At 57.9% G+C, this 56,760-nt stretch carries 58 protein-coding genes (2 of these 58 cut by a window edge); 37 read left to right on the top strand and 21 right to left on the bottom strand.

Going from position 1 to position 56,760, the window contains the following annotated elements; translation table 11 throughout:
• The 6 genes in view from ABVF61_RS19480 to ABVF61_RS19455 are tightly spaced (at most 12 nt apart) and all read left to right on the top strand, a layout consistent with a single transcriptional unit that may run on beyond the window.
• Positions 1–1,104, top strand: partial view of a TRAP transporter large permease gene (locus tag ABVF61_RS19480; RefSeq protein ID WP_353995190.1) — the 3' portion only. 180 nt of this gene lie to the left of the window's left edge; only the last 1,104 of its 1,284 coding nucleotides appear in the window; its start codon lies off the left edge, out of view; it ends in the stop codon at positions 1,102–1,104.
• Between the two features lie 12 nt (positions 1,105–1,116).
• Positions 1,117–1,407, top strand: coding sequence for a putative quinol monooxygenase (locus tag ABVF61_RS19475; protein WP_353995189.1), 291 nt, complete (start codon positions 1,117–1,119; stop codon positions 1,405–1,407).
• A complete protein-coding gene (locus ABVF61_RS19470; RefSeq protein WP_353995188.1) occupies positions 1,404–2,201 on the top strand; it encodes an N-acyl homoserine lactonase family protein in 798 nt (265 codons plus the stop codon). Before ABVF61_RS19475 ends, ABVF61_RS19470 begins: the two co-directional genes overlap by 4 nt.
• Positions 2,198–3,430: a 3-oxo-tetronate kinase gene (gene otnK / locus ABVF61_RS19465; protein ID WP_353995187.1), complete on the top strand. Its 1,233-nt coding sequence runs from the start codon at positions 2,198–2,200 to the stop codon at positions 3,428–3,430. Before ABVF61_RS19470 ends, otnK begins: the two co-directional genes overlap by 4 nt.
• Positions 3,427–4,074: a 3-oxo-tetronate 4-phosphate decarboxylase gene (gene otnC, locus ABVF61_RS19460; protein WP_353995186.1), complete on the top strand. Its 648-nt coding sequence runs from the start codon at positions 3,427–3,429 to the stop codon at positions 4,072–4,074. The genes otnK and otnC overlap by 4 nt, the downstream gene beginning before the upstream one ends.
• A gap of 11 nt (positions 4,075–4,085) precedes the next feature.
• The gene (locus ABVF61_RS19455; RefSeq protein ID WP_353995185.1) at positions 4,086–5,201 is read left to right on the top strand and encodes an isocitrate/isopropylmalate dehydrogenase family protein; all 1,116 of its coding nucleotides are present in this window, start codon (positions 4,086–4,088) and stop codon (positions 5,199–5,201) included.
• Between the two features lie 7 nt (positions 5,202–5,208).
• On the opposite strand, the gene ABVF61_RS19450 is transcribed toward ABVF61_RS19455, so the two are convergent.
• Positions 5,209–6,243 carry a LacI family DNA-binding transcriptional regulator gene (locus ABVF61_RS19450; RefSeq protein WP_353995184.1) on the bottom strand — a complete coding sequence of 345 codons (1,035 nt, stop codon included), beginning with the start codon at positions 6,241–6,243 and terminating at the stop codon, positions 5,209–5,211.
• A gap of 202 nt (positions 6,244–6,445) precedes the next feature.
• Between ABVF61_RS19450 and ABVF61_RS19445 the strand changes: the two genes are divergently transcribed.
• From ABVF61_RS19445 to ABVF61_RS19410, 8 genes are all read left to right on the top strand, one after another.
• Positions 6,446–7,969, top strand: a complete 1,524-nt coding sequence (locus ABVF61_RS19445; protein WP_353995183.1) for a sugar ABC transporter ATP-binding protein — start codon at positions 6,446–6,448, stop codon at positions 7,967–7,969.
• A 2-nt stretch (positions 7,970–7,971) separates the two neighbouring features.
• On the top strand, positions 7,972–8,994 hold the full coding sequence (locus tag ABVF61_RS19440; protein WP_353995182.1) for an ABC transporter permease: 1,023 nt from the start codon (positions 7,972–7,974) through the stop codon (positions 8,992–8,994).
• A gap of 98 nt (positions 8,995–9,092) precedes the next feature.
• Positions 9,093–10,049, top strand: coding sequence for a substrate-binding domain-containing protein (locus ABVF61_RS19435; RefSeq protein ID WP_353995181.1), 957 nt, complete (start codon positions 9,093–9,095; stop codon positions 10,047–10,049).
• Between the two features lie 80 nt (positions 10,050–10,129).
• Entirely contained in the window at positions 10,130–11,191 is a 1,062-nt protein-coding gene (locus ABVF61_RS19430; protein ID WP_353995180.1) for a sugar phosphate isomerase/epimerase family protein, read from the top strand.
• Between the two features lie 260 nt (positions 11,192–11,451).
• Positions 11,452–12,612, top strand: a complete 1,161-nt coding sequence (locus ABVF61_RS19425; protein WP_353995179.1) for a Gfo/Idh/MocA family protein — start codon at positions 11,452–11,454, stop codon at positions 12,610–12,612.
• 676 nt (positions 12,613–13,288) lie between these two features.
• The gene (locus ABVF61_RS19420) at positions 13,289–17,047 is read left to right on the top strand and encodes a LamG-like jellyroll fold domain-containing protein (protein ID WP_353995178.1); all 3,759 of its coding nucleotides are present in this window, start codon (positions 13,289–13,291) and stop codon (positions 17,045–17,047) included.
• 178 nt (positions 17,048–17,225) lie between these two features.
• Complete coding sequence (locus ABVF61_RS19415) at positions 17,226–17,615, top strand: ArsR/SmtB family transcription factor (protein WP_353995177.1); 390 nt, start codon at positions 17,226–17,228, stop codon at positions 17,613–17,615.
• Entirely contained in the window at positions 17,612–17,965 is a 354-nt protein-coding gene (locus ABVF61_RS19410) for a hypothetical protein (protein ID WP_353995176.1), read from the top strand. The genes ABVF61_RS19415 and ABVF61_RS19410 overlap by 4 nt, the downstream gene beginning before the upstream one ends.
• A gap of 101 nt (positions 17,966–18,066) precedes the next feature.
• Here ABVF61_RS19410 and hisI read toward each other — a convergent pair whose 3' ends face one another.
• Both hisI and folE read right to left on the bottom strand, forming a co-directional pair.
• Entirely contained in the window at positions 18,067–18,546 is a 480-nt protein-coding gene (gene hisI, locus ABVF61_RS19405; protein WP_353995175.1) for a phosphoribosyl-AMP cyclohydrolase, read from the bottom strand.
• The gene (gene folE / locus ABVF61_RS19400) at positions 18,543–19,181 is read right to left on the bottom strand and encodes a GTP cyclohydrolase I FolE (protein ID WP_353995174.1); all 639 of its coding nucleotides are present in this window, start codon (positions 19,179–19,181) and stop codon (positions 18,543–18,545) included. The genes hisI and folE overlap by 4 nt, the downstream gene beginning before the upstream one ends.
• Before the next feature lie 320 nt (positions 19,182–19,501).
• Between folE and ABVF61_RS19395 the strand changes: the two genes are divergently transcribed.
• Genes ABVF61_RS19395 through ABVF61_RS19380 form a run of 4 tightly spaced genes read left to right on the top strand, consistent with a single transcriptional unit; the run spans position 19,502 to position 22,414 of the window.
• Positions 19,502–19,924: a nuclear transport factor 2 family protein gene (locus ABVF61_RS19395; protein WP_353995173.1), complete on the top strand. Its 423-nt coding sequence runs from the start codon at positions 19,502–19,504 to the stop codon at positions 19,922–19,924.
• Between the two features lie 59 nt (positions 19,925–19,983).
• Positions 19,984–21,162 (top strand): CobW family GTP-binding protein, encoded by a 1,179-nt coding sequence (locus ABVF61_RS19390; RefSeq protein WP_353995172.1) that lies wholly within the window; start codon positions 19,984–19,986, stop codon positions 21,160–21,162.
• Positions 21,159–22,148 carry a CobW family GTP-binding protein gene (locus ABVF61_RS19385; protein WP_353995171.1) on the top strand — a complete coding sequence of 330 codons (990 nt, stop codon included), beginning with the start codon at positions 21,159–21,161 and terminating at the stop codon, positions 22,146–22,148. Before ABVF61_RS19390 ends, ABVF61_RS19385 begins: the two co-directional genes overlap by 4 nt.
• A complete protein-coding gene (locus ABVF61_RS19380; protein ID WP_353995170.1) occupies positions 22,145–22,414 on the top strand; it encodes a nitrate reductase in 270 nt (89 codons plus the stop codon). Before ABVF61_RS19385 ends, ABVF61_RS19380 begins: the two co-directional genes overlap by 4 nt.
• Before the next feature lie 202 nt (positions 22,415–22,616).
• Here the strand turns inward: ABVF61_RS19380 and ABVF61_RS19375 are convergent, their stop codons facing one another.
• The 9 genes from ABVF61_RS19375 to ABVF61_RS19335 form a co-directional block, all read right to left on the bottom strand.
• Positions 22,617–23,777, bottom strand: a complete 1,161-nt coding sequence (locus tag ABVF61_RS19375; RefSeq protein WP_353995169.1) for an S-(hydroxymethyl)glutathione dehydrogenase/class III alcohol dehydrogenase — start codon at positions 23,775–23,777, stop codon at positions 22,617–22,619.
• 116 nt (positions 23,778–23,893) lie between these two features.
• Positions 23,894–25,144, bottom strand: coding sequence for a metal ABC transporter solute-binding protein, Zn/Mn family (locus tag ABVF61_RS19370; RefSeq protein ID WP_353995168.1), 1,251 nt, complete (start codon positions 25,142–25,144; stop codon positions 23,894–23,896).
• Between the two features lie 11 nt (positions 25,145–25,155).
• On the bottom strand, positions 25,156–26,025 hold the full coding sequence (locus tag ABVF61_RS19365) for a metal ABC transporter permease (RefSeq protein WP_353995167.1): 870 nt from the start codon (positions 26,023–26,025) through the stop codon (positions 25,156–25,158).
• Positions 26,022–26,765 (bottom strand): zinc ABC transporter ATP-binding protein AztA, encoded by a 744-nt coding sequence (gene aztA, locus ABVF61_RS19360; protein ID WP_353995166.1) that lies wholly within the window; start codon positions 26,763–26,765, stop codon positions 26,022–26,024. Before aztA ends, ABVF61_RS19365 begins: the two co-directional genes overlap by 4 nt.
• On the bottom strand, positions 26,762–26,890 hold the full coding sequence (locus ABVF61_RS19355) for a hypothetical protein (protein ID WP_353995165.1): 129 nt from the start codon (positions 26,888–26,890) through the stop codon (positions 26,762–26,764). Before ABVF61_RS19355 ends, aztA begins: the two co-directional genes overlap by 4 nt.
• Positions 26,887–27,288 carry a Fur family transcriptional regulator gene (locus ABVF61_RS19350; RefSeq protein WP_353995164.1) on the bottom strand — a complete coding sequence of 134 codons (402 nt, stop codon included), beginning with the start codon at positions 27,286–27,288 and terminating at the stop codon, positions 26,887–26,889. The genes ABVF61_RS19355 and ABVF61_RS19350 overlap by 4 nt, the downstream gene beginning before the upstream one ends.
• Positions 27,289–27,641: 353 nt before the next feature.
• A complete protein-coding gene (xylB, locus tag ABVF61_RS19345; protein WP_353995163.1) occupies positions 27,642–29,108 on the bottom strand; it encodes a xylulokinase in 1,467 nt (488 codons plus the stop codon).
• A gap of 44 nt (positions 29,109–29,152) precedes the next feature.
• Positions 29,153–29,872, bottom strand: coding sequence for an HAD family hydrolase (locus ABVF61_RS19340; protein ID WP_353995162.1), 720 nt, complete (start codon positions 29,870–29,872; stop codon positions 29,153–29,155).
• A 22-nt stretch (positions 29,873–29,894) separates the two neighbouring features.
• Entirely contained in the window at positions 29,895–30,911 is a 1,017-nt protein-coding gene (locus ABVF61_RS19335) for an ABC transporter ATP-binding protein (RefSeq protein WP_353995161.1), read from the bottom strand.
• A gap of 154 nt (positions 30,912–31,065) precedes the next feature.
• On the opposite strand from ABVF61_RS19335, the gene ABVF61_RS19330 reads away from it, so the two are divergent.
• The 11 genes from ABVF61_RS19330 (at position 31,066) to ABVF61_RS19280 (ending at position 41,357) form a co-directional block, all read left to right on the top strand.
• Complete coding sequence (locus ABVF61_RS19330; protein WP_353995160.1) at positions 31,066–32,409, top strand: ABC transporter substrate-binding protein; 1,344 nt, start codon at positions 31,066–31,068, stop codon at positions 32,407–32,409.
• A gap of 75 nt (positions 32,410–32,484) precedes the next feature.
• Positions 32,485–33,351, top strand: a complete 867-nt coding sequence (locus ABVF61_RS19325) for a carbohydrate ABC transporter permease (protein ID WP_353995159.1) — start codon at positions 32,485–32,487, stop codon at positions 33,349–33,351.
• A gap of 3 nt (positions 33,352–33,354) precedes the next feature.
• The gene (locus ABVF61_RS19320; RefSeq protein WP_353995158.1) at positions 33,355–34,173 is read left to right on the top strand and encodes a carbohydrate ABC transporter permease; all 819 of its coding nucleotides are present in this window, start codon (positions 33,355–33,357) and stop codon (positions 34,171–34,173) included.
• A gap of 64 nt (positions 34,174–34,237) precedes the next feature.
• Entirely contained in the window at positions 34,238–35,203 is a 966-nt protein-coding gene (locus tag ABVF61_RS19315; RefSeq protein WP_353995157.1) for a sugar-binding transcriptional regulator, read from the top strand.
• 21 nt (positions 35,204–35,224) lie between these two features.
• Complete coding sequence (locus tag ABVF61_RS19310; protein ID WP_353995156.1) at positions 35,225–36,268, top strand: NAD(P)-dependent alcohol dehydrogenase; 1,044 nt, start codon at positions 35,225–35,227, stop codon at positions 36,266–36,268.
• Entirely contained in the window at positions 36,265–36,813 is a 549-nt protein-coding gene (locus ABVF61_RS19305) for an SIS domain-containing protein (protein ID WP_353995155.1), read from the top strand. The genes ABVF61_RS19310 and ABVF61_RS19305 overlap by 4 nt, the downstream gene beginning before the upstream one ends.
• Before the next feature lie 3 nt (positions 36,814–36,816).
• Positions 36,817–37,584: an SDR family NAD(P)-dependent oxidoreductase gene (locus tag ABVF61_RS19300; RefSeq protein ID WP_353995154.1), complete on the top strand. Its 768-nt coding sequence runs from the start codon at positions 36,817–36,819 to the stop codon at positions 37,582–37,584.
• Positions 37,581–38,432, top strand: a complete 852-nt coding sequence (locus ABVF61_RS19295) for a sugar phosphate isomerase/epimerase family protein (RefSeq protein ID WP_353995153.1) — start codon at positions 37,581–37,583, stop codon at positions 38,430–38,432. The genes ABVF61_RS19300 and ABVF61_RS19295 overlap by 4 nt, the downstream gene beginning before the upstream one ends.
• Positions 38,433–38,442: 10 nt before the next feature.
• Complete coding sequence (locus ABVF61_RS19290) at positions 38,443–39,168, top strand: SDR family oxidoreductase (protein ID WP_353995152.1); 726 nt, start codon at positions 38,443–38,445, stop codon at positions 39,166–39,168.
• A complete protein-coding gene (locus tag ABVF61_RS19285) occupies positions 39,165–40,775 on the top strand; it encodes an FGGY-family carbohydrate kinase (protein ID WP_353995151.1) in 1,611 nt (536 codons plus the stop codon). The genes ABVF61_RS19290 and ABVF61_RS19285 overlap by 4 nt, the downstream gene beginning before the upstream one ends.
• Before the next feature lie 390 nt (positions 40,776–41,165).
• Positions 41,166–41,357, top strand: a complete 192-nt coding sequence (locus tag ABVF61_RS19280; RefSeq protein ID WP_353995150.1) for a hypothetical protein — start codon at positions 41,166–41,168, stop codon at positions 41,355–41,357.
• A gap of 128 nt (positions 41,358–41,485) precedes the next feature.
• Here ABVF61_RS19280 and ABVF61_RS19275 read toward each other — a convergent pair whose 3' ends face one another.
• A complete protein-coding gene (locus ABVF61_RS19275) occupies positions 41,486–42,001 on the bottom strand; it encodes a GNAT family N-acetyltransferase (RefSeq protein WP_353995149.1) in 516 nt (171 codons plus the stop codon).
• A gap of 17 nt (positions 42,002–42,018) precedes the next feature.
• Positions 42,019–42,504 carry a GNAT family N-acetyltransferase gene (locus ABVF61_RS19270; RefSeq protein WP_353995148.1) on the bottom strand — a complete coding sequence of 162 codons (486 nt, stop codon included), beginning with the start codon at positions 42,502–42,504 and terminating at the stop codon, positions 42,019–42,021.
• Between the two features lie 272 nt (positions 42,505–42,776).
• Between ABVF61_RS19270 and ABVF61_RS19265 the strand changes: the two genes are divergently transcribed.
• Positions 42,777–43,019, top strand: coding sequence for a hypothetical protein (locus ABVF61_RS19265; RefSeq protein WP_353995147.1), 243 nt, complete (start codon positions 42,777–42,779; stop codon positions 43,017–43,019).
• Between the two features lie 304 nt (positions 43,020–43,323).
• On the top strand, positions 43,324–44,052 hold the full coding sequence (locus ABVF61_RS19260; protein ID WP_353995146.1) for a glutathione S-transferase family protein: 729 nt from the start codon (positions 43,324–43,326) through the stop codon (positions 44,050–44,052).
• 76 nt (positions 44,053–44,128) lie between these two features.
• Here ABVF61_RS19260 and ABVF61_RS19255 read toward each other — a convergent pair whose 3' ends face one another.
• Positions 44,129–44,764: a DUF938 domain-containing protein gene (locus ABVF61_RS19255; RefSeq protein WP_353995145.1), complete on the bottom strand. Its 636-nt coding sequence runs from the start codon at positions 44,762–44,764 to the stop codon at positions 44,129–44,131.
• A gap of 97 nt (positions 44,765–44,861) precedes the next feature.
• Between ABVF61_RS19255 and ABVF61_RS19250 the strand changes: the two genes are divergently transcribed.
• From ABVF61_RS19250 to ABVF61_RS19235, 4 genes are read left to right on the top strand one after another with little or no spacing between them, the layout of a single operon-like run.
• Positions 44,862–45,554, top strand: coding sequence for an ABC transporter substrate-binding protein (locus ABVF61_RS19250; RefSeq protein ID WP_353996461.1), 693 nt, complete (start codon positions 44,862–44,864; stop codon positions 45,552–45,554).
• Positions 45,442–45,882 carry an ABC transporter permease subunit gene (locus ABVF61_RS19245; protein ID WP_353995144.1) on the top strand — a complete coding sequence of 147 codons (441 nt, stop codon included), beginning with the start codon at positions 45,442–45,444 and terminating at the stop codon, positions 45,880–45,882. Before ABVF61_RS19250 ends, ABVF61_RS19245 begins: the two co-directional genes overlap by 113 nt.
• 18 nt (positions 45,883–45,900) lie before the next feature.
• On the top strand, positions 45,901–46,692 hold the full coding sequence (locus tag ABVF61_RS19240; RefSeq protein ID WP_353995143.1) for a cobalamin-binding protein: 792 nt from the start codon (positions 45,901–45,903) through the stop codon (positions 46,690–46,692).
• Between the two features lie 2 nt (positions 46,693–46,694).
• Positions 46,695–47,579 (top strand): DUF1289 domain-containing protein, encoded by an 885-nt coding sequence (locus tag ABVF61_RS19235; RefSeq protein WP_353995142.1) that lies wholly within the window; start codon positions 46,695–46,697, stop codon positions 47,577–47,579.
• Here ABVF61_RS19235 and ABVF61_RS19230 read toward each other — a convergent pair.
• Positions 47,564–48,103 (bottom strand): hypothetical protein, encoded by a 540-nt coding sequence (locus tag ABVF61_RS19230; RefSeq protein WP_353995141.1) that lies wholly within the window; start codon positions 48,101–48,103, stop codon positions 47,564–47,566. The genes ABVF61_RS19235 and ABVF61_RS19230 overlap by 16 nt on opposite strands.
• Positions 48,104–48,454: 351 nt before the next feature.
• Between ABVF61_RS19230 and ABVF61_RS19225 the strand changes: the two genes are divergently transcribed.
• Positions 48,455–49,642: a D-alanyl-D-alanine carboxypeptidase/D-alanyl-D-alanine-endopeptidase gene (locus tag ABVF61_RS19225; RefSeq protein WP_353995140.1), complete on the top strand. Its 1,188-nt coding sequence runs from the start codon at positions 48,455–48,457 to the stop codon at positions 49,640–49,642.
• A gap of 359 nt (positions 49,643–50,001) precedes the next feature.
• On the opposite strand, the gene ABVF61_RS19220 is transcribed toward ABVF61_RS19225, so the two are convergent.
• The 5 genes from ABVF61_RS19220 to ABVF61_RS19200 all read right to left on the bottom strand — a co-directional run bounded on the left by ABVF61_RS19220 (position 50,002) and on the right by ABVF61_RS19200 (position 54,838).
• A complete protein-coding gene (locus ABVF61_RS19220; protein ID WP_353995139.1) occupies positions 50,002–50,847 on the bottom strand; it encodes an alpha/beta fold hydrolase in 846 nt (281 codons plus the stop codon).
• A 27-nt stretch (positions 50,848–50,874) separates the two neighbouring features.
• Entirely contained in the window at positions 50,875–51,195 is a 321-nt protein-coding gene (locus ABVF61_RS19215; RefSeq protein WP_353995138.1) for a DMT family transporter, read from the bottom strand.
• Positions 51,195–51,593, bottom strand: coding sequence for a Rid family hydrolase (locus ABVF61_RS19210; protein WP_353995137.1), 399 nt, complete (start codon positions 51,591–51,593; stop codon positions 51,195–51,197). The genes ABVF61_RS19215 and ABVF61_RS19210 overlap by 1 nt, the downstream gene beginning before the upstream one ends.
• Positions 51,594–51,667: 74 nt before the next feature.
• Positions 51,668–52,273 (bottom strand): TetR/AcrR family transcriptional regulator, encoded by a 606-nt coding sequence (locus tag ABVF61_RS19205; protein WP_353995136.1) that lies wholly within the window; start codon positions 52,271–52,273, stop codon positions 51,668–51,670.
• Positions 52,274–53,077: 804 nt separating this feature from the next.
• Positions 53,078–54,838 carry a helix-turn-helix domain-containing protein gene (locus tag ABVF61_RS19200; RefSeq protein WP_353995135.1) on the bottom strand — a complete coding sequence of 587 codons (1,761 nt, stop codon included), beginning with the start codon at positions 54,836–54,838 and terminating at the stop codon, positions 53,078–53,080.
• Between the two features lie 239 nt (positions 54,839–55,077).
• Between ABVF61_RS19200 and ABVF61_RS19195 the strand changes: the two genes are divergently transcribed.
• A protein-coding gene (locus tag ABVF61_RS19195; protein ID WP_353995134.1) for a pectate lyase-fold domain-containing protein crosses the window boundary here: on the top strand, positions 55,078–56,760 show its 5' portion. It continues 5,295 nt past the right edge of the window; the window shows 1,683 of its 6,978 coding nt (coding positions 1–1,683); the start codon lies at positions 55,078–55,080; its stop codon lies off the right edge, out of view.

Genomic DNA, 56,760 nt, shown 5'->3' with positions numbered 1-56,760 from the left:
CCGCTCTTCATCGTTGCCGGTGAAATGATGAGCCGCGGGGGTGTGGGCCTGCGCATTATCGGCTTCGCGCGCGCCGCCTTCGGCTTCATGGCAGGCGGCCTTGGCATGGTTGTCGTCGGTGCGTCGATGATCTTCGGCGGCATCTCCGGTTCGGCGATCGCCGACAGTGCGGCCATCGGCTCGGTCATGATCAAGAACATGTCTCGCGAGGGCTACAACACCGCATTCGCGGCCGGGCTTGTCGCCGCCGCCGGTACGATCGGGATCATTATCCCTCCCTCCATCCCGATGCTGATCTATGGCTTCGTCGGCAACGTCTCTGTCGCGGATCTGTTTCTTGCCGGCATGGTCCCCGGCATTCTGTTCGGCGCCATGTTCATGGCGGTCTGCTACTACGTCGGAAAGACCACCAACTGCGATCCGGGCGGCCGGACGACAACTCTGAAGGAACTCACCAGTTCCTTCATCGGCACCGCACCGGCACTGTTCATGCCTGTTCTGATCCTTGGCGGCATCTTCACAGGCTGGGTCACACCGACCGAGGCAGCAGCGCTGGCCGTGGTCTACGGGCTTTTTGTCACAACCGTCGTCTACCGCGACTTCAAGCTGAGGGATCTGCCGCGTCTTCTGGTCGATTCATTCGTTACCAGTTCCGTGGTCATGGTGGTTATCGGCGCGACGACGGTGCTCGGCTGGCTCATCACACTGGAGCAAATGCCCCAGATCCTGGTCGGCTTCGTACAGGAATTTTCGAGCGGCCCCTGGATGTTCCTGCTCCTCGTCAACATCGTTCTCCTAATCCTCGGCCTCGTGCTCGATCCGGTGCCTGCGATCCTCTTGACCGCACCGCTGTTCCTTCCGACCGCCAAGGCCTTTGGCGTCGATCCGGTCCACCTTGGGGTGATCATGACCTGTAACGTCGCGGTCGGGTTGTTCACGCCACCGGTCGGTGCAACGCTCTATGTCGCTTCAAGGATCTCCGGCGTCGGTGTGTTGTCGATTGCCCGCAAGATGGCACATCTTTACCTTGCGGCGATCGCCGCCCTTCTGGCAGTTACCTATATCCCGTTCGTTTCGATGGGTATGGTCCATCTGTTCCGGTAAGGAGGCAAAGAGGTGTTTGCAGTAACGGTACAGTTCAAGATCCACGACGGCATGATGGATACCTTCATGCCGCTCATGCTCGAAAACGCCAAAGCGTCTCTCGAACACGAACCGGCATGCCGGCAGTTCGATGTGTGCAGCGACCCGGAGCGGCCCGGCGAGGTATTCCTCTACGAACTCTACGATGATGCCGCAGCTTTCCAGACTCACTTGAAAACACAGCATTTTCTGGCCTTCGACGCACAAGTCTCTACGATGATTGCCGAAAAGACCGTTGCGACCTATTCGAAGGTGAGCTCATGACGCCCTGGGAAGTCTTTGCAGTGAAATACGCCGAGCGAAACGAGCGGACGCGAAACGACAGCTTTCTTTTTGACGATGATCACCACGCCCAGCATGACATGGACTATTTCATCTGGGTGCTGCGTCAGGGCAACGAAATCGTCCTCGTGGATACCGGCTATGATGAGGACGAAGGAGAAAGACGGGGCAGGCCAATCAGGTTAAACCCGGTTGAAGCGCTGGCACCACTGGGGATCGTGCCGAACGATGTGTCGACCATCATCGTGACCCACCTTCACTATGATCATGCTGGCGGCCTGCAACATTTTCCGAATGCGACCATTCATCTGCAAGCCGCCGAAATGGCGTTTGCAACGGGTCCTTGTATGTGCCACGGCACCTTAAAAGCGCCCTTCACGGTGGATCATGTCTGCGAAGCCGTAAAGCGCCTCTACTCCGGACGCGTTGTCTTTCACGAAGGCGATGGGGAAGTGCGTGAGGGTGTCACCGTTCATCTGACAGGCGGCCACAGCAAAGGGTTGCAGGCCGTGCGCGTTCTGACAGAGGCCGGCTGGGTGTGCCTGGCGTCTGATGCTTCGCACTATTACGAGAACTTCCTGGACGGCAAGCCTTTCCCGATCGTCGTCGACATGACGGAAATGTTCACGGGCTTTCAAACGATCCGAAAGCTTGCAAGTTCCGACAAGCTTGTGGTGCCCGGACATGATCCGCTCGTGCGAGAGTTTTTCCCCACACATGGCCCGGACCATATCATTCGTCTCGATCGCGGCCCTTTAAAGTGGATCAAATCATGAAGCTCGGCGTAGTTGCTGACGATTTTACCGGTGCGTCTGATATTGCCCTGACCCTCGCCGAAGGAGGCATGTCGGCAGCGCAGTTCGTCGGGATCCCGTCCAAGGCACCTAGCGCAGAAATCGACGCTGGTGTCGTAAGCCTGAAGTCACGTACCGCGCCGGTTGAAGAAGCGGTCAGTCTGTCGCTCAAAGCTTGCGACTGGCTTTTGGGTCAAGGCTGTAGTCAGATTGTCTTCAAGGTCTGTTCAACGTTCGATTCCACCGACGAAGGCAACATCGGACCCGTCGCTGCAGCGCTCGCCGAGCATCTGGGCGAAACCTCTGTGCTTGTGTGCCCCGCTTTTCCCGAAAACGGGCGCACCGTTTATGAAGGGCATCTTTTCGTCAAGGACAGGCTCCTGAGCGAAAGCGGCATGCAGAACCATCCGCTGACGCCGATGACCGACCCTGATCTTCGGCGCGTTCTCTCGCGCCAAACGGACTGGCCTGTCTCGCATGCACCGATTTCAAGCGTGCGACAGGGAAACGCCGCCCTCACCTCACACATTGTGAGCGCGGGCAAGTCCATGATCATTGCCGACGCCATCGAAAACGCCGATCTTGTCACCATAGGGCGCGCCGCCAAGAACCGGAAGCTGGTTGTCGGCGGTTCGGGAATTGCGATCGGCCTTCCTGAAAACTTCGGAGTTAAAGACAAGGCCATCGCGTGGCGCGGGCTCATCGGCAAGGCCGTGGTAATCTCCGGATCGTGCTCGCTTGCAACGCGTGAACAGGTTGCGCGTTTCAAGACCGTTGCTCCCTCGCGGGAGATCAGCGTTGAAGACATCATGGATGAAAAACTGTCGCTTCAAGAGCTTGTTGAATGGGTTCTGCGGCAGGAAAGCCCTCCGCTGATTTATTCTTCAGCAGAGCCTGAGGTTGTCGCGGCGGCGCAGGACAGATTTGGAAAAGAGCAGAGCTCTCAAGCGGTTGAAGGTCTGTTTTCGAATCTTGCCGCAGCGCTTTCACAATCCGGTGTAACACGGATTGTTGTAGCTGGCGGCGAAACGTCCGGTGCTGTGGTGTCAGGAACAGCGGCAGACACGCTCGAAGTCGGCCCCCGGATCGCTGCGGGCGTTCCCGCGCTCAAAGTCGCGGACAGGGATCTTGTTCTCGCCTTGAAATCCGGCAATTTCGGCGGCCCTGATTTCTTCCAGGAAGCACTCTCGGTGCTGGAGAGCCGTTCATGAGCGAGCTCTCGACCCAGCGCGAAAGAATGGCGCTTTATGCAAAGTCCATGTTTGACAGGGGTCTGACGCACGGCTCGACAGGCAATCTTTCCGCGCGCCTTTCAGACGGCAGCCTTCTGGTGACACCAACCGGATCCTCAATGGGATTTCTCGACCCGGCCCGCATAAGTCATCTTTCGTCGACGGGAGAGCTTCTGTCGGGCGACAGGCCGACCAAGGAAATGCCGTTGCATGAGGCCTTTTACGACACGCGTCACGGCACAGGTGCCGTTGTGCATCTGCACTCATGCCATTCTGTGGCGCTCTCGCTTCTGCCGGACATCGATCCTGAAAATGTGTTACCACCCCTGACTGCCTACGGAATTATGCTGCTTGGCAAGGTCCGTTTGCTCCCGTTTTTCGTACCAGGAGATCCTGCGATGGGAGAAGCTGTGCGCGGGCTTGCCGGAAAACGGTCAGCGGTTCTGCTGGCAAATCACGGACCGGTCGTTGCGGGCAAGGATCTAGAAGCGGCCGTGAACGCCATGGAAGAACTTGAAGCGACGGCAAAGCTGGCGTTGCTGTTGCGCGGTACCCAGGCCACAGCCCTGGAGCCTGCGCAAATCAACCGGATTGTCGAGCGATTTGATGTTGACTGGAATTGAGGACTGACCAGATGAGAATTGCCCTGATCAAAGGCGACGGTATCGGCGTTGATGTCGCCGAAGCGGCTATGGCCGTTGTTGAGTCAGCGCTTCAAAAGACCGGGTTTGCTCGGCCTTCCTATGATGAAATCCATGCGGGTGCCGGCTATTTTTCAGAAACCGGACTGGACATCGAAGCTGATGGGGAACAGCGCGCGGAATCCGCTGATGCAATCTTTCTCGGTGCAATCGGACTGCCCTCCATACGCCACAAAGACGGCACCGAGATTTCCCCGCACTTGCGACTGCGGGATTCCTTCGGGCTTTATGCGGGCGTACGCCCTGTAAAGGCCTATCCCAACGCGCCGCAACGCCTGGCGGACCCGCGAGCGGCAGGCATCGATCTCGTCATATTGCGCGAGTCGACCGAGGGGCTCTTCTATTCGGCGGCAACCCACAACCGCAGCCTCGTGGTCAATGACGACGAGGTTCAGGACGTCCTAAGGATCACCCGCAAAACCACGACCAAACTTCACCAATATGCCTTCAACCTCGCGCGCAAGCGCCGCGAGCGTGGCAAGTCCGGCAAGCTCACCTGCGTCGACAAGGCGAATGTTTTCACGTCACTGGCCTTTTTCCGCCAGTTGTTCGACGAGGTGAAAGCAGACAATACCGATGTTCCGGTCAGCTACAATTATGTCGACGCGCAGGCGCTCGATCTCGTTCGCAAGCCCTGGGAATTCGACGTGCTGGTCACGGAAAACATGTTCGGTGACATACTTTCCGATCTTGCCGGCGGGCTCGTCGGCGGGATGGGGATGGCGGCCTGCGCCGAAATTGGCGACAACAACGGCCTCTTTCAGCCTGCCCACGGAAGTGCGCCCGATATCATGGGCCAGGACAAGGCCAACCCGCTGGCGTCGATCCTGAGCGGCGCGCTCATGCTGGACTATCTTGCCGAAAAACTGGATCAACCGGATCTCGGCGACGCAGCAGACCTTATCAACGCTGCTGTCATGTCAGGTTTTCAGAACAAGGCGCTGAGGCCGATGGAATTCGGTGGCGACATGGGAACACGCGCCGTAACGGAACAAGTCATGTCCGCGATAGAGGAAAAGCCGCGCCTGCAAAGTTCCGTTAGCGCCTGACCTTTGGTCAAGACCGTTTCCTGGCGAGACCGGCGCAGCTCTCTCGCACAATCAGGTCGCCATGCAGCAGGTGGTTCTGCGTGTCGGGCGGTTTGTTCGCCAGCCGGTCCAGCAGGATGTTCATGGCCTTCTCGCCAATGTGCTGTCTCGGCTGTCGTATGGTTGTCAGCGCGGGCGAGAAGTTGCTTGCAAACGGAATGTCGTCAAACCCGAGCACCGAGAAATCGCCCGGCACCCGATATCCTCTCAACTGCAGTGCCGAGATGACACCAACGGCTGTGTTGTCGTTGAAACAGAAAAAGGCGCTTGGCAGATCGTCCTTGATGAACAAGCGCTCGACTGCGGCGCGCCCACTCTCGCTGGTGCCATCTCCCTCCACCCGCCAATCCCTGAGACTTTCCGGCGATTCCTTGAGCCCCTGCCGATATCCGAAATGCCGCAGATCACTGCGTATGTCTGCACGGCCACCGGAAATGTATGTAATCCGGCGATGGCCGAGTGAAATCAGGTATTCCGTTGCCATCTTCGACGCGGCCACGTCGTCAACACCAACATAGCTGACCTCAGTGTTGGACACCGGCCGTTCGGTCGCGACAATCGGAGGCAGCGTGGTCAGGGGTGTTTGAGGTTCTCCGGCCACCGGGATATGGCCCGTCAGGAGCACAAGTCCATCCGCCATTCCCGTCGACAGGAATCGCAGGTAGTTCTGCTCCAGGCCGGTGGTGCCTTCCGTATTGCCGATCAGGACGCCATAGCCACGGTCGTTTGCTGCCTTTTCTAGCCCCGTCAGAATGCCTGCAAAATTCGGATCCGCTATCGACGAGGCCAGGACCAGAACCATCTTGGACCGCTGCATGCGCAGGTTCTGCGCCATGGCGTTGGCCGTATAGCCGGTGCGCGCGATGGCAGCGGTGACTTTCTTGCGTGTGCTCTCCGCGACTTTTTCCGGCGACCTCAAAGCTCGGCTGACGGTTGCGATGGATACGCCCGCGAGCCTTGCAACGTCTTCAATTGTCGCCGGCCGGTCCAGCGGTTCGCTCATTTTCTGGCCTCGATAATGCTGCACCGCGAGCGCAAGGAATGTTCATCAAATTCAATGCTCTTACAGCTGTATAGAGCCTGAATTGATTCATGAAAAGGTTTACAAACTGAAATGTAAAGGTTTACATCGCTTATGAAAACGTTTACACGAGATTCATGGCGCAAGCATGGATGTGACCTTCAGCGCCTGGGAGGAATTTCAGATGGATGTTGCAACGTCCGCTTCGGCGGCGATCGTTGAAGCTGTCAACATCAGCAAGTCTTTTGGTCCTGTGCCGGTCCTGTTCAGTGTGAGCATGGACGTGCGCCCAGGCGAAGTTCATGCACTGATCGGCGAAAACGGCGCCGGCAAGTCGACCTTGATGAAAATTCTCTCCGGCTTTCACGATCCGACTTCTGGCCAGATCCGTCTCGACGGCAAACAGGTCTCCCTGCCCCCAAATGGCGGTGCCGAGAAGCTTGGCATCGTGCTCATCCACCAGGAGCTCAATCTTGCAGAGCAGATGACCGTTGAGGAAAACGTGTTCCTGGGGCGTGAAATTCGACGCGGCGGCTTTCTGGACAAAGCAGCCATGCGGAAATCCGTCCAGACGTTTCTGGACGAGATTGGCCTAGACATTGCCCCAACCGACAGGATTTCCGACCTTACGATCGCTCAGAAGCAAATGGTGGAAATCGTGAAGGCGGTCAGCCGGAATGCGCGTATTCTCATCATGGATGAGCCGACGGCGGTTCTGACGGAGGAGGAAACCGAGGTTTTTTTCCGGCAGGTCGAGAAGCTGAAATCGAGCGGTGTCGGCATAGTCTTCGTTTCGCACAAGCTCAACGAGGTCAAGGCGATCGCCGACCGGATCACGATCCTGCGTGATGGCCAGTGGATTGATACGCGTCCCTCTCAGGATCTCACACCTGATACAATGGCCCAAATGATGGTTGGACGTGAATTGTCCGACCTCTATCCGCCCATGCACGAAGCCGATGTTGATGCTGAACTCGTTCTTGAGGTGAAAAATCTCAAGGCGCAAGGCATTGACAATGTCAGCTTCGGCCTGCGGAAAGGCGAAATCCTGGGCTTTTCCGGTTTGATCGGATCAGGCAGAACCGCTGTGTTCGAGGCCGTCTGCGGTCTTAGCCCGATCGAAAGCGGTTCTATCAGCCTGTTCGGCCGCCCGGTCGGCGCAATGAACGTCGCTGAAGCGCGCGATGCCGGGCTTGCCTATCTCACCAAGGACCGGAAAGAAAAAGGCCTTTTGCTCAGCAAGCTGATGCGCCCCAATCTCACGCTCTTTGCCCTGCCGAAATTCGTGAAGCATTTCGCGATCGACCGGAAAGCCGAAGACAAGGCACTTGACCGCGCAATCCGCAGATTTGACGTTAGGGCGCGTGACCCCGGTATCACCGTCGGCAAACTTTCCGGCGGCAATCAGCAGAAGCTTTTGCTGGCCAAAATCATGGAATGCGACCCGCGGATCGTGATCATCGACGAACCAACACGCGGGATCGATGTCGGCACCAAACAGCAGATCTATCACTTCATTGCCGCGCTCGCCGCCGAAGGCGTCTCGGTGGTGGTGATCTCGTCCGAAATGCCGGAGATCATCGGGATCTGCCACCGGGTTGTTGTCATGCGTGAAGGTCATATCACTGGCGTTCTGACGGGCGACCACATCAACGAAAACGAAATCATGCGCTACGCCGCCGGGCTGAAACGGGAGGAACTCCATTGACCATGATGACCGCATCAGATGACGCGGCGGCCAAGACTGCCAGACGGATGTCCGTCGATTTCAAGACGCTCGGGCCCGCACTCGCGCTGCTCCTGCTCTGCGTGATCGGGTTTCTTTTGAACCCTGCTTTTGTCAGCGAAGGCAATCTGACCAACCTGCTAACGCGCTCCGCCTTTATCGGCATCATCGCGGTCGGCGCCACGTTCGTCATCACCGCCGGGGGGATCGACCTCTCCGTCGGTTCCATGGCGGCGGCGATCTCGGGTGTGATGATCATTGTCATGAACAATGCAGTCGAGACTCTTGGGACCGGTGTGCCGACGGTTCTGCTTGGCTGCGGTCTCGCGATACTGCTCGGCATCGGCGCCGGCTGGATCAACGGTGCTCTGACAACCAAAGGCAAGATCGAGGCTTTCATTGTCACGCTCGGCACGATGGGTATCTACCGTTCGCTCGTGACCTACTTCGCCGACGGCGGCACCCTGTCGCTCAATTTTGACATTCGCGGAACCTATCGCCCGGTCTATTACGACAGCTTCCTCGGCCTGCCCTTCCCGGTCTGGGTATTCATCGGAGTCGCTATCTGCGGCTGGCTGCTGCTCAACCGGACCGCGTTCGGCCGCTACTGCACGGCGATCGGTTCCAACGAGGCTGTCGCAAGATACTCCGCCATCAATGTCGACCGGGTGAAAACCCTGACCTACATCATTCAGGGCCTGTGCGTTTCCTTTGCGACGATCATCTACGTCCCGCGGCTCGGCTCGGCCTCCGCGTCGACCGGCGTTCTCTGGGAACTCGAGGCGATCGCAGCGGTCATCATAGGCGGCACAGTGCTGAAAGGCGGCTATGGCAGGATTGGCGGCACGATCCTGGGTGCCCTGATCCTGACCACGATCGGTAACATTTTGAATTTCACCGACATGATCTCGAACTATCTCAACGGAACGATGCAAGGCCTGATCATTATCGTCGCGGTTCTGCTGCAGCGAAGTGACTGGAAATTCGGCAAAGCCGGAAAGTCCTGACGTTCTGAAATCAACCTGACGGGGCCCGTCCCCCACAACAACCGGCGCGCACCGGACGGGAGAGGTGCGTCCAAATGACAGCATTGGAGGAGGAAACAATGTCCTGGAAATCCGCAATAGGAGCAATGGCGCTGACAGGTCTGCTGGCCCTTGGAGGCACGGCAACGGCAGACGACAAGATCAAGATCGGCGTAAGCTATCCCACACCAACCCATGCCTGGGCAGCGGGCATGAACTGGCATGCCGAGCAGGCGGAAAAGCGCCTTGAAGAACTTTATCCGGATGTGGATCTTATCCTGGTCAACTCCCCGGACCCTGGTGCGCAGGCCAGCGCATTGGAAGACCTTGTCTCCGTTCACCAGATCGATGCTCTGGTTGTTCTGCCCTTTGAATCCGAACCGCTGACCGACCCGGTTCTCAATGTGAAGAAGTCCGGTGCCTGGATCACGGTTGTTGACCGCGGTCTCAGCCAGCCTGGCATCGAGGACCTTTATGTGGCCGGTAACAATCCGGAACTCGGTCGGGTGTCTGCCCAATACATGAAAGGCCGTCTGAAAGAAGGCGACAACATTGTCATCCTGCGCGGGATACCGACCGTGATCGACAATGAGCGATTCGATGCCTTCATGGCGGAAATCGAAGGTTCGGGCATCAACGTCCTTGACCACAAACACGCCAACTGGAACCGTGATGATGGCTTTGAGGTCATGCAGGACTTCCTGTCCCGCTTTCCGGACATTGACGCCGTGTGGGCGCAAGACGATGACATCGCTGTCGGCGTGGTTGCCGCCCTCAAGCAGGCAGGCCGTGACGGCGACGGCATGTTTGTCGTCGGTGGCGCAGGCATGAAGGAAATCATCAAGGGCATCATGGACGGGGATGAACTCATTCCGGTGGACGTTCTTTATCCGCCTGCAATGATCGCAACCGCGATGGATGCGACGGTCAATGCCTTCAAATCCAACGGACCGGTCGCCGGCCGCTACATCCTGGGTGCGACCCTGATTACCCGTGAGAACGCCGAAAGCTACTATTTCCCGGATTCTCCTTTCTAATCAGCACTCAATACCTGGCCGGGATCTTTTGCGATGGGATCCCGGCCCTTTTTGTTTCCAGTCAGCTTCAGGAGCACATCATGAAAACCATCAAGGGGCCGGCTCTGTTTCTTGCCCAGTTCGCAGGCGACGAAGCACCTTTCAACTCCTGGGCTTCCATCACGAAATGGGCGGCCGATTGCGGATATGCCGGCGTTCAGATCCCCAGCTGGGACAACCGGTTGATCGATCTTTCAAAGGCAGCCAGTTCGATGACGTATTGTGACGACCTGGTCGGCACTGCAAAAGAAAACGGTATCGAGATCACCGAACTTTCAACCCATCTTCAGGGCCAGCTCGTCGCGGTGCATCCGGCTTACGACACCGCATTTGACGGGTTTGCGGCGCCCGAAGTCCGTGGCAATCCGGCTGCGCGGCAGGCCTGGGCCGTAGACCAGGTCAAAATGGCGCTGGCCGCAAGCCGCAATCTCGGCATTTCCGCGCATGCGACCTTTTCCGGCGCGCTAGCCTGGCCTTATCTCTATCCATGGCCGCAGCGGCCGGCCGGACTGGTCGAGACGGCCTTCGACGAACTGGCCAAACGCTGGCGCCCCATCCTCGACTATGCGGACGAGATGGGTGTCGACGTCTGTTACGAAATCCATCCCGGCGAAGACCTGCATGACGGCATAACCTTTGAGATGTTTCTGGAGCGGCTGAACGGTCACAGCCGCTGCAAGATGCTTTACGATCCGTCCCATTACGTTCTTCAGTGTCTCGATTATCTCGACAACATCGACATCTACAAGGACAGGATCGGCATGTTCCACGTCAAGGACGCTGAGTTCAATCCAACCGGCAGGCAAGGTGTCTATGGCGGCTACAGCTCCTGGGTCGACCGGGCTGGCCGCTTCCGTTCTCTCGGCGACGGACAGGTTGATTTCAGCGCTGTCTTTTCAAAGATGGCAGCGAACGATTTTGACGGCTGGGCCGTCGTTGAATGGGAATGTTGCCTGAAGCATCCGGAAGACGGCGCCCGCGAGGGTTCGGAGTTTGTGCGCAATCACATCATACGGGTGACAGAAAAAGCCTTTGACGACTTCGCCGACGGCGGTACAGATGATGCGGCCAACCGGCGGATGCTGGGGATCGGTCAGGACTGACAGCGGTTTTCAGCCGCTCATGAACACCGGCTTCGTTAAAGAGTGAAACTCCTTTGATCAGCATCACCTTTGACACAACGACTTGCCTGATACCGGCAGACAATCATCGCTTCCCGGTGTTGTCTGCCCATACATACGCGATCAGCGAACGAACCAGGAGACGCAATGCGGTGATTGCCCGCAAACGTGTTTCCCTATAGAGATGTAATCGATTACAAGAAGAGCGCCCTTCGGGTTTCGGGGCGACAAGGAGGAGTGACATGGCCATAGAAGGAAAAGACAATCCGCAAGTGCGACCGATCCGGCTCGGCATGGTCGGGGGTGGCAAGGATGCTTTCATCGGCGCTGTTCACAGGATCGCCTCCAGGATCGATGGGCGCTATGAACTCGTGGCTGGCGCCCTTTCGTCAACGCCTGAAAAAGCAAAAGAATCCGGTCATGCGCTTGGGCTGAAGGAAGACCGCATCTATGCCGATTTCGAAGAAATGGCGAAGCGGGAAGCACGGCTGAAGGACGGGATCGAAGCGGTTGCCATCGTCACGCCCAACCACGTGCATTATCCGGCTGCAAAAGCCTTTTTGAAACGCGGCATCCATGTCATTTGCGACAAGCCGCTGACCTCGACACTCACGGACGCCAAAAAACTGGTCAAGGCGGCCGAAAACTCCAGCGCCCTCTTCTTTCTGACCCATAACTACACCGGTTATCCCATGGTCCGGCAGGCGCGCGAGATGGTCGAAAGCGGCGATCTTGGCGCCATTCGCGTGATCCAGGTGGAATATCCGCAGGACTGGCTAACTGTTGAGCAGAACAACAAACAGGCCGATTGGCGCACAGACCCGGCCCGCTCCGGTGCCGGCGGATCCACCGGTGATATCGGGACGCACGCCTATAACCTTGCCTGCTTCATCACGGGACAAGCTGCCGAAAGCCTTGCGGCCGATTTGCAGTCCTTCGTTCCTGGGCGGCAGGTCGATGACAACGGCCACGTGATGCTGCGGTACGCCAGCGGCGCACGCGGCATGCTCTGGTGTTCACAGGTCGCGCCCGGCAACGAGAACAATCTGAAGATCCGGGTCTATGGCGACAAGGGTGGTCTGGAATGGCATCAGGAGAACCCGAACTACCTCTACTTTACACCTTTCGGGGAGCCGATGCGCGTCCTGACCCGTGGCGGTGCCGGCATGCTTGAAACGATCGGGCCTGCAACCCGGATCCCGCCGGGGCATCCTGAAGGATATCTCGAAGGCTTTGCCAACCTTTACAGGGACGCCGCCGATGCCATCAGGGCACATCAAAGCGGCGGCGACACGAGCACGCTTGTCCCTGGTATCAGCGATGGGCTAGCAGGTGTTCAGTTCGTTGATGCCTGTGTCCGGTCCTCTGCGAAAAACGCCGCCTGGGTCAAACTTGGCGGCTGACGGCATTGCGGCCTTAGCGCCGGGACCTGCCCGGCGCTGGCATTCAACGCGGCATTTGACGACGCTTCTTGCCGTCAATCCGTGAAAAGCGAGCGCCTCATCCAGAATCAGATTCCGGTTTTTCGAGCCTTACTCTGGTGACCCGCACGTCGTTTTTCATGCCGTGGAAAAGATCAGACACCGGACCATTTCGATCCACGGTTGCGCGCTCCCCTTTAGACAATTGATTTCGAGTGCGCTGCCGGCGCTCTCACCAAACCACAACCGGGCCACAACCTGATTAAAATTAGACTGATGAAGTTAATAGAAAAACTGCTGAACAAAGACTTACAAAGCATCGATAGATTGCCCTTTGCAGATTAAGCTCCTGCTAAGCAATAAATCGGCGTTGCGGCTCCACTTTCGCAAGCTGGGCAGCGCAATTCCGCGTTAAAAAACAGACCTTTCAAGGATTGTCAAAAATACGTATTTTTATTTAAATTACTTCGGCCAGACTTTTTTCAAAATATTGCATTTTTTTCGCCGCAATTGACCAGATTTTTCGTCAAAATCTCGCGAATACATTAACGGCACAAGAACACATCACCCAACTAATCCGCTTGGACACAATCAAAAAAATGCCGGGAAATCATACGGCATTGAAGGCTCATTATGCCTTTCTCATGGGGGTCCAAGCATGCCGACATCACGTTCAGCCACAATTCCTGCACCCGTGTTTGAACTAACGGGAGACACGGCCTTCTCCGGTGAGAGGGGCGACTATCTGGACGGGGGCAATGTGGCGGCGCTGTCGCTGGCGGCCGGCACCATTGCGCTGACCTTCAATGCCGATCATGTCTCCGGTCAGCAGGCGCTCTTTTCCAAGGACGGGCGCGGCTATGACGAGGGCGGGCACCTCACCGTCTGGCTCAAGAACGGCCAGATCTATGTCCGTCAGCAGACCGACGACAAGAGCGAATATCTCAAGGTGCCGGATCTTCAGGTCAAGGCAGGCACCGACTATCACTTCGCCGTCTCCTTCGGCGAGGACGGGCTCAATGTCTATGTCAACGGACAGCTCTTTGCAGCCGAGCCGGAGATGAAGCAGGGCATAGACATGAACGAGCGCTCCTTCCTGGTCGGCGCGTCCGGTGCCTGGCGCTCCAGCGACAGCCAGACCGCGAGCCAGCAGTTCAAGGGCACCATCTCCGATGTCATGGTCTTCGACGAACAGGTCGGGGGCGAGGCCATGGCAGCGCTGGCCGGTGAGGTCGACCCGGCATTTGAGGCCGATGCCCTGGCCGCCCTCGCCCAGGACGACCTGATGCCTGCCTTCCAGCAGCTCCATCACGGATCCGACGAGGCCAAAGCGCTCGCCATGGCCTATGGCTTCAACCACATGGGTGAGATGACCGCCAACGCCACCTCTCAGGACGGCACCGACCAGGACGAGACCATCGAGGGAACCGACCAGGCCGACGCCATCAATGCCGGGCTCGGCGACGACACCGTCAACGGCAAGGCAGGCAACGATATCCTCCAGGGGTCCTACGGCAACGACATCCTCAATGGCGGGGCCGGCGACGACGTCCTTGACGGCGGCCACGGCGAGGACATCCTCAACGGCGGTGCGGGCAACGACCTGCTCATCTCCCAGTCCGACGGACGCGAGGGACCGGTCGCCTACGACCCGGATCGTGACGAGGGCGATCCGGACAACGAGCTGACCGACGGCAAGCTCTATCCGGACCAGCCGATCCCGGCCGACGATGTCATGACCGGCGGGCTCGGAGCCGACACCTTCTACTTCCAGACCCTCATCAACGCCAAGGCCCGCTTCATCGAGGAACACACCCAGGATGACGGCACCATCCGCTGGCACGGCGTTGCCGGAGAGAATGACGACATCCACAATCACTGGGTCGATGTCATCGGCGACGACATCATCACCGACTTCAACCGCGCCGAGGGCGACAGCATCCTGATCGAGGGTCACACCACCAAGATCAGATCCATCACCTATGGCGATGCCAACAATGACGGCATTGTCGATCACTCCGTCATCGCTCTTTATTCCGACCAGGGCAGAGGCGGCGGCGCCCACAACAACGACGACCTGGGCACCGTCACCGTCTATGGCGACCTGATCACGCTCTCCGACATCTCCACCACGGCCAAACCGGCCTACGGCATCGTCCGCTCCATCGCCGATATCGACGAGGCCATCAAACCCATCGAGATGGGAACCGACCGCGGCGAGATCGCACCGCCCGACGATATCCCGACACAGGACGACCTCCCCCTCCCCGCAGGCATGACACCCGTCTTTGCAATCGCGGGAGACACGGCCTTCTCCGGTGAGAGGGGCGACTATCTGGACGGGGGCAATCTGGCGGCGCTGTCGCTGGCGGCCGGCACCATTGCGCTGACCTTCAATGCCGATCATGTCTCCGGTCAGCAGGCGCTCTTTTCCAAGGACGGGCGCGGCTATGACGAGGGCGGGCATCTCACCGTCTGGCTCAAGAACGGCGAGATCATCGTCCGTCAGCAGACCGACGAGAGCACCGAGTATCTCAAGGTCCCCGACCTGAAGATCGACAAGGGCACCGACTATCACCTCGCCGTCTCCTTCGGCGAGGACGGCCTCAACGTCTATGTCAACGGCCAGCTCTTTGCCGCCGAGCCGGAGATGAAGCAGGGCATGGACATGAACGAGCGCTCCTTCCTGGTCGGCGCCTCCGGTGCCTGGCGCTCCAGCGACAGCCAGACTGCGAGCCAGCAGTTCAAGGGCACCATCTCCAACGTCATGGTCTTCGACGAACAGGTTGGGGGCGAGGCCATGGCAGCGCTGGCCGGCGAGGTCGACCCGGCATTTGAGGCCGATGCCCTGGCCGCCCTCGCCCAGGACGACCTGATGCCTGCCTTCCAGCAGCTCCATCACGGCTCCGACGAGGCCAAAGCGCTTGCCATGGCCTACGGCTTCAACCACATGGGCGAGATGACCGCCAACGCCGCCCCTCAGGAAGGCACAGACCAGAACGAGACCATTGAGGGAACCGATCAGGCCGACGCCATCAATGCAGGGCTCGGCGACGACACCGTCAACGGCAAGGACGGCAACGACATCCTCCAGGGCTCCTACGGCAACGACATTCTCAATGGCGGTGACGGCAACGACGTCCTCGACGGCGGCCACGGTGAGGACATCCTCAACGGCGGTGCCGGCAACGACCTGCTCATCTCCCAGTCCGACGGACGCGAGGGACCGGTTGCCTACGACCCGGACCGTGACGAGGGCGATCCGGACAATGAGCTCACCGACGGCAAGCTCTATCCCGACCAGCCGATCCCGGCAGACGATGTCATGACCGGGGGCCTGGGGGCTGACACCTTCTACTTCCAGACCCTCATCAACGCCAAGGCGCGCTTCATCGAGGAACACACCCAGGATGACGGCACCATCCGCTGGCATGGCGTTGCCGGTGAGAATGACGACATCCACAATCACTGGGTCGATGTCATCGGCGACGACGTCATCACCGACTTCAACCGCGCCGAGGGCGACAGCATCCTGATCGAGGGCCACACCACCAAGGTCCGCTCCATCACCTATGGCGATGCCAACGATGATGGCATTGTCGATCACTCCGTCGTCGCCCTTTATTCCGACCAGGGCAGAGGCGGCGGCGCCCACAACAACGACGACCTGGGCACCGTCACCGTCTATGGCGACCTGATCACGCTCTCCGACATCTCCACCACCGCAAAACCGGCCTACGGCATCGTGAAGTCCATCACCGATATCGACGAGGCCATCAAACCCATCGAGATGGGAACGGACCGCGGCGAGATCGCACCGCCCGACGATATCCCGACACAGGACGACCTCCCCCTCCCCGCAGGCATGACACCCGTCTTTGCAATCGCGGGAGACGTAAATCTTGACGGAACCCGCGATGGTCAGATCGCCATCGAACATTCCAAGGATATGGAAATCGCGGAAGGAACGATCGCGTTTTCATTCAAGGCGGACACCGTAAGCGGTTCGGACGCCTTGTTTTCGAAGGATGCGAGCGGCTACGTCACCGGTGGCCATCTCACGGCATGGGTCACGGATGGCGGCAACATCAAGGTGCGTTTTCAGGACGAGACCAGTTCGCTCTGGCTCAAGGCCGAAGACGTCTTTGAAGTCGGCAAGGAACACGAGTTCGCATTCACATTCGGTGAAGACGGCGCCGTTCTTTATGTCGACGGGGTTGCCGTTGCCGAAGATGACGCATTTGAATCCGACTGGCTCGGTAATGAAGAGTACCTGATGATCGGGGCAAATGGCTGGAGCAGCCCGTCCGGCGAAATCGGTTGGACAGGCAATCATTTCGACGGTGTGATCTCCGACTTTACCGTCCTCGGCCAGCAACTCGATCAAGAGCAGATCGGCAATAACCTGTTCGCCTGACCTTTGTGCAGATTGCTGGGCGCATGACAAATGCACCCGCTTTCATGGCGCAGACGCCTTCCTTGACTGCCACGCAAGGAAGGCGTTTTTCTGCGCTTGAAGACGTGCGTTTGAATTCGCTTGAGGTGCCGCGCTAATCATGTCATTCTATCGATCTATTGAATGAGAGAATGACACAGTGTCAGAAGCCACCGATCTTCCCAGCTGCGGTACGGACGGCCACGAGAAGCGCGCACCTTTCGACTTGCCGGCGACGGCAACTATTGAAAGCGCGGCCATGATGCTGCGTGCGGCCGGAGATACGGCCCGGCTGCGTATTCTGCTTCTGCTGGCAAATGGCGAAAGGTGCGTGACCGAGCTCGCGGAAGAAGAGGGCGAGAAAGTCGCAACGGTTTCCGCGCGCCTGAAACTGCTTCATTCAGCGCGGCTGGTGACCAGGCGCCGTGACGCCAAACACATCTACTACGCGCTCGCGGATCATCACGTCGTGCATCTTTTGCGCGACATCCTCGATCATGCCGCAGAAGACAACACGCATAACATGACAAAAGAAGGAGAAAACTCTTGACCAACAACGGCCCCACCGACCCAAACCACAGTCACACGCACGGACCCAATTGCGGCCATACGGCCATCCGGCACGGCGATCATGTCGACTATCTTCATGACGGTCATCTTCATCACCAGGAAGGTGGTCGCGTCGAAGAGCACGTGATCGAGGTTTCTGCATCCAACCCTGGAGGCTGCGCTCCAGTCGGTACACAGGACCTGGGCCATGATCCCGACCATGTCCATGGTCCGGGGTGCGGACACGAGGCTGTACCTCATGGCGATCACGTCTGCTATCTCGTGAATGGCCGCCTGCATCACCCGCATGACGGGCACTGCGACGATCACGGCCCTGTCGAGGTCGTGTGAGCTCCAATGTTACCAGCACGCAGCCGCAACGCTTCAAATCTTGCGGCTGCATACTCTTTTGACGCTTGCAGTGCCGGACAATCAGTCGCCGCTAAAGCGCATTAAAGCTGGGTCGGATTGGGTGCGTCGCCGTAAACCTCAAGCGGATCAAAGACTTTTTCTGTCTCGGTGAAGTTCAGCTCTATAGGACCGCCTTCGACTTCTGTCGGCACTGCGCGATAGAAGCAGGAGCGGTAACCGACATGACAACTGGCACCGCCTTCCACAGCAACACGCAACCAGACCGCATCCTGATCGTCGTCGATCCGCATCTCCACAATTTTCTGGATCAGCCCGCTGGTTGCCCCCTTGTGCCAGAGACACTTGCGGCTGCGGCTCCAGTAGTGCGCCTCGCCCGTTCTGATGGTGTGCAGCAGGGCTTCCTCATTCATAACCCCCATCATCAGAACGTCACCCGTTTCAGCATCAGTGGTCACGACCGGAAGCAAACCATTTTCATCGAATTTGGGTGCCAGTTGCCTGCCCTCTTCGACTTGCTCAACTGAGCGGCGGCTCGCAAAAACGTGTTTGTCGGACATCATCCGAGCCCTCCGTTCGCCATCGGAATGGATGACAGGAAGTCTCTGCGAAGTTCCGGATCGGATTGAAACTCGCCGAGAAGCTTCCGGGTCAGCATCGACACGCCCGGTTTCTTGATCCCGCGGGTCGTCATGCACATATGCGCGGCTTCAATGACAACTGCGACACCGCGCGGCTGAAGAACTTGCTGAATGGTGTCGGCGATCTGGGACGTCAATGTCTCCTGGATCTGCAGCCGTTTTGCATAGACCTCCACCACCCGCGCCAGCTTGCTAATGCCGACGACACGGTTTGCCGGAAGGTAGGCGACATGTACTTTTCCGATGATCGGAACGACGTGATGCTCGCAGTGGGATTCCATCCGCATGTTCCGAAGCACGATCAGATCATCGTAATCGTTCGTCTCTTCGAACGTGCGTTCAAGAAGCTCAGCCGGATCGATGCTGTACCCCTCGAAAAACTCCTCGTATGCCCGCACGACGCGCGCGGGCGTGTCCACCAACCCTTCGCGATCCGGATCATCACCGCTCCATTCCAACAAGACGCGCACGGCTGCCTCAGCATCTTCGCGCGAAGGGCGCAACCCGTGCTCTTTGCGATACTCTTCCATGGCCGCAACACTCGCAGCGTAAGTCATTATGTTCAAAACCTCTGTTGTTGATTTTCGGGCTGAGATGCAACGTCTTAGCTGGCACTGGACTCTGCGTTGCCACGCTTTCCAGTCTTTCTGGCTGGTTAACTGACGCGATAATCCCCTTAAGGGATCGAAAACCCTTCTTTCACATGGGAAAACCCAATCTGCACTTCCTTGATTTGGACATGATACGATATAACGTTACAAATCAAGTTGGAAATGGGTTCAAAAGCCATAAGGCGGCAGAAGTGAGGCCAAGCCGGGTTTCGAGCGATTGCTGATCCTTGGCGGACCCGCGCATGGAATGTATCCGGGAGCAAAAGTTGGAACAAAACCTGCTCGAGCAAACAGTGGAAGGCGACCTAACCCATTTCGGGAAGGCCCGCTCAATATTACAGAAATGGACTGAAGCCGTGGCATCGGGACGGATCGAAGAGATCCTGAACCTTTATGCCAAAGACGCTATTCTTGTCCCCACGTTGACCAACGAGATCGCCGTTACCGAGGACGGCCGCCGCAGTTACTTTGAGTTTTTTCTGTCCAACGGGCGTGCCACCTGTGCCGTCGACCATGAAGACTGCCGGATTGATAGGGATCGCTGCACGGTCACGATCGGCGGCATCTATACGTTCTCTTTCCAGAGAGCCGCTGGAGTGGAAACCGTACCTGCCCGGTTCCTGTTCACTTTCGAAGAATTTAATGGGCGTTGGCTCATCACCGGACACCATTCGTCGCGCTGTGTTTGAAACACGCCATGAAACATCGAACGCCCCCGAGGCAAACAAGATCAAGTGACCAGACACGCATGACCATTCCAGAACGCATACCTGTATTCCTGCTGAGTGGTTTTCTCGGCTCCGGCAAGTCAACGCTGCTGAACGCGTTTCTAAACAATCCCGCCGTCCAGGATACAGCCGTTATCATCAACGAATTCGGCGATGTTCCGGTCGATCACCTGCTGGTTCGACGGGGAGAAACCGCGATCAAAAAGGTATCGACAGGATGCCTTTGCTGTTCAGACACAACGGACATCCGCAAGACGCTTGAGGATCTGCGCGACGCGTCGCTTCAGGGGCTGACGGGTGTTTTCTCGCGCGTAATCGTGGAAATGAGCGGACTTGGAGATCCGGCCTCGCTCGTCAATGCGCTTTCCACAAGCAGTGACGTTGCCAGCCAACGGTCTGACGACGCCGCCGTTCCCGAATTCTATCTGGCCGGGGTTGTGACGCTTTTCGACAGCAGTACCGGGGCCGTTTCCGTCGAGAACCATTTCGAGGCGCTTAAACAAATCGCCTTCGCGGATCGGATCGTGCTTACGAAAATGGATCTGGCAGACGGCCGCGAAACCGCTACGGAGTGCAGCGCGCTGATGCGTGAATTGCGCGAACTGAACGCCGGCGCGGACATCATCGATCGTCGGTCTGTTGATCTGACAACGCTGTTTTCACCGCGTCCATACGCTGCTGTTGACCGCGGAGAAGATGTCGCCGGTTGGCTCGCTCTGGAAGCCGCATTGGCATTGGAAGCCGGGCATGGCACTCGAGCAGACGAGGAAAACACCCTCCTCAGGCATGGCTCCGGTATACGGACATTCAGCATCGTGAGCGACACGCCGCTGCCTGAAAAAAGGTTCCGTCAGTTCCTCGGTCTCCTGCAGAATTCGGCCGGACAAAGGCTGCTGCGCGTCAAGGGGATCGTTGCAACCGAGAACACGCCGGAAGAACCGCTGATCGTCCATGCGGTCCAGCACACTGTTTCAGATCCGGTTCGCCTGCCCGCCTGGCCTGACCAGGATCATCGCACGCGGCTTGTGTTCATCACGGACGGGGTCGACCCGGAACCCGTCCGCGAACTCTTTACGGCCGTCATCAACGCCCGTTCTTTCTCACTTGCAAAGTCACTCAGAAATGCGGGCGACGCTCTGCTCGCTTCATTTTCCCGAACTTTCTCCAACATCACCAGTCTCTCTCGGAGGTCACAATGAATGATATGCAAAGGACGCCCGTCACTGTGCTTACCGGTTACCTGGGCGCAGGAAAAACCACATTGCTGAACCGCATCCTCTCGGAAAATCACGGCAAAAAATATGCGGTTATCGTCAATGAATTCGGTGACGTCGGCATCGACAACGATCTTGTCGTCGACGCGGACGAAGAAGTCTTTGAAATGAACAATGGATGTATTTGCTGCACCGTGCGCGGCGACCTCATCCGGATCATCGAAGGCCTTATGAAACGGCGAAATCACTTCGACGCAATCCTGATCGAAACAACCGGACTTGCAGACCCGGCCCCGGTTGCCCAGACATTCTTCGTCGACGAGGACGTTCAATCGAAGACCAAGCTTGATGCGATCGTGACCGTTGTGGATGCCAAGCACCTGCTTGAAGAGATAGACAAGGCCCATGAAGCCCAGGAACAGCTGGCCTTCGCCGACATTGTCCTCCTGAACAAGATCGATCTTGTCAGCGAACAGGAACGTGCCGAGGTTGAAAAGCGGATCCGCAGGATCAATCCAACAACTCAAATCCACTACAGCGAACGTTGTCAGATTGACCTCGACAAAGTCCTTGGGCGCAACGCCTTTGATCTGGACCGGGTGCTGGAGATCGAGCCGCATTTCCTGGAGCATTTCCATGACCACGATCACGACGACCATGTCACGAGCTTTTCGCTTCTAAGCGATGCACCGCTCGACCCCCAAAGGTTCTTTCCCTGGATGCAGATGATCGCACAGGAGTTCGGCCCCGACATGCTGCGGATGAAGGGGATCATCGCATTTGCGGACGATGACGATCGTTTCGTGATGCAAGGGGTTCACATGCTGCTGGAAGGCGACCATCAAAGGCCCTGGAAAGCTGGCGAGAAGCGGACAACAAGGCTCGTGTTCATCGGTCGCAATCTTCCGCGCGACAAGATCGAAGCCGGCTTCACGGAGTGCGTCATTCACGAAGGAATCGCAGCGGAATGACCAGGTTCAACAATCCGCTCGCACCGAAAGTCAACCGGCTGAAGGCAAAGTCTTCTGAAATCAAGGCCTGGACCCGCGAACTGATGGGCCTGCCGGAAGATACGCCCATCACCGTTGCCGAATTGGCTTGCCGGGACGCCGGGTGCCCAGACATCGAAACAGTGATTGGCGTGCTCGAACCTGACAAGCCGATCGTGAAGTTTCGGGTACACACAACCTTGTCGGAAGTGACCAAAGCGGACGTGGCCAAGGCAGCGGGCGTTTAGATATCGCCCCTTCGCACTGCAGGCCGTTTCGCGGTCGCAGAAATACGCTGGCAGTTTTGTGCGGTCGATCTGGGTAGAATCTGGGGAACGGATGCCGGGAAGTGGTGTACCAAATCGATTGCAGCGGCTAAAGCGGCGGGCTGAAGACTACCTTCAGCCCGCTGCTTCATTCGACATGAGCCATCAACTGGACGGCATTGCTTTAGGTCACAATCTTTCCGGGCAGCGAATTGACCGTCAACGTTTCGCTCGGTTGAAAGTGGATCACTGAGCGGATTGACTCACCAGCTTTCAGGAGATCAAACGCTGTATTGATCTGCTCGTGGTTCATGTGATGCGTGATATAGGGGTCCACGCTGAAGTCGCCGCGCAGCCACTCATCGACCATTCCCGGCAACTGGCTGCGACCCAAAACACCGCCAAAGGCGGTGCCGCGCCAAACCCGGCCCGTGACGAGCTGGAAGGGCCGGGTCGCAATCTCCTGGCCGGCGCCGGCAACACCGATTACCGTGCACTCGCCCCACCCTTTGTGGCACGCCTCAAGCGCGGAGCGCATCAGCTCGACGTTCCCGACCGCTTCGAAAGTGTAGTCCAGTCCGCCGTTGGTCATCTCGACCAAGACATCCTGAATGGGTCCGTCAAAGTCCTTCGGGTTGATGCATTCCGTGGCACCAAGCGCCTTGGCGAGCGGGAACTTTGAGGTGTTGATATCGATCCCGATAATGCGCGAGGCACCGTTCAGAACCGCTCCCTGAATGACGGCCATGCCAACCGCACCGAGACCGAACACACCAACCGTCGACCCGGGCTCAACCTTCGCTGTGTTACGCACGGCTCCGATACCTGTCGGAACAGCGCATCCCATGACAGATGCCTTGGAGAGCGGCGCTTCCTTGGTGATCTTGGCCACTGAAATCTCTGGCAGCACCGTGTATTCGCTAAAGGTGCTGGTACCCATGTAGTGCAGGATCTGCTTGCCCTTGTAGGAAAAACGCGACGTGCCATCCGGCATCAGACCGGCGCCCTGCGTCTTGCGAATGGTCTGGCAGAGATTGGTCTTGCCGGACTTGATGTAGGGACAGTCGGGATCTTCGGGGATATAGAGCGGGATGACATGGTCGCCCGGGACGACCGAAGTCACGCCTTTGCCGACCTCTTCCACAATGCCGCAGCCTTCGTGGCCGAGAATGCACGGGAAGAGGCCCTCGGGATCCTCTCCCGAGAGGGTAAAAACATCGGTGTGGCAGAGACTTGTCGTGACAATCCGCACCAGCACTTCACCCTCTTTGGGGCCCTCAAGGTCGATCTCCTCGATCTCAAGCGGCTGGTTCGGTGCCCAGGCAATAGCGGCACGGGTTTTCATTTTGAAACTCCCTGAGAATCAATTCGTTAGGCTTGGAAGTTCGAGCCGGCCATCACTGCTTTTCTGTTTGGATCGCAGGATGGCCGGTTCTTTCCGCGTTTAGGCTTTAAGGGGTCTTAGGACCCAAGCGCTTCCGAGAGGGTCTTGGCATTGTGGTGCATCATATCGAGATATGTGCCTGCCGGACCATCCGAACCGGAGAGCGCATCCGAGTAGAGCGTTCCGCCGATTGTTGCTTCCGTCTCGTTCGCAATCTGCTCGAGCAAGCGATTATCCGTGATCGATTCCACGAAGACCGCCGAGATACCATCTTCACGGATTTGCGTGATCAGCTTGGCGACATCGGCGGCTGATGGTTCGCTTTCAGTGCTCAGGCCCTGTGGAGCTTCGAAGGTCAACCCGTAGTGGTCCGCGAAATATCCGAATGCATCGTGCGACGTGACAACGGTGCGGCGGTCTTCCGGAAGCGCACCGATCATGGCGTCGATTTCAGCCTCGAGGGCTTTGATCTCCGCGACATAGGCTTCGCGGTTTTCATAGAAGACACCGGCGTGTGCAGGATCTGCTTTGGCGAGAGCCGCGGTGATGTTGTCGACGTAAATTACAGCGTTGTCGAGGCTTTGCCAGGCGTGAGGATCAAAGGCCCCGTGATTGTGACCTTCGTGGCCATGTCCGGCGTGCTCTTCATGATCATCGTGGTCATCATGTCCAGCATGTTCCTCATGCTTGTCATGATCATGGTCGTCATGGCCAGCTTCAGCATGCTTTTCGTGGTCGTGATCGTCATGATCATGCCCAGCCTCGGCGTGCTTTTCATGGTCGTGATCGTGCTCCGCTTCGGCATGTTCTTCATGCTTGTCGTGGTCATGGTCGTCGTGGCCCGCTTCAGCGTGTTTTTCATGGTCATGATCATCGTGATCGTGACCGGCCTCGGCGTGCTTTTCATGGTCATGTTCATGCTCTGCTTCCGCATGCTCATCTCCATGGTCGTCATGGTCATCATGCTCGCCAAACGGGATCGCATCCACGCCGGTTGTGGCGACGACAAGCGTGCCCTTGAAATCGGCAGCCTCGGAAAGACGTTCCAGCCAGCCTTCAAATTCCAGGCCGTTGACAATCAGCACATCCGCTTCACTGACCGCACGCGCATCCTGCGGTGTTGGCTGGTAGACATGAGCGTCCCCGTCGGGACCAACAAGAGTGGTCAATTCGATATGCTCGCCACCGATCCGTTCGACCATATCACCCAGAACGGAGAAGGTTGCCACAACGTGCTTGTGATCATCTGCCCAAGCGATCGTTGGCGACAATAACGAAAGCGCGACAAGGGCCGTCGCGGATTTCAGGACTGTTCTGCGGGGCGTCATGAGGTTTCCTTTCAGTTCTGCAGGGGCCGGCGTGGCAGCACCTGTGCAATGAGACCGCCTGCCGGGCCAAGCACCAGGGACACCGCGTAGACAATTCCGGCTACGAGGATGATCGCCGGCCCGGAGGGCAAGCTGTAATGGTAGGAGAGCAGAAGGCCACTCAAGCTGGAGAAAAATGCAATAGCGACTGCAACGAGAATGAGCCCGCCTATACTGCTGGCCCAAAAACGGGCTGCCGCAGCAGGCAGGATCATGATGCCGACTGCCATGAGCGTGCCGAGGGCATGAAATCCGCCAACGAGGTTTAAAACCACCAGCGACAGAAACGTGAAATGCGTGATTGCGCTGAGCTTGCTGACGGAGCGCAGGAACTGCGGGTCTGCACATTCCAGAACCAGTGGACGGAACAGGATCGCGAGAACCAGCACCGACAGGCTCGCGATTGAGCAAAGCAGAATGAGTGCGTCGTTGTTGAGCGCCAGCACGGTCCCGAACAGCACATGCATCAGGTCCACGTTGCTGCCGCGCGTCGAGACAATCAACACGCCAAGCGCAAGAGAGATCAGATAGAAGGCCGCAAGGCTGGCATCTTCGCGCAGGGACGTCACGCGCGTGACCAATCCGGACAGCAGCGCCACCGCCATACCCGCAATCAGTCCCCCGACGGTCATAGCGCCAAGTGACAGACCTGAGATCAGAAAGCCAACCGCAGCACCCGGCAGGATCGCATGCGCCATTGCGTCTCCCGTCAGGCTCATGCGCCTGAGCATCAGAAAAACCCCAACCGGCGTTGCGCCTAGCGAAACCGCGATGCAGCCGAGCAATGCGCGGCGCATGAACCCGAAATCAGCGAAAGGCTGAATGACGATTTCCCAGATCATGCCGCGTCCCGTCCGCAGACATGTGGTGGACCCGCACACGCTTCGCACATCTGGCGCGCGCGAAACTGATTTTCGGCGGTGAGCACCTGTTCCGTTGGCCCGTGTGCCACAAGCTCACGCGCCAGCAAGAGCGTCTCGGGAAAATGAGCGCGAACAGTCTCGGCGTCATGCAGGACGGCAAGAACCGTTCGGCCTTCTGTGTGCCAGCTGCGGATCACGTCAAGAAGATCTGCCATGGTGCGGGCATCGATCGCGGTAAAGGGCTCATCGAGCAGGACCAGACGTGCGTCCTGAAGCAGCAGTCGTGCAAAAAGCGCCCGCTGCATCTGACCACCGGACAGCGAGCCGATGGGACGGGACTCAAGTCCAGTCAGTCCCACGGAAGCCAGGGCTGCATCAACGCGTGCGCGCTGCTTTTTGCCAAGCCAGCCAAAGGGCCCGATCTCGCGCCACAGTCCCATGGCAACCAGATCAACGACAGAAAGCGGGAACGTGCGGTCAATGTCGGACTGTTGTGGCAGATAGGCAATATCCTCACGCGCCAGCGAGCCAAACTCCACATTTCCCTGCAAAGGGGCGAGCGCTCCGGTTACTCCCTTCAGCAAGGTGGATTTTCCCGCACCATTTGGTCCGAAGATCGCCGTCAGACTGCCTTCGGCAATATCCGTGCGGAGCTGTTGAACAGCGGGCAGGCGATCATATCCCAGCGTGAGGTCTCGAAATGCAAGAGCAGATGTCATAGGGCCCCCGGTGTCGAAGTGGCCCAGAAAAAGGCTGCCCAGAGCGCGGCAACAACAAAAAGCGCGGCAACAAGGCGGGCCCCTGCCCCGACAAGAAGCAGCCGTAGTGTCTTTTCTGCACTCATGCCTGTAGCTTCCCTACGCTGCACGAACCGCACATGCCGTGTATTTCGATCACATGGCGCATTGGCGTGAACCCGGATTTACTCACCAGGCCGGAAATTTCATCCAGCAATTCAGGTGCGACGCTTTCTTCGACAGAACCGCATTCTTCGCAAATGGACAGGATAGAGGTATGCTGGTGCCGGTCGCACTGGCAAGCGATAAACGCATTCAGGGATTCAACACGATGCACCCGGCCACAGTCTGTCAGCGTCGACAGGGCTCGATAAATGGTCGTTGGCGCGACCTTCCCGTGGGTTTGGCGCAATACTTCAAGAACCTCATAGGCTGTGACTGGCGCATCGCTACGGTGCAAAACACGGAGGACCTCAGCCTGCCACATTTCTCCACGCGTGATCACAAAACGCCTCCAAAGATGATATCTATTCACTCGTGTTACTATATAACATTTTCTAATTAGGCAACCGGGATGTTCGATTGGAGAAAATGCGCCATGCCGACCCCTCACATGGACCTGTAACGAAAAGGTCAACGCGAACGAAAACCTGAACTCACGCCCGCACCGCGTGCTCACAGAAGCCAGAACCGGTGCGGCCTGAAATGCCCTACGGGTGGAACGCGATGAAAGCGACCCATGTGAGCGGCTTGCTGCCGCGAGTGCGCTGATTTGAGTGGGATTGGAAGAGCGAAGCCAGACCTTGTCCGGCGCAGGCAATGCAAATTTTCCTGCGGGCACGGCAGGTCATCAGCGTCTTAAGAGCCTGACGGCATCTGAATGTCGCGCACTTTTGGGTAGGCTGCCTTGAAGACCTGATAGGTTTCATCGAAAGGCCCCACGAGTTCTGTCTGCGGTTCGATTGTTTCAACGATATCCGGCTTCAGCAGGACGCGTTCCGGGTGCAAACCCGTGTGTGCAATTCTGGCAAGCCGTGCGGCACCAAGTGCAGCGCCAAAGTCTCCATCCTGCGGCCGTTCAAGGCTGACATTCAGGACCGTCGCGATCAACTTGAGCCAGTATGTCGAATTGGCACCGCCACCGATTGCTATCAATCGTTCGATCTTCGTGCCCGACTGAGAAAAGGTTTCAAGCGAGTCCCGCAACCCGAAGGCAACGCCTTCCAGCACTGCCCGCGTCAGATCGTTTTGCGCCGTATCCTTTCCCAGACCCGTGAAGCTGCCGCGAATGGCCGCATCGTTGTGAGGCGTTCGCTCGCCCGACAGATAGGGAAGAAACAGAACGCGCCCCGGAGGTTGGAGAGAGTTGCCCAAGGCGCCTGTCAGTTCTGCTGCGGTCTTGTCGGTGACCTGCGCGAGCCAGTTCAGGCTGTCTGTCGCCGACAGCATCACGCCCATCTGATACCACCGGTCAGGCACGGCGTGACAGAACGTGTGCAGGGCTGAGGCCGGAGCCGGATAGCACCCGTCCCTCGCGGCCAGAAGAACACCGGAGGTTCCAAGGGACAAGAACCCGTCTCCTTCGTTGAGCGCTCCGATCCCGCAGGCCGCCGCCGCATTGTCCCCTGCCCCGCCCGCGACGATGACCTGATCCGTGACACCCCAACGTGCGGCAAGGTCCGCGCGCAGCGTTCCGGCGGGCTGACAGCCCTCGACCAGCCGTGGCATCTGATCCACACGCATGTCTCCGGCTCTGAGCAAGTCCTGCGACCAATCACGCGCCGAAACGCTAAGCCAGGACGTTCCGGCACTATCCGACATGTCGGCGACATAGTCGCCGGTCAGGTGGTAGTTGAGATATGCTGCGGGCAACAGCACCTTGGCAACGCGCGCGAAATTCTCCGGCTCGTTGTTTTTCACCCAGAGCAGTTTTGGCGCGGTGAACCCTGGGAAAACAATGTTTCCTGAGAGTTCCCGAACACCTGGTGTCTCGTCCAGTTGCCGGGCCTCCATGTGAGCCCGGCTATCGTTCCACAAAATGCAGGGGCGTATCACCTCGCCCGATTCATCAAGCAGTGTCGCACCATGCATATGACCGGCGACGCTGATCGCATTCAGATCCGCAAATTCCGGATACCGTTCCCTGAGTTTCAAGGCTGCTTCATCAAGCGCTGCAACCCAATGGGACGGGTCCTGCTCACTCCAGCCGGAGTGTTTGTGCTCCGAATGATAAGACCGCTCGACAGATCCCAATACCTGACCGTCGCCGGAAACCAGTAGAGCACGCAGCCCTGACGTCCCAAGGTCGATGCCGAGGTAGCTCATGTTCTCATCCCTTTACCAGCGCCGGCATGGTAGTCCCTTGGTCGTTACTTCGCGAGGATGTGCGGAAAAAGATCTTCGTATGTCGACCAGATAACTTCTGCGCCGTTGCGGCGCAGGAGGTCACCGTGTTCCGTTTCAACATCGCTCACATGACTGCCACCCGTGAAGCCTGCACAGCGCATGCCGGCGGCCTTGGCAGCCCTTACACCGAAGGGAGAATCTTCAATCACCAGGCATGATTGAGGTCTGACGCCCAACTCGCGCGCGGCATGCAAAAACAGATCTGGCTCCGGCTTACCTCGCGCAACCTGCTGAGCGCTGAACACGTGCTGAAAGCGCTGCCTGAGTTTCATTGCATCCAGCGCAACACCGATGCGTTTCAGTGTTCCGCTCGACGCGATGCAGTATTTCAGACCTACCCGGTCAAGCCGTTCCAGAAAATGGGTCACCATGGGCATCGGCTTGAGATCGGCACGAAAGTGGTCAAACAGCGTGGTTTCCCAGAAAGACCCGAAATCCTGCCGGTCCTGCGTGCCGTTCGCCCGTACGTAGGCTTCTATCGTCTCCAATGATTTTCCAAGGAACATCTTGCGCGTGTCGTCGAGCGTCAAATCAATGCCGAAGGACTGAAGAGCCGTTCGCAAAGTCGCGAGGGAGATCACCTCGCTGTCTGCAATCACGCCGTCAAAATCGAAAATCACAAGTTCGATGTTTTCAAACAGGTCGGACATGGCGTGTTGGCTATGGTCGCAAGAGGTGGTCATGTAGGATCGATGAGGCTCCGGTTCACAGTGCTTGCCCTGCCGCGTTGAACTGGTGCAGCCGGTTATCGGGGATACGCAGTCCAACGGACTGACCAACAGGCGTTTCATCGTCACCGCTTACACGCGCGACGATTTCAGTGCCACCAGCCATGTTCAGGTAAAGGAGGCTCTCGCCGCCAAGCTGTTCCTTGACCTTCACGACGGCATCGAACTGCCCGTCGCCACTGGCCAGAATTTCAAGATGCTCCGGCCGGCATCCGATGAAGGCGGCTTCGGATACGAAGGGCACACCATGAACGTCTTTGCTTGGGGCAAACACATTCATGGCCGGCGAGCCAATGAATTCCGCCACGAAGCGTGACGTTGGCTTGTGATAAAGCTCAAGCGGCGAGCCGACCTGCTCGACCCGGCCGCCATTCAAGACGACGATCTTGTCCGCCATCGTCATCGCTTCCACCTGATCGTGCGTCACATAGATCATCGTGGCTTCCAGCTGCTTGTGCAGCCCCTCAAGCTCGACCCGCATCTGGACACGCAGCTTGGCGTCGAGGTTTGAAAGGGGTTCGTCAAACAGAAAGACCTTGGGGTTCTTGACGATCGCACGGCCGATCGCCACACGCTGACGCTGACCGCCGGAAAGCTGACCGGGCTTGCGATCAAGATAGTCCTCAAGCTGGAGGATTCGGGCTGCTTCGGCAATCCGTTCCTTGCGGAGCTCAGCCGAAAAGCCATTCACCTTCATGCCGAAATCCATATTGTCCCGCACGCTCATATGCGGGTAGAGGGCATATGACTGGAACACCATGGAGAGGTCCCGATCGGCGGGTTCAGCCGATGTGACATCGCGCCCGTCAATCTCGATCTGCCCCGAGTCGGCACCTTCCAGGCCGGCAAGCGTGCGAAGCAGTGTCGACTTTCCGCATCCGGACGGTCCGACGAAGACCACAAATTCTCCGTCGATGATGTCCAGGCTTACGTCGAACAGCGCCTGCACGTCTCCGTAGAACTTGTTGAGTCCCTTTATTTTGATGCCCGCCATCGCATTGACTCCCTGCAAGCGCGTATCCGCATGCTTGTAACGTTTGTATCGTGATACTTACAAATGTATTGACAATCAAGCTGAAAACTACTTTTGTAACAGAGCGGATACAAATGTTGCCCTCGCAACCTTGATCTGGGAGGAGATCGATCAAATGAAAATCCTGAAGAATTTGCTCGGCACCGTCGCCATAACCGGCATTCTTGCCACCGGCGCGATGGCCGATAACCATGGCTGGAGCCTGAAGAAGGCAGCCGAGCCCTATGCGGGCACCACCATTGACGTCGTGTTTCTGCTGCGTCCCGGCTACGAGGCCATCGAAGCGATGCTGCCTGCCTTCGAAGAAGAAACCGGGATCAAGGTCAATATCATCAAGCACCCATATGAAAATGCCCTTGGCGAACAGGTTCGCGACTTCGTGGCAGGTGGCGACCTTGATATTGCACTGATTGACCTTGTCTGGATCGGCAACTTTGCTGAAAATGACTGGATCATCCCGCTTTCAGACGTTCAGGCGAAGTTCCCAGACATCGTCGACCCTGACCTTGATATCGATGACTTTTTCCCGCTGGTCCTGAATGCGTTCGGCGGCTGGAACGATACCCTCTACGGCTTGCCGTTCGACAACTACTCCGGCCTGATGTTCTACAATCGCTGCATTCTGGAGGAAGCCGGCTTCGACGGCCCGCCCGAGACCTGGCAACAGTTGAAGGACGAATATGGCCCGGCGCTGACCAAGGATGGCAAATACGCCTTTGCACTTCAGTCGAAGCGGAACGAAACCCAGTCTGCGGACAGTTTCGCACGCATGCTCTGGCCCTTTGGCGGGTCGTTCCTCGACGCTGATTTTAAGTCCAACCTGAACAGCGAAGAGAGCCAGAATGGTCTGAAATTCCGTCAGGACCTGATGCAGTACATGCCGGACGGCATCGTGGCCTATGACCATGCTGAAACCGTCAACGCGTTCAGCCAGGGCGACGTGGCGATGATAACCGAATGGTCGGCTTTCTATTCCTCGGTTGTCTCACCCGACACATCCAAGGTGGCGGATTGTGTGGAGATCGCGCCGGAACCGACCGGACCTGCAGGACGTAAACCGGCTCTCGGCGGGTTCTCTCTTGCCGTGGCGGCCCAGGCCGATGAAGCGGAACAGGCTGCAGCTTATCTCTTCATCCAATGGGCGACTTCCAAGGCGAATGCGCGCGAATATCTGGAGCGCGGCGGCGTTCCGGCGCGGCAATCGGTCTACAAGGAAGACGGCCTCGAAGACTACAAATTCGTGCCGGCGCTGGTCGAAAGCTGGCAGGAAGGCGTGCCGGAGTTCCGTCCACGCTTTGCCGAGTGGCCCGAAATCACCGAAATCGTGCAGGAATGGGGCACGAAAATGATGCTCGGTGAAGTCACGACCGAAGAGGGTGCGCAAGAGATCGGCACCCGCATGGAAGAAGTGCTGGAAGCCGCCGGCTACTACTCCGGCGAAAAACCACTGGCACAATAATCCACCCCAGTTAGCCAATGCCGGGGGCGTCTCGCGCCCCCGGTCCGCCCTCAAAGGGCCTCCGGGAGGACAACCATGCGCGGCCAGGTCCCACGCAGAACCATATTTGCTTTCATCGGCCCCGCCGTCATCGGTCTGGCCATGGTGGGTATCGCGCCGTTGCTTTACGCGGTTTGGACCTCGCTGCACTTTTACAATCTCACGAAGCTCAAGCGTGTCGAATTCATCGGCGCTGACAACTACCTCACGGTGCTGACCGATGAGGTGTTCTGGCAGGCGATGGGCCGCACCTTCTTTTTGCTCGGCACCGCTCTGCCCCTTCAGATAGCACTTGGTCTGGGAATTGCTCTGGTTCTGCACCAGCCGGGCCTGACCCTTGTGAAAACGCTGGCGCGGCTCAGCCTGGTCCTGCCGATGGCAACCACCTATGCGGTTGTCGGGCTCCTGGGCCAGGTGATGTTCAACCAGAAATTCGGGGTCGTGAACCAGATACTCGGCGGTGTCGACATCAACTGGATCGGCGACCCGAACAACGCCTTTGCCATGATCATCTTCTGGGACGTCTGGCAGTGGACACCCTTCGTGGCGCTTGTCCTCCTCGCCGGCCTGACGATGGTGCCGGGTGAAGTGGAAGAGGCGGCACGGCTTGAGACAAAATCGACCTGGACAATCCTGCGATATGTGCAACTGCCCTTCCTGCTGCCAGGCCTGGTCGCTGTCCTGATCCTTCGGACGGCCGATACCCTGAAACTGTTCGATATGGTTTTCACGCTGACCCGAGGCGGACCTGGATCTTCAACCGAGTTTATCTCGTTGATGATCCAGCGGGTCGGTTTCCGGGGGTTCGACCAGGGCCTGGCCTCGGCGCAGGCGATCATCCTGCTGATCATCACCATCGTGCTGGCGCAGATCTACATCCGTGTCTTCTACAAGGAGGTTTGAGCCATGACATCCCCGCGTTCGTTCTGGTCCCAAATCGCCCTGCTGGCATTGATCATTCTTGTCTGTGTCTTTCCGTTTTACTGGATGGTGACGACCTCGCTGAAAACGCAGATCGTTGCGCTTGAAGCGCCGCCGGTCTGGCTCTTCGAGCCCACGCTGGACAATTACCGCGAAGCGCTGTTCGAAGATGGCGTGCTCAGGACACTCATCAATTCGATCATCATCGCGATCTGTACGACGGCGCTGGCCCTGCTGCTCGGCGTTCCCGCTGCCTTTGCTCTTGCCCGCTTTGAGTTTCGCGGCAAGAAAGACCTGTGGTTCTGGTTCATCACCAACCGCATGGTGTCGCCCATCGTACTCGCCCTGCCCTTCTTCCTCATTGCGCGTAACCTGGGACTTCTGGATAAGCACATTACGCTGATCCTGATCTATCTGACGTTCAACCTGCCGATCGTCATCTGGATCGTCACGGATCAGTTCCGTGGGATCCCCTATGATCTGGACGAGGCCGCACGCCTGGAGGGCGCATCGCAGTTCACCATCATGCGCAAGATCTGCCTACCGCTCGCCATGCCCGGTGTGGCTGTCTCGGCGATCTTCTCTTTCATCTTTTCCTGGAACGAGCTGATGTTCGGCCTGATCCTGACCCGGAACGAAGCCAAGACGGCGCCTGCGATGGCCGTTTCCTTCATGGAGGGGTACAACCTGCCCTACGGCAAGATCATGGCAACCTCGACGCTGATCGTGATTCCGGTGCTGATCTTTGCTCTCATCGCGTCCAAGCAGCTTGTACGCGGCCTTACCATGGGAGCGGTCAAGTGATTTGCCTTCGCCCTGTACTTCATCATGGCACGTCGCTAGACAGTGCCCGCTGAAAGGAAGGGCCATGTCACGCTACATCAAACTTGACCAGATCGACACGGAAGAACAACTTCTGGTGCGCCTTGCCTGGGCCTGCGAGGTCGAAGGGATGACGCAGTCGGATGCGGCCGAGCGGTTCGGTGTCACCCGTTTGCGTGTCAACAAGGCGCTGAGCGAGGCAAAGCGGCGCGGCATCCTGCGCGTCAGCGTCGATTCCGTTTTTGCGGCTGCCGCCCAACTGGAATGGGAATTGGAGCGGGAATTCCGATTGATGCGCGCCATTGTCGTGCCTTCGCCCCAAGACAGTACCTCGGTCACACCACTTGTCGCTGCAGGGCTCGGCGCTCATCTGAGCGATTTGCTGCAAAGCCCGGACGTAACCAAATTCGGCATGTCCTGGGGCAACACTCTGAACCTGGCGACCCGTCACATGCAGCCGCTGGACCGCCCCGATCTGGAGATCGTCTCGATCATGGGCGGCGTTACACGCGGTTCGGACGTCAACGGATACGAGATCACGACCCGTCTGGCGGATCTTTGCAACGCAGAACACAGTTTTTTCACGGCGCCGCTGTTTGCCGGCAGTCCGGAAAGCCAGGAACTCTTCATGCAGCAGGGCGTCATCCGGGAGATGCTGGAAAAGATCCGGCTGTGCGATGCCATCGCGCTCGCCACCGGCGACCTGCAAAGTTCGCTTCTGGTACGCGACGCATTGCCGGACGGTATTGATCCGGCTGAACTGATCGCTCTTGGCGGCGTCGGCGACATTACCGGACACATTCTGAACGCGGAAGGCGATCTCGTGGACCACCCGGTGAACCGGTGCGTGATCGGCTTGTCGCTGGACGAGATGACGGCAATCAAGAACGTGGTCCTGGCGGCAGGCGGAGCGCACAAGGTTCCGGTTATAACCGCCGCGATCAAGCGCGGATTTGTCGACACACTGGTGACCGACGAGAACACGGCAAAAGCCCTTCTGGAAAGGGCCTGATGCAACGATGAGGAGGCGATGATGGCCAAGGCGCTGGTTCTGGAAGAAAAGAACAAACTCGCGCTACGTGACATCGAACTGAACGATGCGCTTGGACCTGATGATGTGCGTATAGCCATCGATACGGTCGGCGTCTGCGGCAGTGACGTGCACTATTATACGCATGGCAAAATCGGTCCGTTCGTCGTCAAAGATCCAATGGTGCTTGGCCATGAGGCCGCCGGCGTCATATCTGAAATCGGTCAGAACGTCTCTCATCTGAGTGTCGGCGACCGGGTCGTTATGGAACCGGGGATTCCAAAGATGGATTCCAAAGCCTCGAAGCTTGGTGTCTACAATGTTGATCCCGACGTCCAGTTCTGGGCGACACCGCCGGTGCACGGGTGCCTCACCCCTTCGGTTGTCCATCCTGCCGCCTTTACCTATCGCATCCCGGATCACGTGAGCTTTGCCGAAGGTGCGATGGTTGAACCATTTGCCATTGGCATGCAGGCGGCGGCGCGCGCCAAAATCAAACCTGGCGATGTCGCTTTCGTAACAGGCGCGGGGCCTATCGGCATCATGGTGGCGCTGGCTGCGCTTGCGGGCGGCTGCGCCAAGGTCTTCATCTCCGATCTCGTCGAAGAGAAGCTTTCGGTGGCGACACGGTACGACAATATCGAGCCTATTCTGATCGGTCGAGACGATCCTGCCGGGGTTCTGCGCAGCGAAACCGAGGGCTGGGGCGCTGATGTGGTTTTCGAATGCGCTGGTGCGGCAACATCCATCAAATCAGCGCTCGAGGTCGTGGCACCCGCCGGCTGCGTCGTTTGGGTTGGCATGCCGGTCGATCCGGTGCCGGTGGATATCGTGCTGGCCCAATCCAAGGAGATCCGCATGGAAACCGTATTCCGTTATGCCAACATGTATGACCGGGCAATCGCGCTCCTTTCTTCCGGTAAGGTTGATCTTAAACCGCTGATTTCCGAAACCTTTTCATTCGACGACAGCATCAAGGCCTTTGATCGTGCAGTCGAAGCCCGCCCAACGGACGTGAAGATCCAGATCAGGCTGGACGGGTCATGAGCGGGCGTGCCGACAAGCTCCTCGAAGAGCTTCACCCCGGGCTTTCCGATGAGGTTCTTGCGCAGCTCAAACCTCTTGCTGAAGCGCTGGCCGGAGCGCGGCGTATCCTTTGCCACGGCGTCGGCCGGGAGGGGCTCATGATGAAGGCGCTCGCCATGCGCCTTTATCACCTTGGCTGCGATGCGCATGTCGTCGGGGACATGACCGCGCCGCCGGTCGCGGCTGGGGACGTTCTGTTCGTGAGCGCTGGCCCCGGCGAATTCTCCACCATCGCTGCCCTTGCCGGCATTGCCAAGGACAGCGGGGCGACGGTTATCTGCATCACCGCCGAACCCGGCGGCCGGGTGCCGGGCCAGGCGGATCTGACCATTCACCTCCCAGCACAAACGATGGCCTCCGACGCGCAAGCCACATCGATCCTCCCCATGGGGTCGCTCTATGAAGCACTCATGTTCCTGTTCTTCGAGCTTCTGGTTCTGGATCTGCGGGACTTCATGTCGGTCGCCCCCGAAACCATGCGTGCCAACCATACGAACCTGGAGTAGACCATGTCCTGGGAGACACGCTTCAGCCTTGCAGGAAAAACCGCGCTGATCACGGGAGCATCGTCCGGCATCGGCGCGGAGATCGCCAGGGTTTTTGCCCAGGCAGGTGCCGATATTGCGGGCCATGGCCGTGATGCTCCGCGCCTTGCCGCGCTCGGGGAAGAGGTAGAATCGGAAGGTCGCCGCTTTGTCGCGATTACAGGCGATCTGGGGGATACTCAGCAAACGGAAAGTGTTGCCATTCAGGCGCTGGCTGCCTTTGAGAAAATTGACATTCTGGTCAATTCCGCCGGAGTTGCTCTGACTGGACCTGTTATCGACTACGACCTCGCCGACTGGCAACGAACAATGGCGATCAACCTGACGGCTCCCTTTATCCTTTCCAAAGCGCTGCTGCCGGGCATGATGGAACGCCAAGAGGGCAAGATCATCAATATCTCGTCCCAGACCGGTGTCATTGCCCTCAAGGACCATGCGGCCTACGCGACTTCCAAGGGCGGCATGAACGCGCTGACCAAATCGCTGATGACGGAAGCAGCGCCTTACAACGTGCAGGTCAATGCCATCTGTCCGACAGTGGTTCTCACCGAAATGGGCAAGGAGCTGTGGTCGGCACCGGAAAAGAAAGATCCGTTCATCGACCGGACGCCTCTGGGGCGCTTTGGCGAGCCGGTGGAAATCGCCGACATGGCGCTCTACCTGGCCTCCCCGGCTTCCGGTCTCGTCAATGGAGCGATCATGATGATTGAAGGCGGGTATTCGAGCATATGAAGGGATTTGGCGTTCATACGAGCATGTGGACCATGTCCTGGGACGCAGAAGGTGCAGCAAGAGCTATTGCTGCAGCCAAGGGCTCCGGCATGGACTTTATCGAGATTGCCTTGCTGGACCCGGCATCGACTGATGCCGCGCTTGGCCGCCGGCTGCTGGAGCAGGCCGATCTACCCGCAGTCTGCTCGCTTGGCCTGCCGGAACCGGTCTGGGCGTCCAAAAACCCCGAAGGCGCTGTGGACTTTCTAAAGCTGGCGATTGAAAAGGCAGCTGGCCTCGGCGCAGAAGCGTTATCCGGCGTGACCTATGGCGGCATTGGCGAGAGAAGCGGTGCACCGCCGACCGAGACCGAGCTGAGCAACGTTGCCCGTGCGCTCGAAGAGGCTGCCAGGTGCGCCAAGGCCGCGGGGCTTTTGTTCGGGATCGAACCGGTCAACCGCTACGAGACCCACTTGATCAACACCGCCGCGCAGGGCGTTGCCATGATCGAGCGGATCGGCGCGGAAAACATGTTCCTGCACCTTGATACCTATCACATGAATATCGAGGAAAAGGGCGCCGGGAACGGCATTTTGCATGGGCGCGAACATCTTCGATACATCCATCTGTCGGAATCGGATCGCGGCACGCCCGGCGAAGGTACGTGCGACTGGGACGAGATCTTCGCGACGCTGTCGGCGATTGGTTTCAAGGGCGGTTTGGCCATGGAGAGCTTCATCAACATGCCTCCGGAGATTGCGTTCGGCCTGTCGGTCTGGCGTCCGGTCGCCGAAAGTGCAGATCATGTCATCGATCAAGGCCTGCCGTTTTTGCGTGGAAAAGCCCGGCAATATGGTTTGATAGAGTGAGGACGGAAAGATGGCCGACTTGACTGGCAAGGTTGTCGCAATCACGGGAGCCGCTTCAGGCATCGGACTTGCCTGCGCCAAGGCGTGCATCGAGGCTGGCGCGCGGGCGGTCCTGGTGGACCGCGACGAGAGTGCTCTGACCCAGGTCTGCAATGACCTGGGAGAAAACGCCGTTCCGGTGGTGACGGATCTTCTGGACAAGGACAGCGTGGCCCGGATGCTGCCGCAGATCCTTGAGAAGGCCGGGCGCCTGGACGCCTTTCATGCCAATGCGGGTGCTTATATCGGCGGGGATGTTCTGGAAGGTGATCCCGATGCCTGGGACCGGGTCTTGGACCTCAATATCAATGCGGCCTTCCGCTCAGTGCAGGCCGTGTTGCCGCATCTGGCGAAACAGAGCTCCGGCGACGTGATATTGACCAGTTCCGTCGCGGGCGTGATCCCGGTTGTTTGGGAGCCGATCTATACGGCGTCCAAACACGCAGTGCAGGCGTTTACCCATACCGTACGCCGTCAAATGTCGAAACATGGCGTGCGGGTTGGCGCAATCCTTCCCGGCCCCGTGGTAACAGCGCTTTTGGACGATTGGCCGAAGGCGAAGATGGAGCAAGCTCTTGCTGAAGGCAGTCTCATGCAGCCCAAGGAAGTTGCCGACTGTGTTGTCTTCATGCTGACCCGTCCGGCGAATGTCACCATCCGCGATCTTGTCCTCCTGCCGAATGCGGTCGACCTATGAGCGCGTTCATCGGCGTAGATGTCGGCACGGGCAGCGCGCGAGCGGGCGTATTCGACGCCGCAGGAACTCTGCTGGCGAGCCATGCCCGCGATATCCGGATGTGGCGAGACGGCGATATTGCAGAACAATCGTCTGATGATATCTGGCAGGCAGTTTGCACATGCGTGAAAACGGCTGTGACGGAGGCAGGCATTCCTCCTGAGGACGTCGCCGGTATCGGCTTTGACGCGGCCTGCTCCATGGTGGTTCTGGACCGGCAGATGCGCCCCCTCTCCATCAGTTCTTCCGGCGCGGTCGAGCGGAACGTGATCGTCTGGATGGACCATCGCGCCAAGGATCAGGCAGACCGCATCAATGCGCAGGGCCATGAGGTACTGGACTATGTCGGCGGCCGGATTTCTCCGGAAATGCAAACACCAAAGCTCCTGTGGCTCAAGGAGAACCTGCCGGATGCGTTTGCGCGAGCCGGTCAGTTTTTTGACCTTCCGGACTTTCTGACTTGGGCCGCGACCGGCTCCCTGATCCGTTCCGCCTGCACGGTCACCTGCAAATGGACCTATCTTGCCCACGAAAACCGCTGGGACGGGTCCTATTTCCAGAAGATCGGTTTGCCGGAGCTTGCCGATGAGAGTTATGCCCGCATCGGCCAGACAATCGTTGCCCCCGGCACGGCCCTGGACAGCGGCTTAAGTGCCGAGGCTGCCGAGCAAATGGGATTGCCGGCTGGCACTCCGGTCGGCGCGGGCCTGATCGACGCTCATGCCGGCGGTATCGGAACTGTCGGCGCAGATCCGGAAGCCGGACCTGAAGCAACGATGGCCTATGTCTTCGGGACGTCCGCCTGCACGATGGCCAGTTCCGCTGGACCGCACAAGGTGCCGGGTGTCTGGGGGCCTTACTATTCGGCCATGGTGCCCGGCCTCTGGCTCTCAGAGGGCGGGCAATCCGCAGCCGGAGAAGCGGTTGCCCATCTGATCAGATCCCACCCAGCACATGCAGAGGCTTCCCAACTGGCACAAAGTGACGGTCTCTCACTCCAGGACTATCTGCTGCACGAGGTGACACAGCGCGCGCCAAATGCCAGCGATGCCATTGAAATTGCCGGGCATCGTTTGATCGTCCCCGATTTTCTCGGCAACCGTGCCCCATTCGCTGACCCAAGCGCCACGGCGGTGGTTTCCGGACTGACACTTTCAAACGATGTCGACGATCTGATCAGGACCTATGTCGCAGGTGTTTTCGGCATCGGGTATGGGCTGCGCCAGATCATGATGGCGCAAGCCGAGCATGGAGTTGCCCCGAGTTCCATCGTGATTAGCGGGGGTGCGGGACGCAGCCCGGTTATCAAGCAAATGCTGGCGGACGCCAGCGGCTTTCCGGTCCTGGCGCCGAAGTCTCCCGAACCGGTCCTGCTGGGCGCGGCGATGCTGGGAGCTGTTGCATCGGGATCTTTTGCCGACTTGAAGATAGCCATGCGGGACATGTCGTCTGTCGAGCGGAAATTCGTACCATCTGACCACGCCGCTGTGGCCCACAGCGCCCGCTTCAAAGCATTTCTGCTGCTTCAGAAGGCGGAACACGATCTGCGGGCTGAACTGAATTTCTGAATATGTGAACTGGCAGCAGACAGCCGCTATTTCCTGGCGGCTCGAACGCCACATGCCAGCTATCCGACCTATGGCAACAATGGAGAATACGCAGCCAGCCCGGCTCCTGATTTGGTCTGGAATACTCTGGCCCACCCAAAGTGCATGTGGGTGGCACTCCAACCGTGAACAGAGCGAACTTTTGAACGCGAACAATCAAAGGGTGGCGGCCAGCAACAATAGTAAAAAATTGCGATTCCATAGTTTTTAATTAGAATAAATAAAAACTGGAATCATTCTAATACTATAAATACGTAGTAGTGTGTATTGATTTTATTTTAATCCCGGCCTTCAATTTAATCGAAAGAGGAGCATGGAATTCGTTTTGAATGCCGAGGGAGACGCATCACGATGGCTTGTCGTAGCACTGAAGATACAATTTCTTCGAATGTGAGCCGAAAGACCTGTAATGGCGATTGCGCGAACTGCGGTGCCGTTGAATCCATGCTCAATCAGCTTGAAATCTCACTTGAAGAAGGCCTTGCCAGCACGCTGCAGCAGCAACCGCCAAAACAGACCGGGCCGCAAACCGTCGGTTCGTAGACTTTCGGTGCGACTATAACCAAACGCTGCTTTTGGCGTTATTGGAAAAGTCCGAAGCGTTGACCGCTCGGCGAAGGCGTCATCCTCTTTTGGTGTGCTGACACCGACTCTTCCAAACTTGCCAAAGCTTACCGCACCAGATCATACGCATATAGATGGTCGGGATAGTCATACCCTTCGAACATGACGTCGTGTCGGTAAGACATGCCGACCTTGCTAAGGACGTGCAGGGAACGAGAATTGTGCGGGTCGACAATCGCGACGATGCGATCCGATTGTTTTCCAAGCAGCGGTTTTTCAATAAGTGCTGTCACCGCTTCTGTCGCGTATCCCTGCCCCCACGCGTTTCTCGCCAGCCGGAAACCGATCTCCACGTCGTCCGGCTGCACGCGCTCAGGGTCGCTCCCGAGACTGATGTATCCGACAATTTGCCGGTCCTGTTTTCTTTCAATTGCAAAGACGTGCGGTAGCTCATGCTTGTTGCCGCTGCCCAAGGCGGCTTGAAACCAGGCAACCTGCTGTCCCTCGGTGAGCACCCCTTGGTCGCTGAATTGCATGACGTCTGCATTGCCAAGTATGGCGTTCACGGACGGCCAGTCGCCCACCTTCCAGGGTCTTAGTTTCAGCCTGCTGGTTTCAATCACCGGTCTCGTGGTTCCTTTCATCGAAGCGAAAGGGAACGCTCGTGCTCGGTAACGTTCTCCCGCGGTGATGGCAAAGCCCCGACAGTGCCGGTCGGGCGAAACCCTGCTTTTTCATAGAGCTTGATTGCGGCGTGATTGCTGTCGGCAACATCAAGAAACACCTGTTCGAAACCGGCGGCAGACGCCCAGTCTATCACTCTTTGAACGAGGAGACTGCCGGCCCCCCGCCCTCGCGCCTCCGGGGCCACCCACATCCCAAAGAGACCGGCAACACCGTCCCGGTCTCTCCTTGCTGCACCGGTCACCGAGCCGACATCCTTATCACCCAGCACGGCAATAAAGGTCTGTGCACCCGAAGTCAGACGCCGCCGCCAGTTCTTTTCGAGAAACGCTTCCTCGTCAGCATATGTGCTTGCAAAGGCATTGGGCGTGTCGCGCAAGGCACGAAGCCGAACCGCTTGATATCTCTGCCACTGATCTTCGACGAGTAACTCAATTCTCATGTCGCTGCCTGTCTCGTTCTTGTGATTGAAAAGATCGTATTACCAACACCGAGCATTTTGTAGAGCACAGCGACGGGAAGACGTTGGTCTGAACCGGAAGAGATGGACATAAGGCGGCACTTTTAGGTAATGTTATAAAGTAACAGCATAAATGCGATGCCTGATCGGCAATTGCAAGACGCCGTGACCGATATTTACTGCCGAAAACACCGCAGCCGGGATCCTACGATGCGGCGCGCGTGTTCCAGCCACCAAAACCTGAGAGACGTCCCATGCGGCCCATACGCACCTATGACGATTGGAAACACTGCATTACCGACATTTGCAAAGTGCCGCTTACAGCTGACTATGTCGCCGCGCGGTTAAAGGAGCTCCGCGACACACAGAACTTTGATACAAAGAAGTTTGTTGGAAGTTGGGGCGAACAGCATCGACAACAGGTTGTCGCCTGGTTTGAACAGGCGGAGATTGAACTGTCTCAAGGCGCGCCAGCCAAAGGCCAAATCCAGGACTAAACCTCGTCCAAAACCATTCGGTGCATGTAAGGAAAACCTGCATTCAGACCGCTTCCATTCGGAGCACAAATGACGTTGGAAGTCCTTCGCTCAAGGTCTCTTGCCGCGTCGGAGGTCGATATCGCACAGAGCAAGCCGATTGCGTCAAGCGAACCCAAAACGATCGCTTCTGCGCGATGTGTGAATACCTGTGGGTGAGGTGTGTCGCTGTGCTTCCAAGATACGTCTGATTTGTGTGAGCCGGACCGGATCGCCGGAGTATCTTCTATCGCGTAGACGACGTCATCTCAAATGGACCGGCCGAATGAGATACATTCTTTACTCCTATCCCGACTGTGCAAGCCATGTTGTGCGTATGGTTCTTGAAGAGCTGGGCGCAACCTACCGGGATGAAATCGTCCCCATGCATGAGGGCGCGCACAGAAGCGATGAATTTCTCCGCCTGAACCCTCGCGGAATAGTCCCCGTCCTTGCGGACGAGAATTCAGGGGCTGTTCTTTCGGAAACAGGAGCCATTCTGAACTATCTTGCAGACCAGAATGGCCAGCTTGCTCCTGAGCCAAAAGAGGCGCAGTCAAGGGCCGTGTTTCTTCAAACCCTGTTCTTCTTGTCGAATACGCTACATTCAGACGCGCAACTTCAGTACTACACGGAAAGATATGTGGGGCACGATCTGGCAGAAATTGTCAGACCAAAAATCCATGACCGTATGCGTTCTCACTTGAAAATGCTGGACGCGGCAATTGGTCAAAATGGTGGACCCTGGCTGCTTGGTTCTGGTCTCAGTGTGTGCGACTTTTACCTCGCTGGCTGTGTTCGTTGGGCATTGATCGCACCCCGTCATGCCCCTCTCGAGGCCGAGGTTCTGACGCAGCTCCCCTTTCTGACCAAGCTGTTGGAACAGTTAGAAGCTCGCGACAGTGTGCATCGCGCATTTGATGCTGAAGACACGCCTCGTTCGGCCTATTTCCGAGCACCAATCCGGTCAAACTGGACCCGCGATGCGAGTGGTTTGCCGTGGCGTGTTTTATGAAAGGAAAGTGCCCGCGTTAGCAGAGTGTCTGCAAGACGTAAGCCGGGGTCTTGCTGTCACGCTTCCGATCGGAAAATCATCTACTGAAAGTGAGAAGAAGGTTGTTCGCGGGCATCGCATCGACGGCGATGGGAGCAAATCCGGCCGCAATGGCCATGTCGGAAACGGCTTCCAACGATTTGTAACCGATCGCAGGATCGCGTGATCGCAAGGAGGTATCGAACGCGCGGTCACCTTCTGAGGCATACGCAGCGCCGCGTAGGAAAGGTCCATAAACGATCATCCTCCCGCCCTCGCTCAAAGCTCCGTGCGCCTCTTCGAAGAGACGCGAAACAAACGGTTTCGGGACAAGGTGAAGCAGATTGATTGTCAGAACAGCCTCAGCAAACCCGCGCGCAACCGGCCATGGGGCCGATACGTCAATCGCCAAAGGTTCGGCAAGGTTCTTCAATCCGCTCTCGCGCTGCCACGCGACGATACTTTCCCTTTGGCCCGGGTCAACGTCCGACGGTGACCAACTCAATTCTGGAAACGCCTGAGCAAACGCGGCGGCGTGTTGTCCTGTGCCACTCGCCACTTCCAGAACGCGTCCTTTTGAAGGTAAGCGGACCCGTAACGCCTCTATCAAAGGACCAACGTTTCGCAGTGCTGCTGGTGCGGTTCGTCGCCCGTCTGCGGCTTGGTTTGCTGTTTGAACAATGTGTCGAGCCATTGGAAAAAGATGCCAGTCCGTAACCGTCGCGTCCAGACGGCAAAGTGTCTGATTGTTTTGGTTATTTGCATTTCAGTATCGCTAGAGTGAGGGCCACCTGCTTCGCGCCCGATACCAAAGCGCGGACGGCCAGTCTCTGGCTCTCGCATTTGCCTCCGGTGAGCTGGATCTCGCTTTCAATCTGCCCGTGGAATCCCTTTCCATGTTCGATGGCGCCCGCGGTGAGGCAGTCAAATCGTTTCCGGTTGCCTACCAGTACATGATGTGGATGAATACGCGTCATCCGGCACTTGAAGATGTGCGTGTGCGCAAGGCGATCGATCCGGCAGTCAACCGGGACGATCTGGTCGCGGCAGCCCGCGCCGGAAAACCGGCAATCGGCGCATTTGCAACCAGCTATCCCTTCGCAGCGAGCGGCCCGCTCACACAGGATCTGGAAGCTGCCAATGCATTGCTTGACGAAGCAGGCTGGGTAAAAGGCGACGATGGTGTGCGCTCCAAGGACGGTAAACGCCTCGAGCTTGTGCTTTGGGCCTATCCACAACGCCCGGACCTTGTCACCTTTCAACCGGTTGTCCGGGCAGCCCTCGCTGAACTCGGCGTCAGCGTAACCACACAGGTTACGGAAAGCCCCAGCCAGGTGGCTGGCCGAAACCGTTCTGACGATCCCCACTTTTGTGCTTGCGCTGGTGCTGGCCGCCTTGTTCGGTGCCGGATTGATGGCGATTGCAGCCGCTCTGATCGTGGTCACCTGGGCACCCTATGCCTTGAGCCTCGCCGCGCTCTTTGATCGGTTGCGGGCGGAACAATACTGGCAGGCCAGCCTCGCGATGGGGTCCGGATTGCCGGGTGCGCTTCACAGACACCTGCTTCCGAACACGCTGCCCGTGCTCGGCGCGCTTGCCGGTGCCGATGCCGGCCGGGCCGTCATCCTTGTTGCGTCACTTGGGTTTCTTGGATTGTCCGCCGACACGGGGCATCCGGAGTGGGGAGCGATGATCCATGAGTACCGAATGTTTCTGTTCTCCGAGCCACGGCTCATTCTTGCGCCGGTCTTCGCGACAACCGTCTTGGCTTTCCTCTTGAATCGGGTTCTCGATAGGAACGCAGATGTTTGAAGGGACAAAGGCAAAATCATGAAGACATTTCCGCCTGAGCGTATTGTCTGCCTCACGGAAGAGACTGTCGAGACGATCTACCTGCTTGGCGAAGAAGACCGGATCGTTGGCGTCTCGGGCTATTCGGTGCGGCCGTCGCGCGTTCGGCGTGAAAAGCCAAGGGTTTCGGCGTTCACGTCAGCTGATATCCCAAAGATCCTCGCTCTTGAGCCTGACCTCGTTCTGACCTTTTCCGATTTGCAGGCCGACATCGCAGCCGAACTGATCCGCGCAGGGATTGCTGTCGTCGCCTACAATCAGCGCGACATTGCCGGCATCCTCGCCATGATCCGGCATCTTGGCGCAACCATTGGCCAGGCAACAAAAGCCGAAGCGCTGGCCAGCCAGTATGAAGAGCGGTTGGCAGAGGTCGCGGCAAATGCTGAAGGCCAGCCGCGCCCGGTTGTCTATTTCGAAGAATGGGATGATCCGATGATTTCAGGCATCAAGTGGGTGTCTGAACTGATTGAGGTTGCCGGCGGCCGCGAAACTTTTCCGAAACAGGCAAAAAGCGGTGCTGCACGCGACCGGATTGTTTCGTCGGACGAGGTCATCGCCGCCGCGCCGGAGGTCATCATCGCATCCTGGTGCGGCAAGAAAGTGCGCCCTGAGAAGATTGCAGCGCGCCCGGGCTGGGACACAATACCCGCGGTTCGTGACGGCCATATTGTCGAGATCAAATCGCCCCTTATCTTACAACCCGGCCCCGCGGCCTTGACGGATGGGCTTGATGCCATTCTTGCAGCGCTAAATCACGATCAGAAGGTCTAAACATGAGCATGGTCAGCCCCTGTGTCGGCACCTGCAAACTCGATGAGGCAACCGGGTATTGCATAGGCTGTGCCAGAACCGGAGACGAGATCGCTCTTTGGGGCGGTGAAACAGATGCCTGGCGCGCTGACATCTGGGACGCACTCCCTGAACGCTTTGATAGGCTTGGCGTCGCCTGCCGACGTTTGCCCTGGGACACCGACGAGATACGCGCTTTCGTCGTAAGAAGCCTTCAGGAGAACCAGGGAACCTGGGTCGCAGGTGTTGTCGGTGCGGTCGGTGAGTTCACCGCGGCTCCGGGCAACAGCGTCGATGTCGGCCTTGAGGCAGATATCATCGTCGCGACCACGCCGGGAGCAAGGCTCAGGTTTCACATCAATGATGATGTGCACGCCGTGACGTTTGATCCCAAGAAGACCCCAACCAGGGACATGCGGGTGATGCTTGCCGTCAAACGGGAACGCGGGCGCCCAGAGGTTGCTCAAGTGCTCTCTCCGCTGGGACGAGACCACGCCGCGATTGCAGCCACGGACCGGGACGCGCCCCTGTTCGATCTTGGTCTTGGACGCAAAGAAGCACGCTTTTGCGTTCGTGCCGGACCCGGGCCGTTACACGATGCGCTTGCGCGTACAGCCGGGACAGCCTTTCCAGCCAACCTGCCGAAGATCGGACCAATCTTGCTCGAAGCGAGCCCGGCCCGGGTGATTGAAACGGCCTTCGGCCGCATCGAAGTCCTGACCCCGATCCCTGCTCCAACCGGAAAGTCCCCTCTCGGACCTCACACACATCTTTTGCCGGACCATCTTGCCTCGGGACGCGCAACACCGGCCGGCATGGACCTCCCCCGCGCCTATCTTCCAGGTGCGATCTTTTATCCGGCAGCGTGACGTTTCGAAGGAACTAAACCAGCCTGGGAACCAAGGCCGTAAAGAGCACCGAACGTCGCGAACGCGAGCGCATTCGTCCAGCCGATCTGCCAAATGACCGGCAGAGAAAACGCAGATGGATGCGACGGCAGCAGCCAGCTCGCCGCGTAAACCACAGCCTGTTGCGCAAAGAGTGCGGCGGCAAACACAATCAATGCACCGGCTAGAAAAAAGTGCCTTGCCAGCTGCCTTTGGCCAACCAGCGCCGCCATCACGGCAGCAACAGCCGAAAGACCGAGCACTGCGCCCCCAGCGAGCGTTGTCAAATCTGTCGGATAACCGAGAAAGCCAAAGCCGATGACCTGATTGACCAACCAGCCGAAGATGGCCGTGACAAGTGCTTCTCTCGGGGGAAGAACAAGCGCAGCAAGCGCGCCGATTGCGGCAAAGGGCATCGCGCAGGCCAGCGCGAAACTGAACAGCACGGCAGCAGCGACGAGAGCGACCGGCCAAAGGATTGCCGTCGATCTTTGCTGGACAGTCATCACTTCTCACTCCTCTTGCGGGTTTAGCGTACCATATCCGCCAAATCGGTTTCGAGGGGAGTTGCGATAGATTTCGGCTGTCAAACGCTCGACAACGACCGACGCCACTAAAGACAAGCCGAGTTCCAAGGGACGATCGAAGAATGGCTTGATGGAGCCAAACGGGCTCAAACACACATCTGATATGGCTCGAGTTTGACAAGACGCATCCAAAGTTCGTTAGAATTCCCCCAGATGCCCGGTACTGGAACGTGTCTGGGCAACTTATTGGCGTCACTCGACGAACAGGTCGATCGCGCTCAGCACAACCTTTTTCATCAGCCGCATTTGCCGTGGCTGACCGGAGCCACGATGCGCCTGCTTTTTCTGACCGTTGCCCTCTTTCTTCTTTCCTACTCGGCTTTGGCTGGTCCTGAGGACAAGATCGCGGCCGCCGCCCCTTCGGGAATTGTGCTCCTTTTGGATCCGGAGGGTAACGAACTTGTGGCGCAAAACGCTGACCGAAGCTTCGTCCCGGCATCTGTCGCCAAGATCGTGACTGCCTGGCTGGCGCTCGAGGTTCTGGGGAGCGATTACCGGTTTGAAACACGCTTTTACCTGGACAGTGACAGGGTGTTGTATGTACGCGGTGGCGGCGACCCCTTTCTTGTCTCCGAGGAGCTTGAACAGCTTGCGTCTGACCTTGTCGCTGTGACGGGCAAAGAGCCGTTTGCCGATCTCGTGCTTGATGCGAGTTATTTCCCTGCAGATCTTCGCATTCCCGGCATCGAAGACACCAACAAGGCGTATGATGCCCTCAACTCGGCACTCGCAGTGAACTTCAATACAATTCATGCAGTGCGGAAGGGAAACTCGGTCCGCTCCGCAGAAAAACAAACACCAATCACTCCGCTGGCAGTGAGCCAATTCCGTGCGCGTGGACCCAATGGCCGCGGCCGCATCAATCTTGCCGTAGACGACCCTGCCGTCGGTGTGCGCTATGCCGGGGAACTTCTTTCCGCCTTTGTCGAACGTGCCGGTGGAAGGGTCGAAGGCGAAATTTCGATCGGATCTGTCCCTAGGCATCTGAAGCCGGTTCATGTGCACCAGCAGTCGCGCCCGTTATCCGAGATCCTTAAACTGATGCTGCTGGGGTCGAACAATTACATCGCAAACCAGATTTTTCTGGAAATTGGCGCGCACCGTCTTGGCGGTCCCGTCAGTCTTGAGAAGACATTCCAAGTCGCGGAAGAAATTCTCGACGCGCATGGCATCAAGGAGGCTATCAAGCTCAAAGAAGGCTCAGGCATCAGCCCCGAAAACCAATTCACGACATACGGCTTGGCCAAAGTGCTCCAACAGTTTGCTCCCTATGCTGAGCTTCTCCCCAAGACCCGGGGCGGTTCCCGCTATAAGACGGGCACGATCCCGGGTGAACGCGCGCTCGCCGGATATGCGAAAACCACGAAACACGGCCTGGTGCCGTTCGTTATCTCGCTCGGCGGAAACACGGGAAAAACCCGCTTCAGGCTGCTCCGGACGATCGAGAAGGGTTTTTAGCAAGTGGCTGGTTGCCGAAAGTATCCACTTAGGGCCGGGCATCGGTGCGCGAACTCGAGCATTTTCCAGAATACTTGCCGGTGGGATAGTTCCTGATCGCTGGCACACAAAATCTGCGCATTTTCCACACCAGACCGTCAGTTTACACTTCGATCCCGTCTTCTCTTTGTGCCCCTTGTCGGGCGTTTTCTGCTTAACTGCCTGTTTCCGAAAGCAGCCGTTTGTCGCGATCCAAGCATATGTTGGAGATGCGGACTTTGCTGCCGTTCGTTGATTACCGACGAACGTCAGCTTCGAGAAAAAGCTGCTCAAACCATCTAGAGTTTTGGCAACTCCTAGTTTCAAACTTGCCGACATACTCATTGCGAAAGAAATGGCAGGACGTGCACAAGCCAATCATCCGGCGCATCCTGCGGAATCCAATGTGAAGCATTTTGAACCCGCACCAACGTTGCATCAGGTATTTCGGAAGCGAGCTTTTCACCGTCTGCGATGGACTGCCATGGATCATCTTCACCCCAAACCAAAAGCGTCTTGGCTTTGATCTGTTGATGACGCCCGATCAGCATGGTCGTGTGATTGGTATTCAGACTCGAGGCGTTGCGGATAAGGCTGACCTTGCCTTCATCCGTCGTGTAGGGCGCAACGATGCCGTTCACGAACTCTGGCGTGAGCTGATCCTTGCGTGACAAGCCATCATCGAACCCCCCGACCAAAAAGTCTCTAATCTCATCGTTTGATTTCTTGGCCCACCCAGGGTGGCCCACCTGAATCATGTCGTCAATGGGCCAACTGTCGTACGCGACGATGTTCGACAAGACGAGCTGGTCAACCCGGTCCGCATTCTCGACACCCATAATCAACGCGACCCCGCCACCGGTATCGTGTCCAATCAAGGTGGCTTTAGAGACGGACAGCGCATCCATGAAGGCCGATATCATGTCTCTCTGTGCGAGAAGTGATCTATCAAGACCGTCCCGCTTGTCAGATGATCCGTGTCCGATGAAATCTGGCGCAATCACCCGGTAGCTTTCGGAGAGCCGGTCAATGACCTGGTGATAGAGGAAAGACCATGTTGGAATCCCATGCATCAGAATCAGCGGGTCACCGGACCCTACATCTGTGTAAGCGATGTCGATAGGGGCTGGTGCAAGGCCGTCCAGTGCGATGTGTTTTTGACGCGCTATGAAGTACTGATGTTTCATGTCTTGTCCTTCCTGAAAAAATTTTGATTATGCTGGTGTCGCGAGCTTGAGGCTCACCACGCCAAGAATGATGAAAGTGACGCCGAGTATCTTGGGGACCGACATCGCCTCTCCGAAGATCAGAATGCCCAAGACGACAGAACCGAGCGTGCCAACCCCCACCCAGATGGGATAGCCGATCCCGATGGGGAGCGTCTTAAGTGCAAGTGTCAGAAAGCCGATCCCGCCAATGACGCCGACCACAGTTGCCAAACTTGGCCAGAACACTGTGAAGCCCTTGGACGCCTTCATCGACAGGACGAAGGCGACCTCAAGCAGAGCGGCAAGGCCGAGATAGACCCAAGCCATCAGCTGTCCATCGCGACAGTTACGTCGATTTCAACGCGGCTCCCCGCAGGCATCAGGTGCGTGACGCCAATGGCAGTCCAGGCGTGTTGATCGTCCGGCATGCGCTTGCGTTTCTCTTCGAGAATTTTCAGCGCTTGCGTCTCCATCAGTTTATCGAGGTGATAGCTCCGCATCTGCACGACATTTGCCCACTCGGCACCCGCGTCTGCGAGAATGCGGTCCAAATGCCGGAACACATTTTCCACCTGCCGATCATCATCTTCGGGTAACGTGCCGTCGTCCTCGAAGCCAACCTGACCGGTCACGAACAAAAAGCCATTGGCCTTGGCTCCCAGAGACAGGTGATATGGCTCAAACGTCTTGAATGTGGGTTGAGTGTTGAACGTTTCTATCTTCATGGCTTTTGCTTGTTTTGTGCCTACTTGGTCATAAAATAGTCAGCAGTCCGCTTTGTTGGTCACTGCCTCGCCTTTTAGTTTCGGATTTGGGCGCAGAAGCCGGCGAAGATCGCTGATGCAGCGACCCGCGCTTCCGGCAACTGGCAAAGCGCCATTGCACCATCACCAAGCGTCAGCATTTGCTGGGCGAGTTCGCGGTCGCTGAGGGCGCTTGAAACATCCCCCTCCAGCCGCGCGGCCTTGAACTGTGCTTCCAGAAGACTGATGATTTGCTGGTTGGTGCGATTGATCGCGGCCAGAACCTTGGTATCAGTCGCAAGTGTGCGATCTGACGACGTTGTGACCAGAAAACAGCCCCGGCAGGTGTCTCGCGTAAGATCACGCAGCCACATATCGAAAACGCCACGGATGCCCTCTACCCCGCGATCTGCGTTCGTTAGGATCGACCGAATTTCACTAAGCTTGGTTTCTCCATATCGCTGGATGGATGCAAGAAAGAGCTCCTGCTTCCCGCCAAACGCATAACGCATGCTTTGCCGGTGGAGTCCGGTGGCTGCCTCAAGCTGCGGCAAGCTCGTGCCTTTGAATCCGTTCTCAAAGAAAACGGGAACGATAGCGTCTATTGCAGCGTCCGTATCGAAGCTGCGCGGACGTCCAGGAGTGAGTGGTTTATCGTTCATGTCGAGTATTTATGTCCAATCAGACACAATTTCAATATCACCAATAGCTTTTCGTCTTACTTCACCCTAGCTACAGCTACCTAAGCGACCATAGCCGCCATTCATCTCGGCAAAAGCAACGGCCATTTTGGGCTCAAAGCAGGCTTTCGCTGCGGCTCAAACGAATGACAACACTGCGCGCTCAATCTAGACGTTTGACTGCAACCCGACAGGTTCCAAAAGCAGCCGTTCGTTGCATAGACTACGAAGTTTAAAAGAGGGCGGAATCCGGTCATTCGCTGCAGGTGCGATGATCCCCAGTCAGCCACGCAATAGCAGCAATTTACTGAGAGCTTGGGCTCACATTTCAGCGCCTGACCTTGTCGTAGGTTTGAGCCCAATCGGTCATCGCAAAGACTCCTGGGGACTAGAGCGACCGAAAATTGGATGGCCTTCAATTGGCTGCGGACGGTTGTCGTGTAGCGTTGCCGCCGCTCGGCAATTTCTTTCACTTTCGCACCCTCATCAACATGCGCGTCACGTAATTTTCAGCCCGCGTTAGGTTGAATAGATCCGACAAGATTGGGCCCAAATGAGGTGGCCAACCGACATCGGAAGTTCTGAGAATGATTTGCTCCCGGTTCGTGCTGGGCTGAACATAGGGTTCCAGGCGGATCAGCAGCGGTTTGCCAGTTCGAACGTTTTGAAAGCGCAGCACGTCGTTTGGGTCGTTGCGCGATGTCGGCTGGTCGACCAGGTGGCTTGGTGCTTTACCGAGTGTTCAATAAAGACGGGTTGTTCAGGCGCGCGATTAAGCGGGTGCCATCAGGCGCCGCTGGTTGTGGGGGCCAGGCCAATCGACAGAGCAAACCACGCCACAAACAGGCTGAGGCTGAAAAAGGCGAGGAAGGCGAAGACGAACATCAGCTTCGGCACAAAGCTTAACGCAAATGTCTGTACGCCGAATACTGGGGATGAGACGTCGCGTAGAACACGCTCCTTCAAGCGCGCAAAGCGCGGTGCCGAGGCAAGCTTGGCTGACGCAATCGGCACGACCACACCGAAGTAGTGCAGGATGCTCCACGACAAAGTGCTCGCAATCATCAGGCTCAGCCAGATCCCTGCCCCGAACGGGTCCGACCACCAATCGCCCAGAAACGTGTGTGGGGATACGCTGACGGAAAATACCTGGTCCGCAATCCAAAGCGACCCGAACACGGCCGCAACCGTCATCGCTGACAGCAGCATTGCAATCGCCACATCAAGGGCCGACAGCCACGCGACATCGGACAAGGTGGTCTCGCCCTTCACTGCGCGCTGTGCCAGCCGTTTGCTGACGCTGTAGGACACGTAGTCCAGCGACGCATTCACCAATGGAAGCAGCAACCACGTCACGCAGAGAACGACGTAGGTGCGGTCCTGAGTTGCCAGAAAATCGAAGGATTGGATCGCGAACCTCGTGTCGAGAGCGTGGTTGACCGCCATAAGGTCAATCGCCGCGAAGAACGCTGTCGTCGCAAGCGCCCCCGCGCAAACCCCAACGCCCGCGCCTGAGAAGCCGCCGATCAGGCGAGACGGCGCGCGGGCGGCGATCTTGGCCGAGACATAGAAGGAAGCGCTACCAAGAATGCCGCCGAACAGCGCCCCCTCCAACCCACCCGCGATGTCGCGGTGAATTACGAGGCTCTCGACCAGCCCGACTAAAGCCCCGGCGAACGCACCAGCCACTGCGCAGCGACGCGGCCCGAGGTCAGACAATGCGGTCAGCGCAAATATGGCGATCACGATGGTAGCAAAGACCGGATCCACGCCAAGATGCGTAAAGCCCACCGCCGCGAATCCCAGAACGACCGCGCCCACCACGATGCGCACCCGCCGGATGCGCCAGAGTCGCCGGAAGATCGGGGCGGAGGGTCGCGCCAATTCATCATCCGCCGATTTCCGGCACCAAAAGTAACCGCAGACGGTCACCCCCACGACGAGAAGCGCAACAAGGACGGCGGGCATTGCCTGACCCACATCATTCGCCCAGCCCGGGCGCCGAAAGATTTCTAGCGCGCCGATGCGCCCGCCCGCGTTCGAAAAGGCCAGGAGTCCGGCGAAAAACAGATAGACATAGGCGATTGACAGGCTCATCGCGAAGCTTCGGAAGCTGAAGCTGTCGCCGTAGGTTTGCGAAAGCCTGCTCAAAATGTGCCTCAGCCGCGTCTTATAGGCGTCGATTGGATGCACCTCGACGCGCTGCTGGATCAGACGCCGTTGCTCTTCGACAAACCGCACGAGTGGAAGCAGCGCGTCCATCCGTTCGTCCAGTGCCTCTTGCGCGAGTGTGTTGCCAACGTTGGCCGCCTCAGCAATAGGCCAGCGCAACGACGCCGGAACGTCCTGCCGATCAATGTCCAGCGCCTCGGCCAGTCGCTGTGCCGTTTCCGGTTTCAGCCCGGTAACCCGACCGTTCTCGACGATGGAGATATAGCCCTTCCGATTGCCGTTCCCCAACGCCACCGCTGCAAGTGCTTCCTGGCTGAGCCGCGCCGATTTGCGCCGCGTGCGCACCAGTTCCCCAAAAGCCTTCAGCTCAATCATTACTTTATCTCAACAGGTTAGCCCAACGTTACGTCTTGGTGAAACCTTATGTAACCGACAATGTAGCACGGTCTTGCTAGCTTGCGAATGTCTGCGGGAGTGGGGCGCGTTCAACGTCCTGCTTCTGCGGGGCGCCGAACGGGATTCTACATTTTTATCCGATCCGCAGCCCTTCGTGGCCGGTGCCCCGCGCGACGTGTTTCATGGCAGCCTCGCCATCTGTTCGGGGGTAGTTCTGAATGGCAACTTTTGATTTCACCGATGTGATCGCAACGGTCGGTGACACGCTCGGCACCAACGACGACGACATCATCCAACTCGGGTTCCCGAGCATCGGCGCCGCCAACACGTTTCGCGGGTCGCTGAGTTTCGATGCCGCTGGCGGCTTCGACACGTTGCTAGTCGATGGCGTCGTCGATCTGACGTTCGACACCGTCGCGGGTTTGGAGGCCACCCAAATCACCGGCGGACAATTTAGCGCCGGCACGTTGAGCGTTCAGGCCGCCGACCTTGCCTCCTTCGGCGAGATCACCATGGGTCCCGACGTGTTCAGATCCGGTGGCGGCGCCCTACAGGCAAATACGTTGGTCCTTGCGGGGTATGACGGTCTCACGCTGCGGCCCGAAATTACTGCAGCGACGGCGCAGGTGGTTCAAGTTCAGCTCAAGCCGGATACGTTTATCGAATTCCGGACGAACAACGGCGCGCCAATATTAGCCCCCATCTACAGCGGGACCGTGACGCTGGACCTATCCGGCATCAGCGGCCCCGCAGGCACATCGGTGCGTGCGGAGGCACCGATTGAGTTCCCCGACGGTTTCTTAAATGATCCGCCGTCCCGGTTCTTCGACCCCGACAGTCGCACCTTGCAGATGGAGGTTATCGGCGGCGACCTCAACGATGACATCGTCGGCTTCGACGGCAATGACAATCTCAGCGGCAATGACGGCAATGACCGCCTAGATGGCGCGTTCGGCGACGACACCCTCATCGGCGGCGCTGGGAATGACACGTTGCTGGGCGGCTTCGGCAATAACCTTCTGGTCGGTGGCGAGGGGGACGACCTTTACTTCCTCGGCTTCGATCCGATTGGGCGCCCGGTTTCGATTAGCAACACCATCGTCTTCGCGCCAGGCGACGGATCGGACCGGGTTCAAGAGGCCCAGTTCATGAGGTTCCTCGACCTTTCGGCCTTCGGCGAGGCAGAGGCGCGCGCGGCCTTCGACGGTCGCGTCCGGGACGGCAACACCATAACCCTAAGCTTCTCTGGCGGCGAACAGATCGCGTTGGAGTTCGGCACCACCTTCTCGGCGAACTTCTTTTCGGAAGATCGGATCATCGCGCCCGGCTTCAACGTACCGGCAACGGCAGTCGCGCTGGAAAACGTCGCGCTCCCGACGCTGCAGGAAGGCACCCCGACGATCCGTACAAAGGTCGCCGACATCGTCGTGACCGATGACGACGCAACGCAATTGTCCCTCTCCGGCGGCAGCGCCGATCTGTTCGAGATCGTCGGAACCGAACTGTTCCTTCTTGACGGCCTGCAACCACCATCCGGGGCCGGTCAGATCGAGTTGACCGTCGTTGCTGACGGCGCCGCGCAGACCAGCGTCACCTTCGATCTCAGCGGCCCCAACGGAGCCGCCGAAAACGTCTCGTTTACTCTGCTGCAGAACGGGGTGCTGGACGATGGCTCCGAAGGCGGCGCGTTGGCTCGGCTCAACTTCATCGACTCCGATGGCGGCACTGACATCACGCTTGCCGGCCCCGATGCCGATCTGGTGGAACTGGTCGACAACGAAATCGTGCTTAAGGATGGCGCGACGCTGGACGCCCAATCGGATGGCACGCTGGATATCTCGGTCGCGGTCGACGGGCAGGATGTCGACATCTCGGTTCCCGTGGTGGATGCCGATGGCGGC

Origin of the sequence: Roseibium sp. HPY-6 (genome assembly GCF_040530035.1) — a bacterium.
Classification (GTDB): Bacteria; Pseudomonadota; Alphaproteobacteria; order Rhizobiales; family Stappiaceae; genus Roseibium.
The sequence above is the reverse complement of the archived record's forward strand: the minus strand, read 5'-3'. Positions and strand labels throughout refer to the sequence as shown.

Coding starts and splice junctions, on each gene's coding strand:
- ABVF61_RS19470 (WP_353995188.1), top strand. CDS start 1,404: ATGACGCCCTGGGAAGTCTTTGCAGTGAAATACGCCGAGCGAAACGAG.
- otnK (WP_353995187.1), top strand. CDS start 2,198: ATGAAGCTCGGCGTAGTTGCTGACGATTTTACCGGTGCGTCTGATATT.
- otnC (WP_353995186.1), top strand. CDS start 3,427: ATGAGCGAGCTCTCGACCCAGCGCGAAAGAATGGCGCTTTATGCAAAG.
- ABVF61_RS19455 (WP_353995185.1), top strand. CDS start 4,086: ATGAGAATTGCCCTGATCAAAGGCGACGGTATCGGCGTTGATGTCGCC.
- ABVF61_RS19450 (WP_353995184.1), bottom strand. CDS start 6,243: ATGAGCGAACCGCTGGACCGGCCGGCGACAATTGAAGACGTTGCAAGG.
- ABVF61_RS19445 (WP_353995183.1), top strand. CDS start 6,446: ATGGATGTTGCAACGTCCGCTTCGGCGGCGATCGTTGAAGCTGTCAAC.
- ABVF61_RS19440 (WP_353995182.1), top strand. CDS start 7,972: ATGATGACCGCATCAGATGACGCGGCGGCCAAGACTGCCAGACGGATG.
- ABVF61_RS19435 (WP_353995181.1), top strand. CDS start 9,093: ATGTCCTGGAAATCCGCAATAGGAGCAATGGCGCTGACAGGTCTGCTG.
- ABVF61_RS19430 (WP_353995180.1), top strand. CDS start 10,130: ATGAAAACCATCAAGGGGCCGGCTCTGTTTCTTGCCCAGTTCGCAGGC.
- ABVF61_RS19425 (WP_353995179.1), top strand. CDS start 11,452: ATGGCCATAGAAGGAAAAGACAATCCGCAAGTGCGACCGATCCGGCTC.
- ABVF61_RS19420 (WP_353995178.1), top strand. CDS start 13,289: ATGCCGACATCACGTTCAGCCACAATTCCTGCACCCGTGTTTGAACTA.
- hisI (WP_353995175.1), bottom strand. CDS start 18,546: ATGATGTCCGACAAACACGTTTTTGCGAGCCGCCGCTCAGTTGAGCAA.
- folE (WP_353995174.1), bottom strand. CDS start 19,181: ATGACTTACGCTGCGAGTGTTGCGGCCATGGAAGAGTATCGCAAAGAG.
- ABVF61_RS19390 (WP_353995172.1), top strand. CDS start 19,984: ATGACCATTCCAGAACGCATACCTGTATTCCTGCTGAGTGGTTTTCTC.
- ABVF61_RS19385 (WP_353995171.1), top strand. CDS start 21,159: ATGAATGATATGCAAAGGACGCCCGTCACTGTGCTTACCGGTTACCTG.
- ABVF61_RS19380 (WP_353995170.1), top strand. CDS start 22,145: ATGACCAGGTTCAACAATCCGCTCGCACCGAAAGTCAACCGGCTGAAG.
- ABVF61_RS19375 (WP_353995169.1), bottom strand. CDS start 23,777: ATGAAAACCCGTGCCGCTATTGCCTGGGCACCGAACCAGCCGCTTGAG.
- ABVF61_RS19370 (WP_353995168.1), bottom strand. CDS start 25,144: ATGACGCCCCGCAGAACAGTCCTGAAATCCGCGACGGCCCTTGTCGCG.
- ABVF61_RS19365 (WP_353995167.1), bottom strand. CDS start 26,025: ATGATCTGGGAAATCGTCATTCAGCCTTTCGCTGATTTCGGGTTCATG.
- aztA (WP_353995166.1), bottom strand. CDS start 26,765: ATGACATCTGCTCTTGCATTTCGAGACCTCACGCTGGGATATGATCGC.
- ABVF61_RS19355 (WP_353995165.1), bottom strand. CDS start 26,890: ATGAGTGCAGAAAAGACACTACGGCTGCTTCTTGTCGGGGCAGGGGCC.
- xylB (WP_353995163.1), bottom strand. CDS start 29,108: ATGAGCTACCTCGGCATCGACCTTGGGACGTCAGGGCTGCGTGCTCTA.
- ABVF61_RS19340 (WP_353995162.1), bottom strand. CDS start 29,872: ATGACCACCTCTTGCGACCATAGCCAACACGCCATGTCCGACCTGTTT.
- ABVF61_RS19335 (WP_353995161.1), bottom strand. CDS start 30,911: ATGGCGGGCATCAAAATAAAGGGACTCAACAAGTTCTACGGAGACGTG.
- ABVF61_RS19330 (WP_353995160.1), top strand. CDS start 31,066: ATGAAAATCCTGAAGAATTTGCTCGGCACCGTCGCCATAACCGGCATT.
- ABVF61_RS19325 (WP_353995159.1), top strand. CDS start 32,485: ATGCGCGGCCAGGTCCCACGCAGAACCATATTTGCTTTCATCGGCCCC.
- ABVF61_RS19320 (WP_353995158.1), top strand. CDS start 33,355: ATGACATCCCCGCGTTCGTTCTGGTCCCAAATCGCCCTGCTGGCATTG.
- ABVF61_RS19315 (WP_353995157.1), top strand. CDS start 34,238: ATGTCACGCTACATCAAACTTGACCAGATCGACACGGAAGAACAACTT.
- ABVF61_RS19310 (WP_353995156.1), top strand. CDS start 35,225: ATGGCCAAGGCGCTGGTTCTGGAAGAAAAGAACAAACTCGCGCTACGT.
- ABVF61_RS19305 (WP_353995155.1), top strand. CDS start 36,265: ATGAGCGGGCGTGCCGACAAGCTCCTCGAAGAGCTTCACCCCGGGCTT.
- ABVF61_RS19300 (WP_353995154.1), top strand. CDS start 36,817: ATGTCCTGGGAGACACGCTTCAGCCTTGCAGGAAAAACCGCGCTGATC.
- ABVF61_RS19295 (WP_353995153.1), top strand. CDS start 37,581: ATGAAGGGATTTGGCGTTCATACGAGCATGTGGACCATGTCCTGGGAC.
- ABVF61_RS19290 (WP_353995152.1), top strand. CDS start 38,443: ATGGCCGACTTGACTGGCAAGGTTGTCGCAATCACGGGAGCCGCTTCA.
- ABVF61_RS19285 (WP_353995151.1), top strand. CDS start 39,165: ATGAGCGCGTTCATCGGCGTAGATGTCGGCACGGGCAGCGCGCGAGCG.
- ABVF61_RS19280 (WP_353995150.1), top strand. CDS start 41,166: ATGGCTTGTCGTAGCACTGAAGATACAATTTCTTCGAATGTGAGCCGA.
- ABVF61_RS19270 (WP_353995148.1), bottom strand. CDS start 42,504: ATGAGAATTGAGTTACTCGTCGAAGATCAGTGGCAGAGATATCAAGCG.
- ABVF61_RS19265 (WP_353995147.1), top strand. CDS start 42,777: ATGCGGCCCATACGCACCTATGACGATTGGAAACACTGCATTACCGAC.
- ABVF61_RS19260 (WP_353995146.1), top strand. CDS start 43,324: ATGAGATACATTCTTTACTCCTATCCCGACTGTGCAAGCCATGTTGTG.
- ABVF61_RS19255 (WP_353995145.1), bottom strand. CDS start 44,764: ATGGCTCGACACATTGTTCAAACAGCAAACCAAGCCGCAGACGGGCGA.
- ABVF61_RS19240 (WP_353995143.1), top strand. CDS start 45,901: ATGAAGACATTTCCGCCTGAGCGTATTGTCTGCCTCACGGAAGAGACT.
- ABVF61_RS19235 (WP_353995142.1), top strand. CDS start 46,695: ATGAGCATGGTCAGCCCCTGTGTCGGCACCTGCAAACTCGATGAGGCA.
- ABVF61_RS19230 (WP_353995141.1), bottom strand. CDS start 48,103: ATGACTGTCCAGCAAAGATCGACGGCAATCCTTTGGCCGGTCGCTCTC.
- ABVF61_RS19225 (WP_353995140.1), top strand. CDS start 48,455: ATGCGCCTGCTTTTTCTGACCGTTGCCCTCTTTCTTCTTTCCTACTCG.
- ABVF61_RS19220 (WP_353995139.1), bottom strand. CDS start 50,847: ATGAAACATCAGTACTTCATAGCGCGTCAAAAACACATCGCACTGGAC.
- ABVF61_RS19215 (WP_353995138.1), bottom strand. CDS start 51,195: ATGGCTTGGGTCTATCTCGGCCTTGCCGCTCTGCTTGAGGTCGCCTTC.
- ABVF61_RS19210 (WP_353995137.1), bottom strand. CDS start 51,593: ATGAAGATAGAAACGTTCAACACTCAACCCACATTCAAGACGTTTGAG.
- ABVF61_RS19205 (WP_353995136.1), bottom strand. CDS start 52,273: ATGAACGATAAACCACTCACTCCTGGACGTCCGCGCAGCTTCGATACG.
- ABVF61_RS19200 (WP_353995135.1), bottom strand. CDS start 54,838: ATGATTGAGCTGAAGGCTTTTGGGGAACTGGTGCGCACGCGGCGCAAA.